The sequence below is a fragment of the Bacteroides sp. MSSM.1001136sp1_RTP21357st2_D2_RTP21359_211015 genome, from assembly GCF_040913205.1.
GTDB lineage: Bacteria > Bacteroidota > Bacteroidia > Bacteroidales > Bacteroidaceae > Bacteroides > Bacteroides ovatus.
The window spans coordinates 367,161-424,831 of the sequence record NZ_JBDFVF010000001.1 but is presented as its reverse complement, the minus strand read 5'-3'; the positions used below and the strand labels follow the sequence as shown (position 1 = coordinate 424,831).

48 protein-coding genes and 1 tRNA gene (2 of these 49 cut by a window edge) are annotated in these 57,671 nt (G+C 40.8%); 19 read left to right on the top strand and 30 right to left on the bottom strand.

All coding sequences use genetic code 11. From position 1 onward, the window contains the following. Nucleotides 1–281, top strand: partial view of a hypothetical protein gene (locus AB5217_RS01780; protein ID WP_032846271.1) — the 3' portion only. Its footprint begins 196 nt before the window's first position; 281 of the gene's 477 nt are visible here — the last part of the coding sequence; its start codon lies off the left edge, out of view; it ends in the stop codon at nt 279–281. A gap of 1,054 nt (nt 282–1,335) precedes the next feature. Here AB5217_RS01780 and xylE read toward each other — a convergent pair. The 4 genes from xylE to AB5217_RS01760 all read right to left on the bottom strand — a co-directional run bounded on the left by xylE (nt 1,336) and on the right by AB5217_RS01760 (nt 6,658). After that, on the bottom strand, nt 1,336–2,790 hold the full coding sequence (gene xylE, locus AB5217_RS01775; RefSeq protein WP_009041295.1) for a D-xylose transporter XylE: 1,455 nt from the start codon (nt 2,788–2,790) through the stop codon (nt 1,336–1,338). Between the two features lie 138 nt (nt 2,791–2,928). Continuing rightward, a complete protein-coding gene (gene xylA / locus AB5217_RS01770; RefSeq protein ID WP_004295876.1) occupies nt 2,929–4,245 on the bottom strand; it encodes a xylose isomerase in 1,317 nt (438 codons plus the stop codon). 41 nt (nt 4,246–4,286) lie between these two features. Beyond that, the gene (locus tag AB5217_RS01765; RefSeq protein ID WP_032846269.1) at nt 4,287–5,810 is read right to left on the bottom strand and encodes a xylulokinase; all 1,524 of its coding nucleotides are present in this window, start codon (nt 5,808–5,810) and stop codon (nt 4,287–4,289) included. Between the two features lie 116 nt (nt 5,811–5,926). Next, nucleotides 5,927–6,658 carry an NUDIX hydrolase gene (locus AB5217_RS01760; protein ID WP_004295874.1) on the bottom strand — a complete coding sequence of 244 codons (732 nt, stop codon included), beginning with the start codon at nt 6,656–6,658 and terminating at the stop codon, nt 5,927–5,929. Nucleotides 6,659–6,998: 340 nt separating this feature from the next. On the opposite strand from AB5217_RS01760, the gene thiD reads away from it, so the two are divergent. From thiD to sucD, 4 genes are all read left to right on the top strand, one after another. Next, nucleotides 6,999–7,835: a bifunctional hydroxymethylpyrimidine kinase/phosphomethylpyrimidine kinase gene (gene thiD / locus AB5217_RS01755; protein WP_004295872.1), complete on the top strand. Its 837-nt coding sequence runs from the start codon at nt 6,999–7,001 to the stop codon at nt 7,833–7,835. Nucleotides 7,836–7,885: 50 nt separating this feature from the next. Continuing rightward, entirely contained in the window at nt 7,886–8,773 is an 888-nt protein-coding gene (gene fabD, locus AB5217_RS01750; RefSeq protein WP_004295871.1) for an ACP S-malonyltransferase, read from the top strand. A gap of 199 nt (nt 8,774–8,972) precedes the next feature. Beyond that, the gene (sucC, locus tag AB5217_RS01745; RefSeq protein WP_032843456.1) at nt 8,973–10,103 is read left to right on the top strand and encodes an ADP-forming succinate--CoA ligase subunit beta; all 1,131 of its coding nucleotides are present in this window, start codon (nt 8,973–8,975) and stop codon (nt 10,101–10,103) included. Nucleotides 10,104–10,136: 33 nt separating this feature from the next. Continuing rightward, nucleotides 10,137–10,997, top strand: coding sequence for a succinate--CoA ligase subunit alpha (gene sucD / locus AB5217_RS01740; RefSeq protein WP_032843455.1), 861 nt, complete (start codon nt 10,137–10,139; stop codon nt 10,995–10,997). A 110-nt stretch (nt 10,998–11,107) separates the two neighbouring features. Here the strand turns inward: sucD and AB5217_RS01735 are convergent, their stop codons facing one another. After that, entirely contained in the window at nt 11,108–11,887 is a 780-nt protein-coding gene (locus AB5217_RS01735) for a DUF4396 domain-containing protein (RefSeq protein ID WP_004303313.1), read from the bottom strand. Between the two features lie 137 nt (nt 11,888–12,024). Between AB5217_RS01735 and AB5217_RS01730 the strand changes: the two genes are divergently transcribed. After that, nucleotides 12,025–12,198, top strand: coding sequence for a hypothetical protein (locus AB5217_RS01730; protein WP_004303314.1), 174 nt, complete (start codon nt 12,025–12,027; stop codon nt 12,196–12,198). A 62-nt stretch (nt 12,199–12,260) separates the two neighbouring features. Here the strand turns inward: AB5217_RS01730 and AB5217_RS01725 are convergent, their stop codons facing one another. From AB5217_RS01725 to AB5217_RS01695, 7 genes are all read right to left on the bottom strand, one after another. Beyond that, nucleotides 12,261–12,506, bottom strand: coding sequence for an RNA recognition motif domain-containing protein (locus AB5217_RS01725; protein WP_004295865.1), 246 nt, complete (start codon nt 12,504–12,506; stop codon nt 12,261–12,263). Nucleotides 12,507–12,782: 276 nt separating this feature from the next. After that, complete coding sequence (locus AB5217_RS01720) at nt 12,783–13,505, bottom strand: LytR/AlgR family response regulator transcription factor (protein WP_008777003.1); 723 nt, start codon at nt 13,503–13,505, stop codon at nt 12,783–12,785. Further along, nucleotides 13,502–14,464, bottom strand: coding sequence for a sensor histidine kinase (locus AB5217_RS01715; protein ID WP_368112654.1), 963 nt, complete (start codon nt 14,462–14,464; stop codon nt 13,502–13,504). The genes AB5217_RS01720 and AB5217_RS01715 overlap by 4 nt, the downstream gene beginning before the upstream one ends. A gap of 94 nt (nt 14,465–14,558) precedes the next feature. Further along, on the bottom strand, nt 14,559–15,275 hold the full coding sequence (locus AB5217_RS01710) for a histidine kinase (RefSeq protein ID WP_229115742.1): 717 nt from the start codon (nt 15,273–15,275) through the stop codon (nt 14,559–14,561). 341 nt (nt 15,276–15,616) lie between these two features. Then, entirely contained in the window at nt 15,617–16,510 is an 894-nt protein-coding gene (locus AB5217_RS01705) for a DUF6268 family outer membrane beta-barrel protein (RefSeq protein WP_004303320.1), read from the bottom strand. Between the two features lie 198 nt (nt 16,511–16,708). Further along, entirely contained in the window at nt 16,709–18,211 is a 1,503-nt protein-coding gene (locus tag AB5217_RS01700; RefSeq protein ID WP_022200158.1) for a glutamine synthetase family protein, read from the bottom strand. A gap of 128 nt (nt 18,212–18,339) precedes the next feature. After that, nucleotides 18,340–19,143, bottom strand: coding sequence for a DUF4846 domain-containing protein (locus tag AB5217_RS01695; protein ID WP_032845290.1), 804 nt, complete (start codon nt 19,141–19,143; stop codon nt 18,340–18,342). Nucleotides 19,144–19,349: 206 nt separating this feature from the next. Here AB5217_RS01695 and AB5217_RS01690 point away from each other — a divergent pair, with 206 nt between their 5' ends. Then, complete coding sequence (locus tag AB5217_RS01690) at nt 19,350–19,925, top strand: hypothetical protein (RefSeq protein WP_032845289.1); 576 nt, start codon at nt 19,350–19,352, stop codon at nt 19,923–19,925. Here AB5217_RS01690 and AB5217_RS01685 read toward each other — a convergent pair. After that, nucleotides 19,855–20,313, bottom strand: a complete 459-nt coding sequence (locus tag AB5217_RS01685; protein ID WP_080558400.1) for an aldo/keto reductase — start codon at nt 20,311–20,313, stop codon at nt 19,855–19,857. The genes AB5217_RS01690 and AB5217_RS01685 overlap by 71 nt on opposite strands. 202 nt (nt 20,314–20,515) lie before the next feature. On the opposite strand from AB5217_RS01685, the gene AB5217_RS01680 reads away from it, so the two are divergent. From AB5217_RS01680 to AB5217_RS01645, 8 genes are all read left to right on the top strand, one after another. After that, nucleotides 20,516–21,403, top strand: a complete 888-nt coding sequence (locus AB5217_RS01680) for a polyphosphate kinase 2 family protein (protein WP_032845287.1) — start codon at nt 20,516–20,518, stop codon at nt 21,401–21,403. A 73-nt stretch (nt 21,404–21,476) separates the two neighbouring features. Continuing rightward, nucleotides 21,477–22,169, top strand: coding sequence for a DUF169 domain-containing protein (locus tag AB5217_RS01675; RefSeq protein WP_368112655.1), 693 nt, complete (start codon nt 21,477–21,479; stop codon nt 22,167–22,169). Nucleotides 22,170–22,562: 393 nt separating this feature from the next. Continuing rightward, nucleotides 22,563–23,072: a hypothetical protein gene (locus tag AB5217_RS01670; protein ID WP_004295851.1), complete on the top strand. Its 510-nt coding sequence runs from the start codon at nt 22,563–22,565 to the stop codon at nt 23,070–23,072. A gap of 14 nt (nt 23,073–23,086) precedes the next feature. After that, a complete protein-coding gene (locus AB5217_RS01665; RefSeq protein ID WP_004295850.1) occupies nt 23,087–24,022 on the top strand; it encodes a DUF362 domain-containing protein in 936 nt (311 codons plus the stop codon). 7 nt (nt 24,023–24,029) lie between these two features. Then, the gene (locus AB5217_RS01660) at nt 24,030–25,574 is read left to right on the top strand and encodes a 4Fe-4S binding protein (protein ID WP_052587803.1); all 1,545 of its coding nucleotides are present in this window, start codon (nt 24,030–24,032) and stop codon (nt 25,572–25,574) included. A gap of 166 nt (nt 25,575–25,740) precedes the next feature. After that, complete coding sequence (locus AB5217_RS01655; RefSeq protein WP_004295848.1) at nt 25,741–26,547, top strand: patatin-like phospholipase family protein; 807 nt, start codon at nt 25,741–25,743, stop codon at nt 26,545–26,547. A gap of 53 nt (nt 26,548–26,600) precedes the next feature. Next, complete coding sequence (locus AB5217_RS01650) at nt 26,601–28,298, top strand: alpha-amylase family protein (RefSeq protein WP_052587817.1); 1,698 nt, start codon at nt 26,601–26,603, stop codon at nt 28,296–28,298. Between the two features lie 138 nt (nt 28,299–28,436). Next, nucleotides 28,437–28,925, top strand: a complete 489-nt coding sequence (locus AB5217_RS01645) for a PepSY-like domain-containing protein (protein WP_004295845.1) — start codon at nt 28,437–28,439, stop codon at nt 28,923–28,925. Nucleotides 28,926–29,014: 89 nt separating this feature from the next. On the opposite strand, the gene AB5217_RS01640 is transcribed toward AB5217_RS01645, so the two are convergent. From AB5217_RS01640 to AB5217_RS01615, 6 genes are all read right to left on the bottom strand, one after another. After that, complete coding sequence (locus AB5217_RS01640) at nt 29,015–31,027, bottom strand: alpha amylase C-terminal domain-containing protein (protein ID WP_004295844.1); 2,013 nt, start codon at nt 31,025–31,027, stop codon at nt 29,015–29,017. Between the two features lie 18 nt (nt 31,028–31,045). Continuing rightward, nucleotides 31,046–31,492, bottom strand: a complete 447-nt coding sequence (locus tag AB5217_RS01635) for a YhcH/YjgK/YiaL family protein (RefSeq protein ID WP_004295843.1) — start codon at nt 31,490–31,492, stop codon at nt 31,046–31,048. A gap of 37 nt (nt 31,493–31,529) precedes the next feature. Beyond that, nucleotides 31,530–32,204 carry a DUF2461 domain-containing protein gene (locus AB5217_RS01630; protein ID WP_004295842.1) on the bottom strand — a complete coding sequence of 225 codons (675 nt, stop codon included), beginning with the start codon at nt 32,202–32,204 and terminating at the stop codon, nt 31,530–31,532. A 277-nt stretch (nt 32,205–32,481) separates the two neighbouring features. Continuing rightward, on the bottom strand, nt 32,482–33,078 hold the full coding sequence (locus AB5217_RS01625) for an aminotransferase class IV family protein (protein ID WP_004295841.1): 597 nt from the start codon (nt 33,076–33,078) through the stop codon (nt 32,482–32,484). Next, complete coding sequence (locus tag AB5217_RS01620; RefSeq protein ID WP_004308911.1) at nt 33,062–34,069, bottom strand: aminodeoxychorismate synthase component I; 1,008 nt, start codon at nt 34,067–34,069, stop codon at nt 33,062–33,064. Before AB5217_RS01620 ends, AB5217_RS01625 begins: the two co-directional genes overlap by 17 nt. Before the next feature lie 129 nt (nt 34,070–34,198). Further along, entirely contained in the window at nt 34,199–34,933 is a 735-nt protein-coding gene (locus AB5217_RS01615; RefSeq protein WP_004295839.1) for a hypothetical protein, read from the bottom strand. 286 nt (nt 34,934–35,219) lie between these two features. On the opposite strand from AB5217_RS01615, the gene AB5217_RS01610 reads away from it, so the two are divergent. Continuing rightward, a tRNA-Arg gene (locus AB5217_RS01610) sits at nt 35,220–35,293 on the top strand. Between the two features lie 152 nt (nt 35,294–35,445). Next, on the top strand, nt 35,446–36,294 hold the full coding sequence (locus tag AB5217_RS01605; RefSeq protein ID WP_004295838.1) for an Arm DNA-binding domain-containing protein: 849 nt from the start codon (nt 35,446–35,448) through the stop codon (nt 36,292–36,294). Nucleotides 36,295–36,493: 199 nt separating this feature from the next. Here the strand turns inward: AB5217_RS01605 and AB5217_RS01600 are convergent, their stop codons facing one another. Next, a complete protein-coding gene (locus AB5217_RS01600) occupies nt 36,494–37,387 on the bottom strand; it encodes a flagellar motor protein MotB (protein WP_004295837.1) in 894 nt (297 codons plus the stop codon). A 241-nt stretch (nt 37,388–37,628) separates the two neighbouring features. Between AB5217_RS01600 and AB5217_RS01595 the strand changes: the two genes are divergently transcribed. Beyond that, the gene (locus AB5217_RS01595; protein ID WP_004295836.1) at nt 37,629–38,027 is read left to right on the top strand and encodes a DUF2809 domain-containing protein; all 399 of its coding nucleotides are present in this window, start codon (nt 37,629–37,631) and stop codon (nt 38,025–38,027) included. Nucleotides 38,028–38,090: 63 nt separating this feature from the next. Here AB5217_RS01595 and AB5217_RS01590 read toward each other — a convergent pair whose 3' ends face one another. From AB5217_RS01590 to AB5217_RS01550, 9 genes are all read right to left on the bottom strand, one after another. Continuing rightward, entirely contained in the window at nt 38,091–40,088 is a 1,998-nt protein-coding gene (locus AB5217_RS01590; RefSeq protein WP_410521103.1) for a glycoside hydrolase family 2 TIM barrel-domain containing protein, read from the bottom strand. A gap of 52 nt (nt 40,089–40,140) precedes the next feature. Then, nucleotides 40,141–41,580, bottom strand: coding sequence for a sulfatase (locus AB5217_RS01585; RefSeq protein ID WP_211480459.1), 1,440 nt, complete (start codon nt 41,578–41,580; stop codon nt 40,141–40,143). A gap of 73 nt (nt 41,581–41,653) precedes the next feature. Further along, entirely contained in the window at nt 41,654–43,468 is a 1,815-nt protein-coding gene (locus AB5217_RS01580; protein ID WP_149943332.1) for a RagB/SusD family nutrient uptake outer membrane protein, read from the bottom strand. Between the two features lie 28 nt (nt 43,469–43,496). Further along, nucleotides 43,497–46,886, bottom strand: coding sequence for a TonB-dependent receptor (locus tag AB5217_RS01575; protein ID WP_195646457.1), 3,390 nt, complete (start codon nt 46,884–46,886; stop codon nt 43,497–43,499). 127 nt (nt 46,887–47,013) lie between these two features. After that, nucleotides 47,014–48,042: a FecR domain-containing protein gene (locus AB5217_RS01570; RefSeq protein WP_004295831.1), complete on the bottom strand. Its 1,029-nt coding sequence runs from the start codon at nt 48,040–48,042 to the stop codon at nt 47,014–47,016. 77 nt (nt 48,043–48,119) lie between these two features. Continuing rightward, nucleotides 48,120–48,707 (bottom strand): RNA polymerase sigma-70 factor, encoded by a 588-nt coding sequence (locus AB5217_RS01565; RefSeq protein ID WP_004308903.1) that lies wholly within the window; start codon nt 48,705–48,707, stop codon nt 48,120–48,122. 99 nt (nt 48,708–48,806) lie between these two features. Further along, nucleotides 48,807–50,261 (bottom strand): AbgT family transporter, encoded by a 1,455-nt coding sequence (locus tag AB5217_RS01560; protein ID WP_004325842.1) that lies wholly within the window; start codon nt 50,259–50,261, stop codon nt 48,807–48,809. Between the two features lie 35 nt (nt 50,262–50,296). After that, entirely contained in the window at nt 50,297–51,025 is a 729-nt protein-coding gene (locus AB5217_RS01555) for a DUF5932 domain-containing protein (protein WP_004295828.1), read from the bottom strand. Nucleotides 51,026–51,059: 34 nt separating this feature from the next. Continuing rightward, entirely contained in the window at nt 51,060–55,379 is a 4,320-nt protein-coding gene (locus AB5217_RS01550) for a DUF5113 domain-containing protein (RefSeq protein ID WP_368112657.1), read from the bottom strand. Between the two features lie 153 nt (nt 55,380–55,532). Between AB5217_RS01550 and AB5217_RS01545 the strand changes: the two genes are divergently transcribed. After that, nucleotides 55,533–56,471 (top strand): ribose-phosphate pyrophosphokinase, encoded by a 939-nt coding sequence (locus AB5217_RS01545; RefSeq protein WP_004295826.1) that lies wholly within the window; start codon nt 55,533–55,535, stop codon nt 56,469–56,471. Nucleotides 56,472–56,668: 197 nt separating this feature from the next. On the opposite strand, the gene AB5217_RS01540 is transcribed toward AB5217_RS01545, so the two are convergent. Continuing rightward, nucleotides 56,669–57,671, bottom strand: the 3' portion of a protein-coding gene (locus AB5217_RS01540) for a phosphatidylinositol-4-phosphate 5-kinase (RefSeq protein WP_149943335.1). Its footprint extends 167 nt past the window's final position; 1,003 of the gene's 1,170 nt are visible here — the last part of the coding sequence; the start codon falls outside the window, past its right edge; the stop codon is at nt 56,669–56,671.

The following is a 57,671-nucleotide window of genomic DNA, read 5'->3' as shown; positions in this document are numbered from 1 at the left end:
TTATTAAAGCGTTAACCAACCTCGACCGTTCATGGGAAAATGGGATGCCGGAGATGCAAAAGGCTTGCCTGCATTTCTTTTCTTTACAAAATTCACCTCGCACAGAGTGTCAAAAGATTTTTGAAGAATGGGCGAAATGGTCGGACTTTCTGATATCAGCTTCTTGCTATCGTGGTTTTGTCAGTCAGATGTTGCAGGATTATCAACGTCAATTACGTGACTTGGAAAAGCTCTTGGACGGCAAACCTTCCGAAACTTTGGAGAATGTATCTGACCGTTAAGTCATACAGATAGATATTGCATCGAACTGACGCTAAAAGTAGTTCGTTTCTTGACGGTTTTAATTCTTTTCAGAATATAAATGAGCTAAATGATAATTTTGCGGAGTGCCCTGAAAGGGCTTAATTCTATAGCGTAGGGCAACGCCCTACGAAAAAACGACAATCTGAATTTGCGCCCTGAAAGGGCATAATTGTATACAGTTCCGCCCTTTCAGGGCTTGTGGCTGGTGTGTCTTTTTCGTAGGGCGTTGCCCTACGCTATATAATTAAGCCCTTTCAGGGCACCCCAATAAATATATAATTGTAAGGCTTTCAGCCTAACTGCAAAATTCCCATTTAACCGCTAAATTCCCATTTAATTAAGAACTGTACTGAAATGAATGAAAGTTTTTCCTACTATAAAGTTGAAAAACATAAAAACATCTGCCACCTGCAACCAAACGCGTGTAATGCACTAGTTGATAAATAGTTGGAGCGTTGCAGATACCTGCGGCAGATAGGTTGCAGATAAAGTATCTGCAACACGTTATATAATCAAAGAAAAAGCCTTGATTCCTTTATGCAAAGCTATGGGATAATTGGGGTGACTCTATGGAGAAATGGTGGTGTCTCTACGGGGAAACGACAGTATCCTTGCGTAGAAACTGTAGTGTCCCGCCTTAGAAACTCTCGTTTCCTACCGTGGAAACCGTAATTTCTAATGCCGGAAACGACAATTCCCCGCCTGGAAACGGGAAGTTAATATATACAATTAACTTTTGCCCTCCTGGAGAATTGGCTTATGTAAGATTTATACTGTGTTGCAGATACTTTGATCTGCAACCTATCTGCAACAGTATCTGCAACGCTCCAACTATTTATCAACTAGTGCATTACACGCGTTTGGTTGCAGGTGGCAGATGTTTTCATGTTTTTTCAACTTTATAGTAGTTCCCAAAAGTTTCAAATAAAAACAATTATGACACCCTACCATTTGGTACGATGTCATAATCTTAATAGAACCATGCCAAGAAACCGAAGTCATAATGGCATGATGAAATTACACTAACCTAATTTATTTATTTTTTTTCCAAAGCTTGCTCATATCTTCCAGTGTCTTACCTTTCGTTTCAGGTACCCAACGCCAAACGAAGATAGCAGCAGCCACACAGATTATGCCATATAAACTATATGCAAACATCGGGCTGAAGTCGTACAGTGCCGGGAAAGTAGAAGATACAATGTAATTGAATATCCATTGGAATGCTACGGCGATTGCTACCGCTTTACCACGGATGGTGTTCGGGAATATTTCCGAGATCAACACCCAGCAAATCGGTCCCCAAGACATCATAAAGAATGCTGCATACACAATCACTGAAAGTACCGGGAGAACACCCTTTATTGCCATGCTATCACACATTGCTACCGCAAATGCACCTACAGCCATACCAATAGAACCGATTATCAATAGTGGTTTACGTCCGAAGCGGTCTACAGTGAAGATTGCAACCAATGTAAAGACAATGTTTACAATACCCATAATAACTGTCTGCATCATGCCACCTCCTTCTGCACCTGCATTTTCGAAAATACGAGGAGCATAATAAAGTACCGCATTAATACCGATAGCCTGTTGGAATACAGAAAGCAAAATACCGATCACAATTACTGCCACTCCATAAGTAAAGATTTTCTCTGTCTTTTCATGAGCAGTAGCTTTAATATCATTAAGAATTTCCTGTGCTTTTGTCTTACCATTGATCTTTTCAAGGATCGAATAAGCCTTTTCATCCTGCTGTATCAATACAAGATAACGAGGAGTCTTGGGAACAAAGAACAATAACAGACCGAAGAAAGCGGCAGGGAAAGCTTCCGAACCGAACATGTAACGCCATCCTTCATAAACAGTCCACATATCAGATTCAGCACTAACAGACAGTACACCTGCTGCATCTTTCAAAATAATAGGATTTTGATGGTCGCCCATAATCAGGAAATTCACGAAGTATACTACCAACATACCGAAAATGATAGCAAACTGGTTACACGATACAAGCGTTCCACGAATATTAGAAGGAGCAATTTCAGCAATATACATCGGACAGACTGCAGAAGCCAGTCCAACACCGATACCGCCCAAAACACGATACAAATTAAAAGCAATCAGCAAATCCATGTTCGGCTTTCCGTATTCGAAAAACAAGACTTCCGGATAATAGGAACCTAATGCTGAAAGGAAAAAGAGTACGGCAGCAAGCCTTAGAGAATTACGACGTCCCAAACGGGAAGCAAATATACCGGACAAAGCACCACCCAGTACACAGCCAATTAATGCACTGGAAGATGTGATTCCATGCATTACTTTATTGTATTGAAAATCAGAGGCCGAAAGAAAAAAAGCCTCCAAGCCTTTCTCTGCACCGGAAATAACCGCTGTATCGTATCCGAAAAGCAGTCCTCCCAAAATGGCGACAGAGGTTATCGAATATAGGTAGAGTTTACTACCCTCGTTCGTTGTATTAATCATGGTTATAAGTAGATAAAGTAGTGTTGTAGTAGTTGGATTTATATCACCACAGATTTCACAGATTGACACAGATAAAATTCAAAATAAGAGAGAAGAAAATTAATCTGTGACAATCCGTGTAATCTGTGGTGGGGTTAATTAGCAATACATATTCAGAATTGCTTCATAAAGCTCTTGTTTACCGCTAGTCTGCTTCGGTTCACCGTTTGCTTTAGCATAAGCAACTACATCTTCCAAAGTCAACTTGCCATCTTCAAATTCTTTACCTTTACCACCATCGAATGAAGCGTAACGGTCAGCCAACATTTTCTTATAGGGAGATTCGTTCAGCAAAGCAGCTGCACTTTCCAATGCACGAGCCATAGCATCCATACCTGCGATGTGAGCGATGAAGATATCTTCCAGGTCAGTAGAGTTACGACGAGTTTTAGCGTCGAAGTTTGTTCCACCGTTACCCAAGCCGCCGTTGCGGATTATTTGCATCATAGCTTGTGTCAGTTCGTAGTTGTCAATCGGGAATTGGTCTGTATCCCAACCATTCTGATAATCACCACGGTTAGCGTCGATAGAACCCAACATGCCGTTGTCTACTGCTACTGCCAATTCGTGTTCGAAAGTGTGACCAGCCAAAGTTGCGTGGTTTACTTCAATGTTCACTTTGAAATCTTTATCCAAGCCATGAGCTTTCAGGAATCCGATTACTGTTTCTGTATCTACATCATACTGATGTTTTGTCGGTTCCATCGGTTTCGGTTCAATCAGGAAAGTACCTTTGAAACCACGGGCACGAGCATAATCACGAGCGATGGTCAGCATTTTTGCCAGGTGTTCTTTTTCACGTTTCTGATCTGTATTCAGAAGAGACATATAGCCTTCACGGCCACCCCAGAATACATAGTTCTGACCACCCAGTTCAATAGTTGCATCGATTGCATTCTTGATCTGAACAGCAGCACGAGCTACTACGTCAAAATCAGGGTTAGTAGCAGCACCGTTCATATAACGTGCATGGCCAAATACGTTGGCAGTACCCCACAACAGTTTGATGCCAGTTTCAGCTTGTTTCTGTTTTGCATAAGCTACGATTGCTTTCAAGTTAGCTTCGTATTCTTCGATGCTTGCACCTTCAGAAACCAAGTCTACATCGTGGAAACAGTAGTATTCGATACCCATTTTCTGCATGAATTCGAAACCCGCGTCCATTTTATCTTTTGCAGCTTGTATAGCGTCAGCATTACTATTCCAAGGGAATTGTTTTGTTCCGCCACCGAATTGGTCGCCACCTTCAGCACACAAAGTATGCCACCATGCCATAGCAAATCTCAACCAATCTTTCATCTTCTTACCGTTGATAACCTTTTCAGCATCGTAGTAACGGAATGCCATCGGATTCTTACTATCTTTACCTTCGAACTTAATCTTTTCAATTCCCGGGAAAAATTCTTTTGTTGCCATAATTCTTTTATTTTTAAAATGGTTATTATTTAAATTGTTAATTATTTATCTGAAGACAGAACCGGAGCCGGTATGTTACCGGTCATCGACTTTTCAAGACGGTATTTCCATTTTGCGTACGCGTCAGCATATTCCTGTCGTTTTGCCACATTAGGCTCAATCACATCCAGTTTGTCAAGCGTAGCAAATGCCTCATTGTTATCCTTGTAGATACCTGCACCGATGCCCGCACCTTTCGCAGCGCCTACGGAACCATCCGTATCGTAAAGCTCGATAGTAGCTCCTGTGACTCCCGCCAAAGTATCACGGAAGATAGAACTCAAGAACATATTAGCGTGTCCGGCATGGATCATCTTCACAGGAATTCCCATTTGCTCCATGATATCAATGCCATATTTAAAAGAGAATACAATACCTTCTTGAGCGGCACGAATAATATGATGTTTGCCATGCGTATTAAAATCCAGTCCACGGATACTGCAACCGATTTCTTTATTGTTCAGCATACGTTCGGCACCGTTACCAAAGGGCAGAATACTGATTCCCGCACTGCCGATAGGAGCTTTGGAAGCCAATACATTCATTTCATTATAAGATATTCCTTCGGGAGCAATGTTGCGTTTTACCCATGAATTGAGAATACCCGTTCCGTTGATGCAAAGCAATACTCCCAAACGTGTCTGATCTATGGTATGATTGACATGCGCAAAGGTATTGACGCGTGACTGCGGATCATAGTTCACTTCACTGTTCACGCCATAAACCACTCCCGATGTTCCTGCCGTAGAAGCAATCTCTCCCGGATTAAACACGTTCAAAGAAAGGGCATTGTTAGGCTGGTCGCCTGCACGATAAGTAATCGGTGTCCCTTCTTTCAGTCCAAGCTCTTTGGCAGCTATTGCATTTACACGTCCTTGTTCAGCGAAGGTCGGCTTAATATCTGCAATCAAAGAAGAATCAAACCCGTAATAATCCATTAAGAAATCAGCCACCCGGTTGTTCTTGAAATCCCAGAACATACCTTCCGAAAGTCCGGAAACAGTTGTGCAGATTTCTCCACTCAACTTCATGGCAATATAATCGCCCGGCAGCATTATCTTATCAATCTGCTCATAGATGGCAGGTTCGTTTTCTTTAATCCACGCCAACTTGGAAGCGGTAAAATTTCCCGGCGAATTCAACAAATGAGAAAGACATCTCTCCTCCCCGATTGTCTCAAACGCTTTCTGACCGTATGGCACCGCACGGGAGTCACACCAGATGATAGCAGGACGCAATACATGCTGATTCTTATCAACACAAACCAATCCGTGCATCTGATAAGAGATACCGATGGCTTTAATTTCAGCGGCACTCACTCCGGATTCGGTCATAATAGCCTGCGTAGCCAACTTTAAGTTTTCCCACCAACTTTCAGGATCTTGTTCCGCCCATCCGGGATTCACTGCAATAATATTCGCTTCTGTTTTCGGAAAAAATGCCGAGGATACACATTTACCAGTCTCCGCATTTACCAAACTCGCTTTTACAGACGAGCTACCTATGTCATAACCTAATAGAAACATAATTTTATTTACGATTAAACGATTTACTATTTACGATTTAACGCTCAATGCCCGACTATTAATACTTTAACATTCAACGCCTAATACTTAATACTTGATACTTACTTGAACAGGGGCTATCTTCTTACCTTATTATATATCTTCTTATCAAATTTATAATAACGGGCAGCACGGTGAGCCACTCCTTGTTGTTTTTCTTCCAAAGGAACTACATATTCCATCATTGCTATTTTTTTATGGAAGTTACGCACGTCCACGGCTTTGTCGTATACTAATTCAAAAAGAGTCCTTAATTGTGCGGCTGTAAATTTACGCGGAAGCAATTCGAACAACATGGAAGGATTAAATTCTACGAACTGACGAATATAAGTCATTGCCTCCTTTATAATCAGATTATGGTCGAAAGCCAGTGTTTTCACGTCTTTCAAAGCGACCCAGCAAGCCTGGTGATCGTCCAGATTCTTATCCAACGTACGATCTATCTTCACCATCGACAAATATGCAATGGTAACAATACGCTCCACTTTTGACTGCATAGCTCTTTCCAACCAACGTACATCTTTCGGATTACTCGTTCTGTTTTTAGAACCAAATGCTTTAAACTGCATCAGATTCACATTTTTAAGTCCTGTCAGTTCATACAAAACTCGTTGTGCAGCTTCATCCAGGGCTTCATCCATATAGATAAGACTTCCGGGAAGTTTCATATCATGATATACTTCTCCATTATCCTCACCTGCACGTTTTACAAGCAACACTTTCAGTTGTTCTCCGTCAAAACCAATCACTACACAGTCTACTGATATATGATTGTTTGCTAAAGGTGTATTTTTCTGTAAATTTTGCATATCTATTTCTTTAAGACGATGCAAATATAGAGGCTACAAACCATCAAAACAAAATAAGAAACATGCTATAAAACATTGTTTTTCATATAAATACATATCATACATTCTACAATATGAATAGTTAGTGTTATCTTACGAATTACAATATGTATTTTAGTATTTCCGCGAGTGAGTAATTGTATAAAGTACAAAAACTAGATGGACGCTTTATTATCAGTACTTTTCATATCATTTCCAGCAGATAGCGGTAAAGGTACTTATTGTATTTTAAACGATATGCCATTTTGTACCTTATCGTTTTTTATTCTATCTTTGTCGGGTAAATATTAAAAAAACTAAAATGGAACGTCATCCAGTCATTTTATCCATTGCCGGCTCCGATTGTTCGGGAGGCGCAGGTATTCAAGCAGACATAAAAACAATCTCCGCTTTAGGTGGCTATGCGGCATCGGCTATTACTGCCATCACCATACAAAACACACTGGGAGTACGTGCCGTACAATCTATCGCCCCTGACATTGTTCGTGGACAAATAGAAGCAGTGATGGACGACCTGCAACCGGTTGCCATCAAAATAGGAATGGTAAATGATATTCAAATTGTTCGTGTGATTTCCGACTGTTTACAAAAATATTCACCTGCATACGTCGTCTACGATCCGGTAATGGTGTCTACCAGCGGAAAGAAACTCATGACAGATGAAGCTATAGAAGAAATAAAAAAAGAACTTTTGCCGCTTGTGACATTAATCACCCCCAACATCGACGAAGCGAAGGTGCTTACAGGTAAAAGTATTCACAACATTCAAGACATGCAGGCAGCCGCCAAAATGCTGACGGACGATTATCACACTAGCATCTTGTTAAAAGGCGGACATCTGGAGGGAGACAATATGTGCGACCTTTTGCACACGTCCGAATCTATCTATCATATATATGAGGAGAAAAAGATAGAAAGCCATAACCTGCATGGAACCGGGTGTACCCTCTCCTCTGCCATTGCTACTTATCTGGCCAAAGGATACCCCATGCGAGAATCCATCCAGCACGCTAAAACGTATATCACTCAAGCTATTATCGCAGGAAAAGAATTGAATGTCGGACACGGCAACGGCCCTTTATGGCATTTTCCGGACTCCGTTGCACAAATGTGTACATTTTGTGCGGTTGTATCATAAAAATACGTAACTTTGCACCCGCAATTAAAAATCAATTAAATAATAAAAATATGAAAGCATTTGTATTTCCCGGTCAAGGCGCTCAATTTGTAGGAATGGGTAAAGACCTGTATGAAAACTCAGCTTTAGCAAAAGAATTGTTTGAAAAAGCAAATGATATCCTCGGATATCGCATTACAGATATCATGTTCGACGGCACAGACGAAGATCTTCGTCAGACAAAGGTTACTCAGCCTGCCGTATTCCTTCACTCTGTTATCTCTGCTCTTTGCATGGGTGATGACTTCAAACCGGAAATGACTGCCGGCCACTCACTCGGCGAATTCTCTGCATTGGTAGCTGCCGGTGCATTGAGTTTTGAAGATGGTTTGAAACTTGTTTATGCACGTGCAATGGCTATGCAGAAAGCTTGTGAAGCTACTCCTTCTACTATGGCTGCCATTATAGCATTGCCTGATGAGAAAGTAGAAGAAATCTGCGCAGCAGTAAATGCAGAAGGTGAAGTTTGCGTACCGGCTAACTACAACTGCCCGGGACAAATCGTTATCTCCGGTTCTGTACCAGGTATCGAAAAAGCTTGCGAACTGATGAAAGCGGCCGGAGCTAAACGTGCCCTTCCGCTGAAAGTAGGTGGTGCTTTCCATTCTCCATTGATGGACCCTGCCAAAGTTGAATTGGAAGCTGCTATCAAGGCTACGGAAATTCATACTCCTAAATGTCCGGTATATCAGAATGTAGACGCACTTCCTCACACTGATCCTGCAGAAATCAAAAAGAACCTGGTTGCCCAGCTGACTGCTTCCGTACGCTGGACACAGTCTGTTAAGAATATGGTTGCCGACGGTGCTACTGATTTTACAGAATGTGGCCCGGGTGCAGTACTTCAAGGACTGATTAAGAAAATTGACGGTACTGTCAACGCTCACGGTATTGCATAAGCATCCGTAAGAAAGACTTTATCTTTAAATATATGAAGTGTGTTGGTAACTATTGCCAACACGCTTTTTTATATTAAGCCTATTCATAGCATACGGATTAACATGTTGTATAACACCCCATTACTTTTCTTTTCCGGCAAACTTTCCGTATCTTGCTATTGTTTTTATTACAGGAATCATTTACTCAAATTTATGAGCCATGAAAATACATGAATATCAAGCGAAAGAGATTTTCTCCAAGTACGGAATACCTGTCGAGAGGCACACTTTATGCCGTACAGCCGCAGGTGTCATAGCCGCTTACCGGAGGATGGGAACAGACAGGGTGGTTATAAAAGCACAGGTATTAACCGGAGGCCGGGGAAAAGCCGGAGGAGTGAAACTGGTAAACAATACGGAAGATGCTTATCAGGAAGCTAAAAATATTCTCGGAATGAGTATTAAAGGACTTCCGGTCAATCAAGTACTGGTTAGTGAGGCGGTAGATATTGCTGCCGAATATTATGTCAGTTACACCATCGACCGAAATACACGTTCTGTCGTTCTGATGATGAGTGCATCCGGCGGTATGGATATCGAAGAGGTAGCCCGTCAAGCACCGGAGAAAATCATCCGATATTCAATCAATCCATTTATTGGTCTTCCCGACTATCTGGCAAGGCGTTTTGCTTTCTCCCTCTTTCCTCAAATGGAGCAGGCGGGTAAAATGGCGGCCATCCTTCAGGAACTTTATAAGATCTTCATGGAAAATGATGCATCATTAGTGGAAGTAAATCCGCTGGCACTAACCAAGAAAGGTACGTTGATGGCTATTGACGCAAAGATTGTTTTTGATGACAATGCGCTCTATCGCCATCCAGAGGTACATGCTTTATTTGATCCGACGGAGGAAGAAAGAATAGAAGCAGACGCTAAAGATAAAGGATTCAGTTATGTCCACATGGATGGTAACATCGGTTGTATGGTAAATGGTGCCGGACTCGCTATGGCTACTATGGACATGATTAAACTTTATGGAGGTCAGCCAGCCAATTTTCTCGACATTGGTGGTAGTTCCAATCCTGTCAAGGTAATTAAAGCCATGAAACTTTTATTGCAGGATGAAAAAGTGAAAGTGGTCCTGATTAATATTTTTGGAGGAATCACCCGCTGTGATGATGTAGCAATGGGGCTTCTTCAGGCATTCGAGCAGATAAACAGTAATATACCTGTTATCGTACGGCTTACAGGCACTAATGAGCATATCGGACGGGAACTGTTACGGAATTACAGCCGTTTCCAAATAGCCACAACGATGAAAGAAGCTGCTCTTATGGCTCTGAAAGCATAATAAGTACCCAAATCATTAATAAATAAAGCAATTATGAGCATATTAATAGATAAATCCACCCGCCTGATTGTACAGGGAATCACCGGGAGAGACGGGCTTTTCCACGCCAAGAAGATGAAAGAATACGGAACCCATGTTGTTGGAGGAACTTCTCCGGGCAAAGGAGGAACAGATGTAGACGGCATCCCCGTATTCAATACTATGTATGACGCGGTTGAACAAACGAAAGCCAATACTTCTATCATTTTTGTTCCGGCACGTTTTGCGGCAGATGCCATTATGGAGGCAGCAGATGCGGGCATCCGGTTAATTGTCTGTATTGCGGAAGGAATCCCCACGCTGGATGTAATTAAGGCGCACCAGTTTGTCGAACAAAAAGGTGCTATGCTGATCGGCCCCAACTGTCCGGGACTGATCTCTCCGGGAAAAAGCATGGTAGGCATTTTACCGGGACAGGTCTTTTTAGAAGGGAATGTCGGAGTTATCAGTCGTAGCGGAACACTTACTTACGAGATTGTGTATCACTTAACAGCTAATGGTATGGGACAATCCACCGCTATCGGCATCGGGGGCGATCCTGTTGTAGGTCTTCATTTCCGTCAACTGCTGGAGATGTTCCAAAATGATCCGGAAACAGAAGCAATCGTTCTGATTGGAGAGATTGGAGGAAATGCGGAAGAGCAAGCGGCCGAATATATCCGCAATAATGTAACCAAACCTGTGGTAGCATTTATTGCCGGGCAATCAGCTCCTCCGGGAAAGCAGATGGGACATGCAGGAGCTATCATTTCGGGAAGTTCCGGTTCGGCAAAAGAGAAGATTAAATCTTTAGAAGCTGCCGGTATCCGGGTAGCACAAGAACCTTCGGATATACCGAAATTATTGAAAAGATAAACTCCCAAAGAGAAAGAAAAGACAAAAGTAGTCATATCATAACAGATGCAGATTCACTCCCTCAAATAAGTAATTACATACTTATCGTTTAGAGTAAATCTGCATTTATTTTACATACCTTTCTTTATACCTAATTTTATAAGAAGAGCATTCATAGGATATGCACAGAAGAAGCCGAAAAGCATAGCCAACTGCATCATAAACCAGAATATCCATGTGTCTTTGGGTAACGGTTCATTGATGAACAATACAAAATAGACAATCGCCATCCAGCCATACATTCCTACCTGCCAGGACAAAAGAGAAAAGAAATCCGCTTTGAAAGCACGAGCCAAGGCATTACCTACCGATATTTTTTCCATCTCCCGAATAGCATAGAATTGGAAATAAACACCAATCATCAAAGCCAGAATAAAGTCAAGTACCCAATTACCAAAGAGCTGACTTCCTGCCACAGTTACAGGAACATAGTTTGTAAACCACTCTCCTATGATATCTGCCAATGTACATCCTGCACCACAATGAAGCGCCGACAAAGCTACCGATTGCCAATAAGGACGTTGCATTCCTTGCATCGACATTTCTCCCTGCATGGCCATATCCATCTCCATATTATCTTTCATACCGGACATATCCATTCCCTTCATATCAGACATATCTTTCATGCCAGACATATCCATTTTCATCCCATCATCCTCAGCTTTCATCGGACTACTCCGTCCAAACTTATTATACGCCCATAAAGCTAAATAACTTCCCCATAATGCAGATAATATCCAGACTGCATTCATTATCTTCATTGATTGCGGACGATGTGTCAGGTCTATGGCAATATGTACTGCAATTCCGATACCTGAACATACTAAGAAAACGGCTATTAAATTGAGCATGGCTGTATGTTTTTTAAAGATTCAGATTACAAAACATCCTTTATTTGTGAATAGTTCACCCCATTACTTTTAATTTTATCCCGTCGAACTATTCCCCACACGAGTTGTTATCATTTTATAATCAAAACAATAGAATTATGAGCAGACGTAGACAATTAGAGCATGAAGTATCTGTTGCTCAAGAAAGAATAAAGAAAGCTGCAAAAGATACACCGAAGGATATCCTGAAATTATGGGAACAAGAGCTGGTAGACCTGGAATTGGAACTCAATAATATGGTGGATGATGAAGAAGATAACAATGAGGATTAACAGAAGAAAGGCGCGCTAGTTACCTAGTGCGCCTTTCTCTATTACTGTATATGTATTCAGTATTAATTCTTTGGCAATGCTTCTTTTACTACCATTGAACGACCTACATATTCTGCACCGTTCAATTGTTCGATAGCTTTAGCAGCTTCTGCATCATCCGGCATTTCGATAAACGCAAAACCTTTTGATCTTCTAGTTTCACGATCTGTGATTAACTTTACTGAAGCAACTGTTCCATACTCTTCCATTACATGTCTCAAATCTGATTCCTTAACATTATAGCTAAGATTTCCAATGTACAAATTCATAAAATACAAATATAAAAAATTAATAATTCAATAAGAAAGTTTTAGGAAGATCTTAATTAGAGATGGATATGCTCAAATAAATGAGAAGATTCATGTAAAAAAATCAAATCGTAATAAACCTCTTTATTGTTGTTGGTACAAAGGAAAGCATTATTTGGGGATATTGCACTATATTCTCTCCTTTTTCTTTCTGCAAAACATCTTTTTTATGAAAATAGGCCAATACTTAACGTTCTTATTCTTTTTATACCAAGCCATTCCATGTAAACTACCGGATTAGTCTTTCTGCAAATTCTTCGCTACAAATTCCTCAAAAAACGTTTTCTTATAGTTTCCACCTCCTATTCCTATTTCATAAGACTTAATAAAAATATCATTGGTATCAAAAGAGTCAATCCGTGAGGTATTGACAATATAGGACTTGTTTATCCGGAGAAACTGTTTAGCGGGCAGTTGCTCATGAATATTTTTCAGATTCATCTTAGTAATCACCCGCTGATCTTCCAATTGGAGAATGGAATAATCCTTTAGTCCTTCAATAAAAAGAATATCACTGAAGTTTATCTTGATATAGCGTCGTTCCGATTTGATGAAGATATATTCTTCCTGTATCTCCTCCACTCTTTCGGCTGTTTCCGACAATAACAGTTTATGATATGCTATTGCCTTATTGACTGCTTTCAGAAAACGGTTCATTTCAATGGGCTTCACCAGATAATCAATGGCACTTACTTCATAACTATCGAGTGCATATTCCGCATACGCCGTTGTAAAGACAATCAACGTATTCACGGGAATGCTTTGCGCAAATTCTATTCCGGTAATTCCCGGCATCTGAATATCAAGGAAAATCAGATCAACCGTATATTCATTTATATAAGCAGACGCTGCGATAGCATTATTAAAGCTACCCACCAATGTCAGTTGTGGAATCTGCTCCACCAATGACTTCATACCTTTGCGAGCTACCGGCTCGTCATCAACAATAATACAATTCATAAGTTTAGATGTAAGTTGACATTATAAGTTGTTTCTTTATCTTCTATCTGTAGCGTATACCGTGATTCATAAAGTAAATCCAGTCTGCGTTTCACATTGGCCAACCCTATTCCCCCTTCCCGCTTAACAGGAACACGGGGCTTAGAATTTTCGCAACGAAACGTCAACTGTTTATTATGCACAGAAAAATACAAGTGAACATAAGATAAATTGTCGCTATCCAAATTATGTTTCACCGCATTCTCTACAAAAGGGATAAACAATAACGGAGGAATACAGATATTCTCCATATTTCCCTCTTGAAAGATTGTATATTCAAAATGATCCCTTCTCACCTTCTCCAATTCAAGAAAGCTGGTGAGAAACTGTATATCTGCAGTAAGAAATACTTCTCTTCTTGTACTGTCATTCAACTGGTAGCGAAGTAGATTGTCCAGTTTCTCCAATATCTGTGAAGCCTCATCCGGAGCATCCTTTACCAAAATATTGGCATTATTCAGCATATTAAAAAGAAAATGCGGATTGATCTGTTTCTTTAATTGTTGCAATTCTGTCTGTTTAGTCGCCTTCTCCAATTCAAGAATCTTTTTATCGGAGACAACCCAACGGCGGAATAGTTCAAAGCTCGTACAGCCACCTGCACTTAATAGCAGTACTAATACTCCATAAGCAATACTATCAAAAGAAACAGCGTGGTTATCCTGTATACAAAACCCACGAATACCGTATCGTTGATATAATGGAGACAGAAATATAAATCCTAATAATACACTCACTAAATTGACTCCGAGAAACGAAATCCAATAACACCATAACTTGCGCTTGGCCTTATACAGGAAACGGGGCACTAACCAATATATATTCAGATAGATAGGAAATGCAAAAACCAATATACTAACCGGATATGCATATAGGAAACCTTCTCTAGTAAAATCTCCATATACATTCTGAAAGCCCAAAAAGAGTATAATAAATAGCAATAGTAAATTACTGATAAGCCTGAAACGGTCATTTACCAGATTCTTCCCCCAATCGTATACATTCCAGGATCTTTCATAATTCCAACATTAAACCAATGGTACACAGTGCCTCATCATTATAGCCACTTTTTAATTGATAACCTCCCGGATATAACAAGTCCAATCGTTGCCGTAACTTGTCAAAAGCAGGTGCTACTTGCAGACTTTCCTTTTTTCGCAGACAGTATGTACAAATGAATCGAAGCTGATTCTCTTCCATTTGAAAATCGATCCTTATATTTTCTCCCTTTCCATTCTCTCCACATACAGTTGTCCGAATCACATATTCTATCACAGGCATAAACAATAAAGGAGGAACTTGTATATAACGCACTTCATTCAGGATGTTGACTTCAAAATTAAACTCCGGATTACATAGTTTCTCCAACTTCATATAATCAGTCATAAGATCGATATCATCTCCCAACAATACCTGTTGCCGTTCACTTTCATAAAGTTGGTATCTAAGCAACCGACTTAATTTAAAGATAAGCAATGACGCCTTTTCTCCATCTTCTCCCAGCAAGGTTCGTACCTTATTCAATATTCTCGAAAAAAACTCCGGTTGGAGTTGATCTTTCAAATGATTTAGATCAGTCTGTATGCTAATATTCTCCAATTCATTTAATCGTTGTTGATAGGCCACCCAACGATGCAGAAAAATAGTAAAAGAAAAAGCCAGGAAATAGAGTATCAGTGCCAATGCATTTATCAACAGAAAGAAAGGGAGATCACTGTTTAGTCTTTGCATCTGTTCGGGTATAACATAATATTGCCCTAGAAAACAAATAGCACCAACCATGGCGGTCAGCATAAATCCAACAAGGCAACTCAAATATATGATATACTTTTTATATCTACGCTGAAACAGATAACCGGGAATTAACCAGTAAGTATGCAGATTTATGATTCCCCATAGAATGACAGAAAGTAAAAGACTAACTCCCGTAGAAAGATTTAGCCCTAAACTATCGCTTTCGACAAAAGTGCCTCTGAACACTAAAAAGGAGACTACAAGAAATATCCCAATTTGCTTCAGTAACGTATATAATAGTATCTTAACTGACATCAGGCGATAAAGTTACCATTTTTTTAGAACTTATACTTCATTCCCACCGAAACATACATTGCCGGTTTAAAATATGGATCAGTATCTTTAGACATATCTTCGAAGAAAGCCTTTAAAGTGCGAGTAGTGTAATAAGCTATTCTGCTACACGACACACCGGCAGTAGCAGTGATTGAAAAAGAATTCCCCATACTTACTTCCGGTTGTAAACCTACAATAATGAATTGCTGGGAAAACATAGTATCTTTTCCTTCTCTTTCCAACAATGCCAATGACCCGTTCATCTCTGCCACGATCCTTAGATTCAGATATTTATTCATTTTCATTCCTGCCGATACTTCCATGGCATTCAGCATCGAAACTTTAATTTGATAACGTCCTTCAGTGCTCCAATCAAAATAAATAGCAGGAAATACCATCGGATAACCAAATGTGTTGTTCACAGCCAATCCGGCTCCAAGAGATAAATTGGACTTGAACTGCCGGATGAAAATAACTCCTCCCTGTCCCAGAACATTCTTCAGTTTTACATCAGAAGAGGTATAAACACCTGCACCAACTGTCGTCAACAAGAGCCATTTTTTGCTGATAGGGCGAATATTGGTTACGCTCAACTGCATATTTATAATTTGATCTATGTCTATGTAAGATTGAAGATTCTTATTATTCATTGCCGTATAGCTTCCTCCTGCCGAAATCATCCAAAGAGTTGGCTGATTTCTTTCATTCATTTTCTGTGATACGGGAATATTGACGTTCCCTTCCACAAAGCACATATCCCCTTTCCCGGGATACTGTCCGTTTTCATCTTTATATCGGGAAGAAGATATATACCCGGTTTTCACAGTAACCTGTGCCTGTATATTTTCAGGAAGTAATAGAAACAAGGCGAACGCACTTAACAAAATAATCCTCATTCTTTTATCTGTTTTAGGGTTTGAATGAGACAAAAGTAGAGTTTTACCGATCTGCGTAGAGAGTTTGTAGACCAAACCCGGCATTAAGTAGACCAAACCTGTAAATTTGTAGCCTGTTTGGTCTGAATGTATTATATAAAAAAATAAAAGACTACCTTTCAACCGAAGATAGTCTTTTATTCATATATCATTTTTTAATTATCCACAATGGAAATACTTATGTACGAGATCTAACATCTCCATCGGTTTTCCTTCCAAATCCGCACGCAATGTTTTATCTTCATAACCACGAAGTCTGCGGATGATACCATCAATCATTGCCGGGCTGAATACATTATATTGTTCAAAGATTGCCCGTTGTTGTTGCAAGCAATCGGCAGAAGCTTCACAGCTATCCGGCAGTTGCGCCAGTGATTTCAGCTTATCTTCGTTTTCTTTCTGATGGATATTCACATTTACATAAGTTTTTTCAGCAATGTCCAGCGCATTTTCAATCTCAAAACCATGACGGCAGGCAACAGCCAAACCAGCCAACAGTTGATACAAATCTGCCGAACCATCCGGAGAACGCATTTCTACAGTCTGCTTCTGGCTGGTGTCAAAATGACTTTCAGCTTCCAACGGATTTGCCAATGTACACATATCTGTTTTTGCAGCCCATCCCAGAGGTACACGCACTAATACAGAGCGGTTACGATCTCCCCAACAAACATTGGTAGGTGCTTCCTGATGAGGAACGAGACGGAAATAAGAAGTAGGATTGGTATTTCCAAAAGCAGTAATTGACGGAGCAAGCACCATCATTCCGGCAATTGCCTTGCGTGCTGTTTCCGACAAAACACCGTCTTTCAGCATCTGGTTCTTTCCGTCTTTCATGATACGCATGTGGACATGCAAGCCCGAACCTGCTTTACCTGCCGTAATCTTTGGAGCAAAGGTTACATTGTATCCATATCTAAATCCCAGGTTACGAATCACCCATTTGGCAATCATTAATTGATCTGCTGCCTGCGATACGGGAACCGGCAGGAATTCTATTTCATTCTGCTCATAGATATAACCATCCAGCGTAAAATTACCCACTTCGGAGTGTCCATACTTTATTTGCCCGCCTGTCTGTGCGATGTAAGACATACATTGAGTACGGAACTCATTGAATTTAGCATAAGGACCCGATTCGTGATAACCACGTTGGTCGGTTGCCTGAAACATACCAGTATCCGGAGCTATTACATAATATTCCAATTCGCCCATTGCCTGAAATTCCATTCCGGTAACTTCTGTAAAAGTTTTGCTTGCTTTGTAAAGAGTGTGTTCTGGTGCACTTTCGAGGGGTTCGCCGTCTTTATTGAAGAAAGAGCACAGCATAGACAGCGTCGGAATCTCGGCAAACGGATCAACGAATGCTGTGCAAAAACGGGGAATTACATAAAGGTCACTACTGCCCGCTTCTATAAATGAGAAAAGGCTGGAACCGTCTACCCGTTCTCCACATGTGAGAATAGCTTCCAGATAAGCTTGATTGTTGATGACAAAGTTCAGAGTTTTCAGACGCCCGTCTCCCGCCGGATACATAAAATTAACCATGCGGATATCTTTTTGCTGGATAAATGAGATAATGTCAGCTTTTGTAAACTCTGAAGTTGGTTTTTGAAGGAATGCCACCAACTGGTTAGCATTCATTGATAAATCATAATTCATAATCGGTTGTTTTTCGTTGTTGTATGATTAAAACGGTTTGTTGAATGCCAAAGATAAGGAAAAGATGGAAAATCGAGTAAGAAAAGATTTAATTATTTCTCTGTTATGCTGCATTTACGTCTATTATCCTATTTAAAACGCTTCAGATCTTTCTTCTCAAAAATCCATTCCGGAGTGTATAGTTTCCCAGTATCCGTTTCGGTCAGCTCGTACCAGGGAGAAAGGTTTCGGCTGGTTGGATTGACCAGGATATGAATCTGTTGGGCAGGCATATAGCTTTGTGCCAGGAGAAATACTTTCTTCCCGGTATTCGGATGAATGGCAACATCCATAACAATCACAGCATGACCGGGTGAACCGCCTTTAATAAAGACATCCCCGGGTTGCAAGGAAGTATAAAGCACAGCTGGGAGTTCACGAGATAAAGAGGCAGTTCCGGCATACATAAAAACCATATCGAGATAGTTTCGAAAAGTTTTATAGGAATAATCCACTCCTTTGCCCGAAGCATACCATTGAACCTGATTATCGTTGACTTTTATTCGATTTCCCTCCGCCCATTTCTTATATTCGGCAGTAAATCCACTTGTGAAGTTGAATTTTATATCTGCATACCGTTTATGTTTCCACAGATATTCCGCCCGCAAGCGTATCACTGCATCGGCACACTGCTGCAAATCACGATTGCCTATCTCCATATCTACGACTGCAAATGCGGCTGCCTGATTGGCTTTTTCTTTTCCATTGTAAAGTAACACTTTACTGCCTTTAGGCAATAATGGCAAATTGCGCAAATAAGTTGTAAACGAATTATCGGAGCAGGTCTCTCTAACATATCCTGACGGAGGAGCGATTCTATCCGCAAGCCTCTCCTGTCCCCATGAGTGAAAGACTATGAGAAGCAAGCCTGCACATATTAACAAATACTTCATATCGGTTTTTCTTATTCCATATCCGGACAAATATAAGTAATTATTATTGAAAACGAAGTTGAATGTCTGTTTTTCTCCCGATTGAAGACGCTATCGTCTTAAAAATATGTAATATCGGATTCTGACTAAAACAAAGTGGCCTATACTCTCTTTTTTCTGTAAGAATAGTGCGAACTTTGTTTTCTACAAATTATAATAGTGTTTTTATGGAACAGGTGGTAGATTTAGCTTTACCAGAATACTTTGAAAGAATATCCGCAGAAGCTACCTTTCAGGAGCAATTGTCCGTCATAGATATGGATAACTCCCGTCGTTCACCGGTTCAAGTCAAAAACTATCCGATACGTTTGAAAGGCTATTCCCTCATCTTTGTTCTTTCCGGAGAAATTACAATAGGAATAAACTATTTATCGCATACACTGAAAAAGAACATGGTGATGCAGGTGTATCCGGATGATATTATAGAGCACACAGCTTATTCAGCCGATTTCAAGGGCTATCTCATCATTCATTCTGCTGAATTGAAAAAGGAAATAATGGCTATGACATCCGGCATCCGTCTGCAACAGGCGGGTCAGTTGAAGAAATTACATACCAGGCAAGAGTTGAGTGAGGAACAAAGCCTGCGTTTGAGAAAACAGGTTGAACTCATTAAAAGTTATATTCCTGATAAAGAACACGTCTACCACTCTTATGTCATCAAGAATCAGATTATAAATCTATTCTTTGACCTTGATAACTGCCGCTGGCATAGGTATGGCGACGGAGAACGGCACCAATAGTATCTTCCACCGGGATGTGCGGATTGATACGTGCTGGCTGATAGAGGTCAACATAATCTGTGCCTAATCGTTTCAAAGTGTAAGCCAGATAATTTTGTACGTTCTGCGGACGGACGTCAATACCATAGAACCGATCATCTGGAGTGAGCATTCCACCAAACTTGACGGCGATAAAAATGTCTTCGCGCTTCCGGGTTTTCAAAGCCTCGCGGATCACCAGTTCACTTTCTCCGTGACCATAAAAGTCCCCTGTGTTCAGATACGTAATTCCACTGTCCAGCGCGGCATGTATCGTGTCGACTCCCTGCTGAACGTCAGCCATTCTCATGGCACCCAGTCCGATACGTGAAAGGGTGATACCATTGGTTTCTTTATTCAAATACTTCATTGTTTCTTTTATTATATAGTACTAATTCGATTGCAAATTTCGGATAAATTCCTTCATGATACCAGAGCAATATCCGTTCATTTTTGGTCATTATCCGTCAAGAAGCCTCTTTCTCATGAAATGTCTCAAACATACTGATTATAAAAACCAATTGACTGCCTCAACTGTTTTATTTGAATAGAACTATTAAAACTACCGTCACATGAAAAAGGATATTCTAAAAGACCTGCTGGCAAAGCCCGGAAAGAAACATTTGGTATCGGATTTTGACTCGTCATTCACTAGCGATTTATCCAAACAAGACGCTAAAGAGCAACTGGCAAAGGATATTGAGAAGCTTTCGGAGCTGCAAAGTATGCTTTATGCACAAGACCGGTATTCAATCCTGATTATCTTTCAGGCGATGGATGCTGCAGGAAAAGACGGGACTATCAAGCATGTGATGTCCGGCATTAACCCACAGGGATGCCAGGTGTATTCGTTCAAACAACCGTCTGCTGAAGAACTGGACCATGATTATCTCTGGCGTATCAATCGCTCTCTCCCGGAAAGAGGACGAATCGGCATTTTCAACCGTTCGCACTACGAAGATGTGCTGATTGCCAAAGTGCATCCGGAAATTATTCTATCCAACAAGTTACCAGGTGTCGAAACCATAAATGACATTGATCCCGACTTCTGGAAGCGTCGTTATCGACAGATCAACGATTTTGAACGCTATCTGACGGAGAATGGAACGATTGTCCTGAAATTCTTTCTCAATGTATCGAAAGCCGAACAGAAAAATCGATTCATGGAGCGACTGGACGATGCATCTAAAAACTGGAAATTCTCTTCGGCGGACATCAAAGAGCGTCAATTCTGGGAGGACTATATGAATGCTTATGCCGATGTACTGACGGAGACATCAACGGAACTGGCTCCATGGTATATAATCCCTGCCGATAATAAATGGTTCATGCGTTACGCAGTAGGACGAATTATTTGTGACCGGATGCAGCAATTGGATTTACATTACCCCAAACTGTCGAAAGAGGGATTGGAGAGGCTGGAAGAGTGTAAGAAAAGTGTATCAAACATTAACTTTTAAATCACTTGCGCTTATCCTTTTTCATTCTAACTTTGTAGAAAGACCTACATAAAGAACTAAAATTGATAAGCTTATGGACATCCAAACTTTTATTCAAAATTTCAAAGAGGCATTCGGAGAAAATGCTGAATTGCCTCTTGTTTTCTGGTACTCGGACGAGCAAAAAGGAGAAACAGAAAACAAAGGTATGAAGACGGTAAGAGATGGTGGTATTATCAGCCTGAATACTGAAAACATCGGTTGTGGCGGCGGTAAATTCTATACTGGCTTCACCGAAATGCCAGAACGTGTACCGACTTTCGTTTCGCTCAAAGAGAAATACAAACAGACTCCTGAAATGGTCATCGACTTTATACAGCAAATCGGAGTTCCCCGAACAGAAAACAAGTATCTTCATTTTGCACGTATAGATAAGGTAGAAAGCCTTGAAGAAATAGAAGGTGTCGTATTTCTGGCAAATCCGGATATGCTTTCGGGCTTGACCACTTGGGCTTTTTATGATAATAACGCAGCAGATTGCGTCGTTTCTACCTTTGGTTCCGGCTGTAGTGCTGTAGTGACGCAAGCCACGATAGAAAATCGTAAAGGAGGCAAACGCACTTTCCTCGGTTTCTTCGACCCATCGGTTCGCCCTCATTTCGAAGCTGACAAACTAAGCTATACCATACCTATGTCCGGATTTAAAGAGATGTATGAGACGATGCGCCAAAGTTGTCTATTCGATACGCATGCATGGGGAAAGATTAAAGAAAGAATGAACGGATAATCTCCCATAACGAAATTGCATATCATTATACAATTATCGGGACATTAGGTATGCTTATTCCGAACATACAAGGCTTCTCTTTCGTTGTTATAGGAAGAAACTGCCACTTGATACTGACAATTCATTATCAAGACAGATATTTTCTGAATATCAATCCCTGCCTGTCCTATTTTGTTTCCCAGTGTGGAACTTATAGTTTCACGCTTTGAAACCATCAGTTTCACACCGAGAAACCATTAGTTTCATGCCGGGAAACTAAAAGTTTCAAGCGCCTGAAACTTTCTTTTCCTACAGGATTAAAATAATATATCAGTCGGATTAAACCTTTTATCTGGAGAAAAGTCTTATTATTAATATATTATCGTTCTATTCAACATTAAAGTATCAACGAAAATGGAAACATCCGTCAAACTCTATTCGCTGAAACACAGCAATGTGAAAACCTACCTGTTCGCCTTACTATTTGTAGCGGGTAACATTGCACTTCCACAATTATGCCATCTTGTACCTTATGGTGGTCCTACCCTGTTACCTATTTATTTTTTCACGCTGATTGCGGCTTATAAATATGGTTTTCTTGTAGGATTATTGACTGCTATTCTTTCACCAGTCATCAATCATTTATTGTTTGCCATGCCCTCGGAAGCGGTACTTCCCATCCTATTAATCAAATCGTCCTTACTCGCCGGAGCTTCAGCTCTTGCAGCACGTACTATAAAATCGGTTTCATTACTGGCCATTCTTGGTGTCGTACTCACTTATCAAGTCATAGGCGTTGCATTTGAATGGGCCATCGTCGGAAGTTTCTACGAAGCAGTACAGGACTTCCGTATCGGTATTCCGGGAATGTTACTGCAATGGTTCGGCGGATACGCCCTCCTGAAAGCAATTGCCAAACTCTAAACTAATATAGAAAGATGGACAGAAGGGATTTTTTAAAAACAGTAGCTATCACCGGAGCCGCCTTGACTATACAGCGTTCGGAGGCTATGGAGGTGTTAACTCAAACAATCAATAAAGCAAACGGAAGCAATCCTGATCTGGTGGCCGTTATGGGCGGAGAACCCGAAGAGATGTTCCGCCGTGCCATAAGCGAACTGGGGGGTATGAAGCAATTCGTGAAACCGGGACAGAAAGTGGTTGTAAAACCTAATATCGGTTGGGATAAAGTGCCGGAACTGGCAGGAAATACGAATCCGAAACTGATTGAAGAAATCGTCAGACAATGTTTTGCCGCCGGAGCTAAAGAAGTGGTCGTGTTCGACCATACTTGTGACGATTGGCAGAAATGCTACAAAAACAGTGGTATTGAAGCTGCTGCCAAAAAAGCCGGAGCCAAAGTAATGCCTGCACATCTGGAGTCGTATTACAAACCAATTGATCTGCCAAAAGGCAAAAAGATGAAGAAAGCCAAAGTGCACGAAGCGATTCTGGATTGTGATGTATGGATCAATGTTCCTATTCTGAAGAATCACGGAGGTGCCAATCTGACTATCTCCATGAAAAATCACATGGGGATTGTGTGGGATCGCGGATTCTTCCACCAGAACGATTTGCAACAATGCATCGCAGATATCTGTACATTACAGAAGAAAGCTGTACTCAACGTAGTAGACGCCTACCGGATCATGAAAACAAACGGTCCCCGGGGACGCTCTGCATCCGATGTTGTACTGGCAAAAGGATTGTTTATCTCACCGGATATTGTAGCCGTGGATACGGCTGCTGCCAAGTTCTTCAATCAAGTACGTGAGATGCCACTGGATACAGTAGGACATCTCGCCAATGGGGAAGCATTGAAAATAGGAACCATGAACATTGACAAATTGAATGTCAAGCGAATTAAGATGTAAAACAACCATGTTAAGAAGGCTACGTATTGGAATCTCAGCACTTTTATTTGTGCTGATTTCTTTCTTTTTTCTCGATTTCGCAGAAATATTACCGAACAGTTTTCATCGGCTGGCACATTTGCAATTTATTCCAGCCATCTTTTCACTAAGTATAGGTATCTTATTATTTCTCATTGTGTTAACGCTTTTATTCGGGCGTGTATATTGTTCTACAATCTGCCCTATGGGTATCTTGCAGGATGTGATTGCACGAATTTCCAAAGCAACGGGAAAAAAGAAAAAAAGATATAGTTACAGTCCTGCAAAAAACAAATTGCGCTGGGGTGTGCTCGGACTGACAGTGGTCGGGTTTCTATGTGGATTTACATTTATTGTTGGTTTGCTCGATCCGTACAGTGCGTATGGACGTGTGGTAGTGCACATATTCAAACCTATCTATATGCTGGGGAATAATCTGCTGGAATCACTCTTTGCCAGATTTGACAATTATACATTTTATCAGGTAGACACCTCCATCTTGAGCATTTCTTCCCTTCTCATCGCTATTATTACTCTTGCAGTCATCTTTGTAATGGCATGGAAACATGGACGGACATGGTGCAATACGATTTGTCCCGTAGGAACAATATTGGGGTTATTGAGCCGATTTTCATTATTCAAAGTCCGTATTGATACTGCCAAATGTAATGGATGCGGGCTTTGTGCCACCAAATGCAAAGCAGCTTGCATCAATAGTAAAGAACACGCTATTGATTATAGTCGTTGTGTAGATTGTTTCAACTGTTTGGGAGTATGCAAACAAAAAGCATTAGTTTACGCCCCTTCTTTAAAAAAACAGTCTGATGTAGAAACTCCTGCACCATCATCACCGGATTTGGATTCATCCAAACGCCGTTTTTTGGTTGCCGGTCTTGTTACTGCCGGAGCAACCCCCAAACTCATCTCCCAAGCCAAGGAATCTGTAGCAAGCTTGGAAGGTAAGAAGGCATACAAAAAGGAAAATCCGATCACTCCTCCGGGGTCTATCAGTCGGGAACACTTCCAACAGCAATGCACATCCTGTCATCTTTGTGTCAGCAAATGCCCTTCTCATATCTTGAAACCGGCTTTTATGGAATATGGCTTGGCAGGCATGATGCAACCTACTGTTAGCTTTGAGAAAGGATTTTGTAACTTTGACTGTACTGTCTGTGGAGATGTCTGTCCCAATGGAGCAATTCTTCCCATAAATGTAGAGCAAAAACATCTTACACAAATGGGATATGTTGTTTTCATCGAGGAAAATTGCATTGTTTATACTGATGGAACCAGTTGCGGAGCCTGCTCCGAACACTGTCCCACACAAGCAGTAGCGATGGTGCCGTATAAGGACGGATTGACGATTCCTCATGTAAATAAAGAAATATGTGTAGGTTGTGGAGGATGTGAATATGTTTGCCCAGCCCGTCCATTCCGTGCCATCTATATCGAAGGAAATCCCGTACAAAAAGAAGCAAAACCATTCAAAGAAAGCGAAGAGCACAAAGTTGAGATAGACGATTTCGGATTCTGACCGGCATGGTGCCGGAGCAGAGTTTCCATCCGTGTTTTATGTTCTATGACGGTTTATTTCAAATGTGAACAAGACAGATGGTATGGATTTAAAAAAAACTATCCATTATATTCCTCCTACTTTCAATAAATTCACTAAATTCGTGGCGAACTAAAGAAAGCAATTCATGGAGGTATTCACAAATAACTGGAATAGCCGGAAATATCAGATTGGCTATGCACTAAGCGGAGGATTTATTAAAGGATTTGCCCATTTGGGAGTCATGCAAGCTCTTTTGGAACATGATATTAAACCGGAAATCATCTCTGGAGTAAGTGCAGGGGCACTTGCAGGTGTCTTTTACGCGGACGGCAACGAGCCGCACAAAGTACTTGATTATTTCTCCGGACATAAATTCCAGGATTTAACCAAACTGGTGATTCCCAAGAAGGGACTATTTGACCTCTGTGAATTTATTGATTTTCTCCGGACTAACTTAAAAGCAAAAAATCTGGAAGAGCTACAACTTCCCCTGATTATCACAGCAACTGACCTCGATCACGGTCGCATGGTTCACTTTCATCGGGGAAGCATAGCGGAACGGGTCGCCGCTTCCTGCTGTATGCCTGTCATGTTTTCTCCGGTCAACATAGACGGCACTAACTATGTGGATGGAGGATTGATGATGAATCTTCCGGTCTCTACCCTGCGCAGGGTTTGCAATAAAGTGGTAGCTGTCAACGTAAGTCCCATCATGGCACAGGATTACAAAATGAATATTGTAAGCATTGCTATGCGCTCATTCCATTTCATGTTCCGCGCCAATACCTTTCCCGAAAGAGAAAAATGCGATTTATTAATCGAACCATACAACCTATACGGGTACAGTAACACCGAACTGGAAAAAGCTGAAGAAATCTTCGGGCAAGGCTATAATACAGCTAACGAAGTACTTAGTCAACTGTTGGAAGAAAAGGGGAAAATATGGAAATAATCTCCTATCCATCAGAAACAAGAATGAATACGAATATTAATAATCTACTCTATATGAATGACGAAAATAAAATAATTATCTACCAAGTATTCACCCGCCTGTTTGGAAATAACAACAACCACTGTGTCTACAATGGAGACATTGCCACCAATGGTTGCGGGAAAATGGCTGATTTCACGCTCAAAGCACTTGGTGAAATCAAGAAATTAGGTGCTACACATATATGGTATACAGGCATCATCGAGCATGCCACTCAAACGGACTATCGCCGTTATAATATCAGTCCGGATCATCCTGCTATTGTGAAAGGAAAAGCTGGTTCTCCGTATGCTATCAAGGATTATTATGATGTAGATCCTGACTTGGCTAACGACGTGCAAGGACGTATGAAAGAATTTGAGAATCTGGTACATCGCACACATCGCACAGGTCTGAAAGTAATTATTGATTTTGTACCTAATCACGTAGCACGCCAATATCACTCGGATGCACAACCGGACGGTACGACCGAATTGGGAGCTAACGATGACTCCAGCCAATCTTTCAGCCCATATAATAATTTCTATTATATTCCGCAAGCGGAACTCCATGCCCAGTTCGACATGAAAGACGGTGCAGCAGAGCCTTACCGGGAATTCCCGGCGAAAGCTACCGGTAACAATCGTTTTGATGCTACTCCCAATATCACCGACTGGTATGAAACAGTGAAATTAAACTATGGAGTGGATTATCAGAATGGAGGTACCTGCCACTTTTCCCCGACTCCGGATACTTGGATAAAGATGCTGGACATTCTTCTTTTCTGGGCATCAAAAGACATTGACGGTTTCCGCTGCGACATGGCCGAAATGGTTCCTGTTGAATTCTGGGAATGGGCTATTCCTCAAGTAAAAGAGGCTTATCCTGAAATACTTTTCATCGCAGAGGTTTACAATCCAGGTGAATACCGTAGCTATCTGTTCCGTGGCAAGTTTGATTACTTGTATGATAAGGTAGGCCTGTATGACACGTTACGTAATGTAGCTTGTGGATATGAATCTGCATCCGCTATCACTCATTGCTGGCAAAGCCTGAATGGAATAGAGAAAAAGATGCTCAACTTCCTGGAGAACCACGACGAGCAACGTATCGCTTCTGATTTCTTTGCCGGAAACCCGCGTAAAGGAATTCCCGCACTGATCGTTTCCGCCTGTATGAACACTAATCCTATGATGATCTACTTCGGTCAGGAGTTTGGAGAACTGGGCATGGATAGTGAAGGATTCAGCGGAAGGGACGGACGAACTACCATATTCGATTATTGGAGTGTAGACACCATACGACGCTGGCGCAACGGAGGTAAATTTGACGGGAAGATGCTTACTGAAGAACATAAACACCTCTACTCTGTCTACCAAAAAGTACTGACGATTTGTAACGAAGAGCAGGCAATCAGCAAGGGAGTATTTTTTGACTTAATGTATGCCAATATAAACGGATGGCGTTTCAATGAGCATAAACAATATACCTTTATGCGAAAATATAAAAATGAGATTCTGTTTTTCGTTATTAATTTCGACAGTCAACTGGTAGATGTTGCCGTCAATGTACCTTCGCATGCTTTCGACTTTTTACAGATTCCTCAAATGGAGTCTTATCAGGCCACTGATTTGATGACGGGCGCTAAAGAAGAAATCAGCCTATTACCTTATAAACCCACGGATGTTTCAGTCGGAGGTTATAACGGAAAGATTCTAAAGATTACTTTTTAAGTAAAAAGCCTAAGATCTGTATACTCTTCATCCCTCGGCCACTTATGAATGACCGGGGGATTATTTTATGCACATCACTCAAACAAATATTCTCAAAGGCTGTTTAGGTAGATAAATAATCCTCTAAACTCAAAGCTTATGAAGAAATTTATGATTTGTGCAATCGCATTGTTTCTGCTATTATCTACATCTGTCTTTGGAGATACCCCTCCCGGCAATGTACAGTCAACTTTCAAGAAAATGTATCCTAAAGCAAATGGCGTCGCCTGGTCACAAGACGATGGATATTATTGTGCCAACTTTGCAATGAACGGATTTACTAAAAATGTGTGGTTCAACGTCCGGGGACAATGGGTGATGACACTGACTGATCTTGTCAGTCTCGACCGACTGACCCCAACAGTCTATAATGCCTTTGTATCCGGGCCATACGCAAATTGGGTGGTAGATAATGTGACAATGGTGGAGTTTCCCAAATGGCAGGCTATTATAGTAATTAAGGTAGGGCAAGATAATGTCGACATCAAATATCAGTTATTCTATACTCCACAAGGGATATTGCTCAAAACGCGCAATGTTAGTGATATGTATGATATTCTCGGGCCAAGTACCTTTCTGGCAAACTAGGAACTGAATCATAGAATAGGGTAATAAACCAAAAAGCCCCCACAAATATTATTGAATATCTGCGGGGGCTTATTGGTTTAAAGATAAAATTATTTTTTCTTTCTAAGTACTACGGCAGTACGGGCAGGAATATAGAGTTTCAGCCACTCTTTCTTTTCCTTCTTGTACAGCGGATCGGTAATAGTGAAGTGCACGACAGAGTCGTCTGTCAAACCATTTCCTCCAAATGCTACATCGTCAGTGTTCAGTATCACTTCATAAGCTCCCGGAGTTACCAGGAATCCATAATCAGTGAATGACTGCTTCGGATTAAAGTTAAAGACAAATATAAGGTCTTTCCGTTCGTATGCCAGTACCTGATCGCCATCATTATGCCATATTTCCTGAACTGGTGTTGCCTGGAAATCTTTCACACTCTTGAGAACTTTCAGCATTTCTTTATCAAAATCACCCATATAGTGATAGGTCAGATTTTTGTTGTCCACCAAATCCCATTGGCGGCGGGCATATTTGCACGACCATCCGTTACCTTCACGTGGGAAGTCAATCCATTCGGGATGCCCGAATTCATTTCCCATAAAGTTCAGATAACCTCCGTTGATAGTCGAAGAGGTCAGCAAGCGGATCATTTTATGCAAAGCAATACCACGGTTGACAACATAATTTTCGTCTCCCTTCTGCATGTGCCAGTACATATCGGCATCAATCAGGCGGAAGATAATCGTCTTGTCTCCTACCAATGCCTGGTCATGACTTTCTGCATACGAAATGGTCTTTTCATCCTGGCGACGGTTGGTTACTTCCCAGAACATACTGGAAGGTTTCCAGTCTTCATCGATCTTTTCTTTGATTGTCTTGATCCAGTAGTCCGGAATATTCATGGCCATACGATAATCGAAGCCGTAACCGCCATCTTCTACTTTGGCAGCCAGTCCCGGCATACCGGAAACTTCTTCGGCAATGGTTATCGCCTTCGGATTTACCTGATGAATCACTTCATTAGCCAGTGTCAGGTAACAAATTGCATTATCATCCTGATGACCGTTGAAATAATCTCCGTAGTTACAGAAAGCTTCACCCAGTCCATGGCTGTAATATAACATAGAAGTTACTCCATCAAAACGGAATCCGTCAAATTTATATTCTTCCAGCCAGTACTTGCAGTTTGACAATAGGAAGTGGATCACTTCGTTCTTGCCATAATCGAAGCAGAGAGAGTCCCAAGCGGGATGTTCGCGACGAGCGCCCGGATAAAAATATTGATTCGGATCACCGGCAAAGTTTCCTAGTCCTTCTACTTCATTCTTCACTGCATGTGAATGAACGATGTCCATAATCACAGCAATACCCATCTCATGAGCAGCATCAATCAGTGCTTTTAATTCATCGGGAGTACCAAAACGCGAAGAGGCAGCAAAGAAACTGGATACATGATAGCCGAAGCTTCCATAATATGGATGTTCCTGAATAGCCATAATCTGGATACAATTATATCCTTCTTCAGCAATACGAGGAAGGATTTTCTCGCGGAATTCATTATATGTGCCCACTTTTTCCTCCTGCTGTGCCATTCCGATATGACATTCATAAATCAACAGTGGATTCGTGTCAGGCTTAAATGTTTTCTTCTTGAATTTATAGGGTTTCTCCGGAGCCCAGACTTGTGCACTGAATATTTTGGTCTGTTCATCCTGTACCACACGTGTAGCCCATGCAGGAATACGTTCGCCTTGTCCGCCTTCCCAATATACATTCAGTTTATAAAGGTCGCCATGATGAATGGCATCCGCCGGGAGGTTGATTTCCCAATTGCCATTCTCTTGCTTTTTCAGCTTGTAGGCGGCTTTTTCCTCCCAATTATTAAATGTACCCACCATATAAATATGAGTAGCATTAGGAGCCCATTCACGGAAAGTCCACCCCTTATCGGTGCGATGCAATCCAAAATAAAGATACCCTGATGCAAAATCTGAAAGGGTTTGTTTTCCCTTATTCGTCAATTCAGCTTCTTTGTCTAATACATGCTGATGGCGTCCGGTGATAGCACCGGCAAAAGGCTCCAGCCAGGGATCGTTTTTTACGAGATTAAGTGTCTTTTCCATATCAGAATTGAATTAGGATTATGCTTTTACTTTTACGATTACTTTCTTCACACCATCTGGAGTGATACCGGGAGCATGACCGTCTTGTGGGAAAAAGATAGCAAACATTCCCGGTTTTACGGCAACGTATGTTTCTGCTAATCCTTCGAAGAAAGTAATATCTTTTTCCGCGTTATAAGGTGCATCTGCCGGAACACAGTCTTTAGCAGCAGTATACCCCATTATTTCTGTTCCCGACAATGGGATTTGAATATCTATAAATTCGTTATGAGTTTCCAGTTTGGCTTCCTCTTTTGTTTTAGGTTTGGTTTGTGCAATATTCACCAACAGATCTTTTCCTTTCAATTCTGTCTTACCAACTTCCATGGCTTGGAGGTCATGAGACTTCAAGAATTCAATAGCTTGTGCAAACAGAGGGTTTAAAGACGCATATTTCTCCAGATTTTCTAAAGTATCTACTACCATATAAGTTAAATTTTAAAGTTTATATTCTAGGCATTATTTATTCAAAATCATCAATCGTATAGTTTATAAAATCGGCAAACCGTTTGAATTGCCGGAACACTTTGTCGATCTGTTCCAACATATCCGGTCGGGTGAAGAAGTTATCGGGAACATTATAAGAGCAAACGTATTCTTTACATTTCAAATAATCAATGTACTTGAAATCTTTCGGAAAACCTTTCGGAGCTGTTTTCAGAAAATCCTCCCCTATCACCGGAAAGTATTTCTTAAACTCCGGATCTTCTACGATCGCAACAAACTCTTCGATATTATCATAGATAGATTGTCTCACGGCTTTCAGGATATTGGTAGGCAGACACAGGCTTCCTCCGGCAAGCATAGAACCATCCGGCTGCAAGTGTACATAATATCCACAATGATCAGACTTCTTTCCTTTGGCATTGATATAACCTCCGAAATGTATTTTATAAGGTGTTTTATCCGCAGAGAAGCGGGTATCCCGGTAAATGCGATAAGTACAGTCTTTGGGCTGAATCCCCCGGATAGTTTCATCAAACAGGGAAATACGGGCAATCACTGTTGCCAAGAAGTTGTCGAACTCGGCACGGGCTGTTTCATATTCTGCCTTATGCTCATTAAACCACTCACGATTATTATTCGCGGAAAGATCTTTTAAAAACTGAAAGATAACGGGTATGTTCATCTTTATCATTTTCTATTATTACTCTACAAACGTACAAATTTTATTTCATATAAACTACAAAAGGGGGTAAAAGGACATAAAAAAAGCATCGGCCTGGTAAAACCGATGCTCTAACACATTTATCAAAAAAACAGACTCTTCTGTCTCTGACGTACTTTAGCTTTCACAAGTGAAGTACAATCTCTTTAATTAATCTTATATCTAATACTATGAAAAACACATAAATATAACAGTACAAAAGAGACTTTTGTTCAGCAGTTCTCTGTATATTTCAGTTAATTATAGTTTATAGAATTAAATGTTTCTCATTTATAGGCAATATAATGCGTTTCCAGTCAATCATTGCGTTGAATAACATGATATGGGAATAGTCTTTCAGACATATTTGCGGAATGTCTTTCTCAACAATGAGCTGCCTGTCCAGAAATTCGCTTCGTTTCGTCCCACGGAGTAACGGATGAGCCGGTGTGAACCAGGTATGTCCGTCATAGAGAGCAACATTAGCTATAGAGGTATCTGTCAGATAGCCATTTCTCACAATTAAAATATCATCCGCCATTCCTCTTTGAGCGTACAAGGCATTCAGTTCTTCCCGATACGCACTTTTATAAGTATAATCAATGGTATCAGACACAACCAAATGCAAAGAAGATACCTGTCGCATCTGATAGGGCGCATACGTAACTTCTTCCACTTCTTTTCCATATACAATCCGGCATTTATGAATTCCATTTAAAGTTGGCGGAGATATAAATTCCCGTAAATCCAGCGGAGTGCTGTCTTTCCAAAAAGCTGCACGGGTTTTATTAAAGCGTTCTGTGTGATAATCAAGATTATAAATCTGTCCATCCTCTATCCGGATAGTCTCAATAAATGGGTACATATACTTTTTGTTTCATTTCATTATACTCGCTTTCCACATCACTCTGGCAGGTGATCCCACCTCCACTTTTAAAATACATCTTCTCTCCTTCCTGTTCTACAAATCGTATCATAACGGCACTATCTAAATCAATGCCATCAGAATATCCCATAACTCCCGTATAAAATCCTCTGTCGTAGGTTTCAGCTTCCTGAATAATCTGCATCGTTTTTCTCTTTGGAGCACCGGTAATAGAACCGGCTGGTAATAGCCTGAAAATAATATCTCCCAAATGCTCCTGATAATTTTCAGGCAATATACCCTGAATTTCAGAACTCGTCTGGAAAATGACTCCCCGATTAGTCTGTAACCTGTCCATATACCGATACCGGGAAACTGACACCCGGTTGGCAACCATACTTAAATCATTACGAATCAGATCTACAATGGTAGCATGTTCGGCAGTCTCTTTCGGATCATTCATCAATAATTGAGCAGCAGAGGGAATTGAAGCATCAATGGTTCCCTTCATCGGATATGAGCTAATTTTTCCTTGATGAATTCTAACAAATATTTCAGGAGAGAAAACCGTAAAACGATCTTTAATCCACAGCTTATAAATCGCTTTTGAATGAAAATAAATATCTTTCAGAGTGAGATTGGTTTCTACCGGAGTGCGACACGTCAAATTCGTAAGGAAACTATTTCCTGCCAGGATGTTCCGTCGCACGATATTAAACGAACGTTGATAAGAAGAGAAAGATTCTGCGAAAGGCTGCCAATGTAGTGAAGGCACTGTTTTTGCGGAGTAAGTAGCTATATCATCTTCAGCCGATATAATCTGATTGGTAAATCCATTCAAATTATACAAAACTTCAGCGGAATCAACAGCGGCAACCTCCTCTATATAAGATACATCTTGTAGATAATTTATAATGAAAATGAAAGGACGGTGGAGTTGTCCCAACTGGTTCATTCGTTTAATAGCCTGTTCCTTATTATATAAGTGCATATAAAATACTTCTACGTTTAGGGAAGGCAAATGTACACAAAAAGTATAGATTAGAAAAAGATAGCAATAAAAAAGGGTTGTCCGACGTGTCATATCGGCAACCCTTTATCATTTATAAAATTGGTCAAATTACTTCATAACAGCTTTCACTTGAGGAAGCATCTTCTTCACATTTTCATTTTCCGGAGAGATCTTAGCAGCTTCTTCCAGATAGTCTAATGCTTCTTTAAATCTACCATCAGCTTTTTCTTTTTCTGCAGCATATTTATCTGCATCAGAATTTGCCAAAGGAGCAGCTTTCTTCAGGATATTAGCGCCATCATTATAGCACAGAACTCCTAAACTGTACAATGCATTTGTTTTATATTGCTTGTGATCCAAAGGAATTACTTTCTTAAAACAATCTTCAGCTTCTTCTGCTTTTCCTGCTTTCTGTGCTGCAAGTCCTGCTTTTAGATAATGAAGACCATAATTCTTCACCATTGTCTTATTCTTAGGATCGACTTTCAGCCCTTCTTCTAATGTAGCTACATATTCAGCAGTCTTCTTTTGTGCATCTAAAGCCAAAGCTTTACGAGCATACGCATTTCCTATATTAAATTTTTTCTGAATAGCAATATCGAAAAAGGTCACGGCTTCCGCATACTTTTTCACTTCGTCTGCTGCTATACCACAATAGTAAGCTGTTGCAGAATCCTGATTATTAGTCTGTTTCAGATATTCGCTGAACTTCGCATACGCTACTGGATAATTTTTAGCATTAAATGCATCATTTCCTTCTTTTTTCAATTGCTCTGGGGCGGTTTGTGCAAAAACATTAGTCACTACAATACAAAATGCAAATAAAAAAATCAATTTCTTCATAACTTTATGTGTTTTTTAGTTGTTTATCGTTCAAAAGTAGAAGTTATAATAGAAAAACACAACCGTATTTTATTTTTTTGACCTTTTTGAAACCTATATAACGTTCGTTATTCTTCGTAAAAATGACGTTTTCCTATTCATTCCTCCCCAATCATATAAGTAAACAAAATATTTCTCTTTTATAAATTACTGATTCATAGCCATAAAGAAAAATATGAATAAAAAAGTGCCGGAAAGTTTTTGAGTTTTCATAAAAAGCACTACCTTTGCATCCGCAAATAAGGCTGGTTCCGTAGCTCAGCTGGATAGAGCAACGCCCTTCTAAGGCGTGGGTCCTGCGTTCGAATCGCAGCGGAATCACTTAGCAGAAAGGCTGATTATCAAATGGTTAATCAGCCTTTTTACTTTTCTAATTAGCTGCTATTGATTAAAAAAAAACGAGAAAACTCTCACTTTTGAGCAATTTACCTTGTCGAAATCTTGTCCGAGTGTTTTCTCTAAATTTTGAAACTATGGCAACAATCAGATTAGCTCTAATCCCAGCAAAGGTGTTAAGTGATGGATCTCACAAAATTTGTATAGCCATCCATCACAAAGAAGAAACAAAGTACATTGTCACTCGATTCAAAGTCGACAGTCTTTCACAATTCAAAAACGGGCAAGTAGTCAAACGTCCAGACGCAGCACTAATCAATACCAAACTACGTAATATACTCAATGAATACCAAGAGAAACTTGACAGCATCAAATGCATTCAGGGTTCCTTTGGGGTCAGCCCGAAAAAACTTCTATTTTTAATTATGACTGCACTGATAGTAGTTGGATGTAGTAAAAGTGATGAAGAAAAAAGTGACATTCAGGAAATTTGGCTAAATGGATACAAAGCTCTTACTCCAGAGTCTGATTACGAAAATATTTCCACCACATTTTTATTATTTAAGGCTGACAACAATGAGGAATTTGATGTGAAAAAGCAAACTTTTTCAGGGAATATACTTGATTATCAAAAAATACAAGATGAAACTTGGAATTTGCTGTCAAAATCAAAAATTAAAAAGAAAGATGGTAGCATAGTTGATGCTACTTATTCTATATTTGCCTCGTCAATAAAGGAAACATATACTTCCGCTAAAGTAAAGATTGGTAAATATTTTATGGTAGCAATATATAGCGACTCTAAAACAGGATATCATTGGCTATATTCAAATAAATATGCTTGTCAATATGTTGACATACCATATCGATATAATCCATGGGACTATTCTGTGGTTTTCCCATGTGATTTGCATAATTATGGAAAGATAGAATGGGTTTCATGGAATCAAACTCCTTATCCATATGAGTTTGAATTTTCAAAATAGGTCCATCTGCCGAAAACATTTAAAATCAGCAATACTCATTTCAAATCGGACTCTCTATAAAATAGAGCAATTTCTCAAGCTCTGAAAATAAAATATAGATACCTCTAACACTTTACTGTATCTGTTTCAAATTGCTAATAATAAAGCGATGAATTCAAATTCATCGCTTTATTATTAGCCCTAGATGGAAATATTTCCTTTACTCTTTTGTATTCTCATCCCCCATTATACCTGATGAAGAATTATCAGGAGCCTGATCTATCAAATCCATAAACTGATCCAGTTTAGGAGTTATAATAATCTCGGTCCGGCGGTTACGAGCTTTTCCTTCTGCCGTATCATTACCGGCTACCGGATTAAATTCACCTCGACCGGCAGCAGTCAGGCGTTTGGGATTTATACCATAAATATTCTGTAATGCCTGAACAACAGATGAAGCACGCAACGCACTCAAATCCCAATTATTACGTATATTCGTACGAGATATCGGATCGGTATCTGTATTTCCTTCTACCAGAACATCATAATCTTTGTAGTCCTGAATGATTTTGGCTATTTTACTAAGCACAGCCTCTGCTTTATTGCTAATTTCATAACTTCCTGATTTATAAAGCATGTTATCTGCTAAGGAAATATATACAACACCTTTCAATACCTTAATATCCAAGTCACGCATCTCTTCACGGGTAAGCGAACGGGTAAGTTTATTGACCATTACGAGATTCAAAGAGTCTGATCTATTCTTTTCTTTAACCAAATGCTGGATGAAACGGTTTGAAGCATTGATCTCATCTATTAACTTACCCATATTCATATTCCCTTGAGAGCTCTGTGTAAGACTCTTATTCAAGATGCTTTGCATATCGGACAAGCTCTTGCGTAACTCACTATTATTCCGCTGCGCTTCGGCAAGTCTCTCCTCAAGACTTGTTGAACGTGCCTGATTTTCTCTTAGCTGCAATTGACTTTCCTGATATTCTTTTTGCAACTTTGTATAATCAGTTTTTAAACCTTTAAATTGCTTCTGACTTACACAACTCGCCAATACTATACATCCTGTCAGTACTAACAACGGTCGAAAAAGATTCTTCATAACTCTATTATTTTAATTACTAATTTTTTAAGTGACCAACTGCAGCCGTTTCCACAACAATTGCGTAAATCGGTTGGTTATGAACACATTTATCGAGATAAAGCTCGAACGACCTTATAACATTTCAAAAGAACGAAAAGTTTAGTATGTAAATAAAATCTGTTTTTATCAGAGTTTGATCCATCCTGCCAAGTTATCCAACTTAATTTTATAAATTTGCACCATACTAAAACATTACTGCGTGAAAAACAAACGTTGGATTTATTTAGCAATTACTTCCGCAATTATAGTGTTAGGATTGGCTTCCCGAAAACATGGTGATATATTGCCCGAATTTATCGCAGAGTATTCAGGCGATACGCTTTGGGCAGCCATGGTGTATTGTGGAATACGCTTTCTTTTCCCGTCATTATCTATACTCAAGACCATTGTTATTTCCTTATTATTTTCTTATTGTATAGAAATTAGCCAACTATACCAAGCAGACTGGGCAAATACTGTACGAAACACCACACTTGGAGCATTAATCTTTGGACATGGTTTTCTATGGTCAGATATGATCTGTTATACTGTTGGAGTATCATTATCCGCTGTTATAGATTCAGGAAGGATTATTATCTCCCAAAAGAGAAACCCCTAGAAAAAAGCACTGCAAACCTACTTTGTTTACAGTGCTCTTTCCGATTAGCATTTAAACTACCTATCACAATCTACAATGAAAACTATCGCTCAAAGGTAACTTCTTATTAGTGGAAACAACCTTTATTTCATTTTCACCAGGTTCTAGTTCCACATTTTTCCATTCCAGAATAGCATACGAATCCGGTATTGCTTTACCATAACTCTTACCGTTTACAAACAATTCGGCTCCTGACAGATTCGTGAAAGCAGTAATTGTTTGCAAATGTTGTGTACGTACTGTGTTACGTTTGCCTGTTAAATAAAGCATTGGTTCTTCCCTATTCCAGTTGGCCTTATAGAAGTAGAAAGCATCTTTACGAACTTTCCGGTCGAAGGTAACCAAACCTTTATCATTAATTCCGGGACGGTCTCCTTCAGTGCGATGTGCAGCGCCAAAATCAAACATATTCCAGACAAAGCTCCCCCATACATAAGGACGGGAAGAGATTGTTTTCCAGTTTTCAATGTGATAATACGTCTGCCAGTTTTCAGGATGCCACCAACTAGTTGGTACAGTTTTAACCAACGAATCTTGTTGATGGTAAATACTTGCGCCGGCACCATATTCACTGATAGCAATACATATTTCCGGATGATCCTTATGCATTCGATCCAACCATTTCCCCAAATCAGCGGGAGTGCCACCATACCATCCATCATAACGGTTCCAAGCAATAGCATCCGTTATGAAATTCAAATCTCCCATTTGATTACTTGCGGAGGTCGTAGGCCGGGTAGTATCTTCCTGATGTGCCAGCACATTTAATTCTTTGATGTACTCAACCGGATTATCTCCCAACTCCGTCAACTCATTAAACAGCCCCCATACACAAATAGAAGGATGATTATAATGTTGACGAATCAGTTCTTTGAGCTGCTCTTTTCCGTTGGCACGGAAAGCAGGTAAATCCACAAAACCTTTATCATTATATCCACCAGGACCCACAAAAGGTATTTCAGCCCATACAATAATACCATTTTTATCCATCAGATCATAAAAATAAGTAGCCTGCGGATAATGCGCCAAACGAACAGCATTCACTCCCATCTCCAACATCAATGCCACATCTTCCTCATGGTGTTGCGGGCGCAGCGCATTGCCCACCTCACTCCTATCCTGATGACGGCAAACGCCTTGAAGAGGCAAATGTTTTCCATTCAGGAAAAAACCTTTATCAGGGTCGATCCGGTAAAAACGAAGTCCCAACGGTTGTGTAACACGATCTACCATCTGACCATTCCGGAAAAGAGTCACTTCTGCCTGATAAAGGAAAGGATCCTGACGACCATTCCACAAATGAGGCTGATCGATTTCAAATGTAAGTTCCTGCTGCATTACTTCGTTTCCAAAAAGATTCACATTCTTTGTTCCTTCTTTCACCACCCTTTGACCATCTAACAGGCGTACGTTAAGCTCCACTTCCTGATTACCACTACTCCCGTTTGATAAATCAACAATAGCCCGTACCTTAGCATACCGATGGCTCACACTATCCTGTATCAGACGTACTCCGGGGGAAGCATAATCCAAAGGAGAAATACACGTCTCATCAGTAATCAACAAATGTACATCACGATAAATACCTCCGTAAAAATTAAAGTCACCGACCAGAGGCATAATATCCAACTGTTCACCATTATTCACCCGTACTAATATAGAGTTTTCTTTTCCATATTCCACCTTTCCTGTGATCTCAAAGATAAAAGCTCCATATCCCCCACGATGCTCACCTATATGACGACGATTTATAAACACATCTGCAATGTTATTCACTCCTTCGAAACGAATAAAAAGACGTTTTCCTTTCCATTCGGGACGAATAAATAAATTCTTCTCATAATTACCAATTCCCCGTTTATAGTCTATCTTACCGGACAAAGCATCCTGCGCATTCCAAGTATGAGGCAAATCAACTCTTACCTCTGTTCCCTTCTGTACCTGATGCGAAAACCGGAAATTCCAATCATTATTTAGCAAGATATCCTGTCGCTGGGCAAACATCGACATTCCGTAAAGCATGAATAAAACAACCGATACCAAACGGCTGGACTGTAATAAAACTGTTTTCATATTATTTCTTTAATGATGACTTCTTTATTCTGATAAAAGAAGATAATGATTCAACCTTATTCTTATATTTTTTTTCATCGACCCGATTCTTGTTTTCCTTCCCGTCAATCCGATGGTCAAACAACATACTGGCTTTCTTCACGTCGCCTTTCATCCATTCCGCATAACTATAACGCCGGTCAACGGCATTATCTCCTCCTTCCCACTGAATATAGACTTCACCTTTCGTCTTAGCTTTCAGATTCTTGAAAACCCCGGCAAAGCTTTGCCCGCTTAGCTGTTCAGCGGGAACAGGCAGTTTACAAAGTTCACATAAAGTCGGGTACAAATCAACAAATTCCACCATCGATTTTGTTTTTCCTTTTTTCATTCCCGGCACACGGACAATCAACGGTACATGAGTAGAAGTATTCATCAGATTATGTTTACCTATAAAATCATGTTCTCCCAGATTCCAGCCATGATCTCCCAACAAAACCACAATTGTATTATCCGATAATCCCAGTTCATCCAATGCATCCAATACCTTGCCAATCTGTGCATCCACATAACTCAAACAAGCATAATATCCATGTTTTACCTCCCGCTGGAAGTCAATATCACTCGTATCCGCAACCCGTGCATACGCATATATCTCGCTCGAATTACGAACCTGCTCCGGCAATCCTTCAGGTCGGAAACGATTGGTAGCCAAAGGTATTTCCTCCCGTTTATATAAATCCCAATATTTCTTTGGGGCATTGAACGGCAAATGAGGTTTCCAGAAACCACAAGCCAAGAAGAAAGGTTTGCCAGCCTCCTTCATCCTTTTCAAGTCACGAATAGCTCGGTTTGCAAGTTTCCCATCATCATAGGCAGTATCAGGAACATCAGCAGATTCACAAAAAGGTCCCCTCATCGTTTTCGGATTAACCGTTTTTCCCGATTCCGAATTCATCCAAAGTTCCCATTTATTATATTCCGCCCAATATACATCATATCCATCCGGATGATTCCGGTAAGGAGGCTCACTCCACGAATCCGCATGATCGCTGATATGATGAAACACCTTGCCGTCCGAAATAGTATGATAACCATTCCGGGTGAACCATCCCGAAATAGGTATTGCTTCGGGACAATCTTTGCTGGCATAGGCGGAAAAACTAATAAAGCGATCGGGGTAATGAGGATATACACCCGTCAATAAACTAGCCCGGGATGCCCCACTCACAGGAATATTACAATACGCATTCTGAAACAAGACGCCACTTGCCGCCAAACGGTCCATATTAGGAGTTTTCACTACATTCACCCCGTAACACCCCAGTTCGGGGCGCATATCATCAGCCATTATAAAAAGCACATTCATTTGGGATGCATCCTGTTGTGCACGTAGTATAGATGAGATGCAGCAAGCTGTTCCACAAAAAAACACATATTTTATTGATATTCTATTTTTCATTTTCTACCTTAAATTTTCAAGACCTGCAATATACTAAAATATTACAGGTCTTGTGCATCATTTCAATTTAAAATTACTTTGTCCATACCGGATTTTGTTCCAAATTCGTATTTAACGCCAATTGCTTCAAAGGCAACGGATACAGATAATAATGTTCCTGCCATCCAAGCGGGGTATCAAAGAAATAAACATATCCTTCATCAGCACCTGCACCACCCGTTACTTTCAAATTCTTGGCCGAAGCCCCTGTCACATAGGCACCCAGCGGTTGTTTGTTAACATAGTCTCCTTTCTTCCACCTGCGCAAATCATCCAAACGGAAACCTTCGCCCATCAATTCAACTCGTCTCTCTCTACGCACTTCCCACAAAAGAGCAGGAACGGAAGGATCACGCTTCGGATCAAAAGCATCATTAATATCATTCACCACCATTTTCGCCACATTAGCTCTTGCCCGAAGTTTGTTAATAGACTTATCCGCAGCAGCCTGGTCGAATTTGTTCAATTCGCACATCGCTTCGGCATAGTTTACCATCACCTCACCTATACGGAACAGCGGGGCATCTGTTGTATTCACCCCATTCGCGTTGGTAGCTACAGTATGTGTATTATAATATTTCCATACCCAGAAGCCCATTTGGGAAGCGTTCCAGCCCTGTCCCCAGTTCATATTCTTAAAGTGAGGTTGTCCTTGCACGGTGAATCCTTTAAAGTTGGAAGACGGCAAACGATGATAAGTTTCACCGGAAATCGTAGCCATTAAATCTATAAATTCCCTGTCCTGTGCATTATCCGTATATTTCCAATCAGCCGTACTGGGTCCGTTTTCTTTCTTCACCATATATGGAGGACAGATCGTCAAATACAACCGGTAATCACGATCACGGAATTGTCCATACATATTCTTATCACCCCCATAACGGCTAGTCGTCGTGCTAACCGGTCGTCCATCCGTACAAAGATAACTGTCTACCGCGTCTTTCGTTGCCTCAATATAAGATTCACCTGTACGCACCATACGGGTCAAACCATGCATTAACTGTCCGGTTTCATAAGCCTTATACAAAAGAATACCTGTCACCCCATCCAGTGTTTCCGAATTAAACAACTCATCATATTTAGGATGCACATTCGGATATTGCTTAATCACCTCTTCAGAAGCACGGGCACATTCTTCCAGATAAGTATCCGCTCCCGACAAACCATGATATTTTCTCCAAGTTCCTTCAAATAAAGCAAAACGGGAAATAAGAGCTTTCACCACATACATATTAATTGTATTTTTCCCATCCGCTTCGATATTACTGCCAATATGTGTTTCCGCATATTTCAAATTAGACAGAATATTGGAAGCCACCAAGTCACGACTATCACGTTTTCCATAAAGCTCGGGACTTTCCTCAGTCAAAGCATGCTCTACCCAAGGAATATCACCAAATTTAGAAAGCATCTGAAAGTATTTATAAGAACGGAAGAAATATCCCACACTTCTCCAATGCTCCCTCTCGGTTTCACTCATTTCCGAATGATCAATATTATCGAGCATCAGGTTAACACGACGGATATAATCATAATCCCAATCTTTAGACTCATCCGTAGCCTTTGCTTTGCGATATGCCCACTGACCTTCATATCCATCCAATCCTTTTATCATGTTATCCGATTCAAAATCACCACGGAAAATTTCATCCGTTTGCCCTGTATCATACGTATATCCGAAGAACACGTTATACAATCCCCATGTATACGTTTTAAAGTTGTCATAGGTAGTAAAGACCGATGCTTCTGTTTGCTGTCCTTTGGGATAAACCTCCAGAAATTCGTCATTTAGACAAGACGACATCAAAAAACAAAGACTAACGCTTACACATAGTATATATTTATTCATAATAATTACTCTTTAAATTGTGAAACAATCAGAATGAAAGGTTTATACCGAACGAATACTGTCTCATATACGGATAGGTAAAACCACGTTGTCCTAAATCATCCGTGACAGAACGTTCCGGATCAAGTCCCTTCGGCAAGTGGTCGAACGTATAAAGATTCTCACCACTGAAGAACACAGCCAGATTATTAACTCCAATCTTACTCATCCACTTAGACGGGAAATTATAAGAAAGCGTTATATTACGAATACTTAAGTACGATCCATCCTGTAGATAACGAGTCTGTACACGTGTATTGGCATCTGTATTTCCGGCCGCTTTCTCATAAATACGGGGGAAATAACTATTCGTATTTTCCGGAGTCCAATAATTCAACTGTGAATCATAAACGGTAGTCCAAGCATCATAATGCGGATAAAACAGATCGTTCATCACCCACAAATCTCGTTTACCAACTCCTTGCAGCAAGAATGACAGAGAAAAACCGTTCCAACTTGCACTACCATGAATACCATACTGATAACGCCGGGTATTATTACCAATGATTTTACGGTCTCCCGGATCTTTCGTTGTACTGGTACCACTGTTGATAATATCATTACCATCCAAGTCCTTATATAATATATCTCCCGGATTCGGATTATAACCTTCCACTTTAGCAATACCCGGTTTCAGTTTGCCATCTGCATCGAAATCATCCACTGTGTACAAACGATCGGTCACATACCCCCAAATTTCACCCAGTTCCATTCCTACGCGATATGTTTCATTATCGTTCTTGTCCTTGCCAAACAGTCCTGTTTCGTTGTTGTATTTAGTAATCTTTGTTTTCGCATCGTAAAGATTAAAGCCTATGCTATATTTCACTTTTCCGATCTGATCGTTCCAGTCAACCGAGATTTCCCAACCTTTAGAACGAAGGTCAGCCGTGTTCTGTAAAGGGGCACTTGCACCTAATACACCCGGAAGTTCAGAGCCCGGAGCAAGCATACCCTTAGTATCTCTACGATACCAGTCGAACACCATATTCAATCTGTTATCCAATAGCCCAAGATCGAATCCGACATCAATTGTCGTTACTTTTTCCCAAGTAAAGCTATTGCTAACCAAAGCAGCTGGTTTCAAAGTAGTAACTTTAATACCGGAAACAGTCCAATAAGCCTGTTCCGCATCCATACCGGGAATATATGCGTAAGGAGTGATGCTCTGATTTCCAATATTACCCCAAGAACCACGCAATTTCAAGTTCGAAAGAACAGAGTTCAAAGGTTTCATAAACGCTTCCTCGCTGATACGCCATCCGGCGGAAACCGAAGGGAAGAAACCGAAACGGCTATTCTTCGGGAATTTGGAAGAACCGTCATAACGTCCGTTCGTTTCAAGCAAATACTTGCCGGCAAACGAATAGTTAATGCGATAGAATAACCCTCTTACCGTATAACGTTCAAATTTGTCTTTAGCAAAATAATCACCTGTCGACTGCGAAATAGACGGCAGATCTTCATTAATCATATTCATACGCGACATCTCAGCATAACGATAATCACTACTCTCCTGATTGAAACCTCCCATCACCGTTACATCATGTTTGCCCCATGAGTTGTTATAGTTAGCATAGAAGTTCAATGCATTATAATCCGTAATACCATTGGAATATTCATACTTGGAATTGGCAGTGGAAACCTCTTTCACAAAGTTACCTCCATGTGCATAATAGAACTTCTTCTCAAATTTCGTTTTCTCGTTACTTAGATGATTGAATGTATACTCACCAATCAACTTCACATTCTTCAAAGGACTGATCGTAACCTTTCCGAAAATACGAAGATTATTCTTTTGAATAGTTGTCGGATATGCCAGATCAATCAAGTTACGAGGAGTATTGATCGGTAATTCTTCGCCGTCAATATTCATTGTTCCAGTAGGGAAATAAGAAGGGAATGCGACTGCTGCTCCCCATATACCATATCCTCCGGAAGTTTCCGGCAATGAAGAGTTCGAGTTCGTATATTTAATATCCAATTCCGGAGTAATCCATGAAAACACATCCGAGCGGAGATAAGAAGACACGTTGTAACGCTTGTACGTATCTTTATCCGAAGCCAGTACCCCATTTTCATTCACCATACCGAAGGAGAAACGATAAGAAATATCTTTCGTACCGCCACCTACCGAGATATTATGAGTTTGCTGGAAACCAGTCTCCATCATATCATCGAAAAGATCAGTTTCTGCCAAGCTATAACGCAGCCCGTCCACCATTGCATAACCATCCGGATATGCAGACGGATTAGCATTATATTCCTTCAAAAGTCCCAACCAGGTATCTACGTTCTGACCACTTTGATAATTGATTGTCCCCATGTCCTTATAAGCCTGTACCGTTTGGAGCGGAGTAGCCTTATGAGGCATATTGGCAGGTCTGCTAAAAGAGAAGTTATTTGAATAATTAATAGAGAGTTTAGTTGCATCCGAGCCTTTCTTTGTAGTAATCAAAATCACACCGAAAGCTGCCCGTGCTCCGTAAATAGCAGAAGATGCCGCATCCTTCAAAACAGTCACCGATTCAATATCGTTCGGATCGAGCATATTAATATCCATCTCCACGTTATCCACCAGCACCAGCGGTTTCCCATTCTTATCCAAACTGTTGACACCACGAATGTTGAAACTCATTTCTTCACCGGGTCTTCCTGAATTACCTGTAATCTGCAAGCCGGGCATTGCCCCTTTCAAAGCGTCACTCACAGACACCACCGGACGGTCACCTAAAACATCATCCATCTTCACACTGCTCACCGCACCTGTCAGGTTCGCTTTCTTTTGTACGCCGTAACCAACAACTACTACTTCGTCTATTAACCGAGTATCTTCTTTCAAAGTTACATTGAGAGGACGTTGATCTTTCACCACCACTTCCTGTGTGGCATAGCCGATATACGATATGGATAAACGGGCATTCGGAGTAACCATCAAAGAAAAATTGCCATCCATATCCGTAATGGTACCTTCCGTAGAATCGACTACTTTCACATTTGCCCCAATCACCCCTTCACCTGTAGGATCAGTGATTCTACCTTTTAAGACAAACACTTTTTCCTGTTCTTTCTGCGGTGTCACTGCATGGAACATAATCACCCGGGGTCCGTTCACTTCATAACTGACGTCCGTACCGGCCAGCAATTGTCCCATCACATCATTAATAGTACCGTTATTTATATTCACAGAGACTTTCCTATTCAAATCAATGTCATTATTACGAATCAGGAAAGAGTAATTGCCTTGCTTCTTTATTACTTCAATGGCTTCTTTCAAAGTAATATTATCTACTTTCACACTGAATCGCTTACTTTGTTCCTGTGCCGATAGCTGGAAACCACCAGTCAAAACGTTTCCTACAGACAAAAGCAGAAGCATTAATAATATTCTTTTTACTATTAATCTCATATTTTTCACTATTAAAGGTTAACATAATATCTTTCTATACAACGCTGAACCGCCGATATATCTATCGACTAAGTTCCCAATCATACTTTACTTTTTCTTATTTTACCTCCTTTTTCTTGTCAGTTATAAAGATAGTGTCTCCACTAACTTTCCATGTATATTGCTTCTCAACGTTGATTTCTCCCAATATATCATTGATACTTTGATTACTATTGAAACATCCGGAAAAGCGTTCCGCTTTCAGACGTTCACTCTCTAAACTGATCTTCACCTGGAATTTGCGCTCCAGACGGTGTGCGATGTCGGCAAATGGAGCATCTTCAAATGTCAGGCCACCATCCAACCAGTCACAGGCAGAACTAGCATTTGATTTCATTTTCTCCATGCGGCCCGTATTCTTATCGTAAAAAGCCTGTTCGCTAGGGAATAGTTTCATTACCGAACCGGACAAAGTGGCTAAATTGACACGACCTTCCAACAAAGACACCATTACATAATTATCGTCATCATAAGCGCGTACATTAAAAACAGTCCCTACCACCTTTACCTGTACACCATTCGTATTTACAAAGAAAGGAATCTTCTCATTTTTCGCCACCTTGAAATATCCTTCGCCATCAAGCGTAACATCACGTTCACGAATACCGAACCCACGGCAATAACGTAACACAGAACCCGCATTCAATGAAACCTCTGTTCCATCCGGAAGCACAATATTCGTCCGCGAACCAGCTGGCACTTTAATTTCATAAGGAGAATCCGCATTCGTATATACTTCCGTAAGATTTTCAGTATAAGTGTACCAGAAGTAATTACAGCCCAACAACAAAATAATTGCAGCAGCTACCTTCAGCCACACAGGAACTATCTTCCGCGAACGGACAGGTTTCATCTCAGCAGCGGCTATTTTTTCTTTTATCTGTGATAAATTAGCATCCTCTACTTTGGCAAATGCAGGCACAGAAGAAACAGCCCATACTGCGGACATCTCCCGGAAAATTTTAGCTGCATCTTCATTGGAAGCCAGATAAGCGAACAGAGCTTCTTTCTCCTCTTCGGTGCAGTTACCGGACAGATAGTTGCTTATCCGGATTTCCAATTCTTCTATATGATAAGAGTCATTCATAAACGTACTTTTTCTATGGGTGTATATAACTAGATACGCAATAAAAAAAGAAACGTTTAAAAGAAAAGCGATTTTTTTTAGAGAAACATCAAAATAGCTATCATATAAGGAGTACCCAGTGATTCGCGTAGCTTAGTCAATGCTATTTTCATCTGTACTCTTACAGTGGTCACATTAATATTCTGCTCCTCGGCAATTTCACTGTATGTCTTACCCTCATACAAACTTGCTTTAAATATGGCACGGCATTTAGCTGGCAATTCCTCCACCTTCTTCATGATGATGGTATTCATTTCGCTATGCTCCAATGCCTGCAAAGGATTATCGGAAGAAAGAATATGATTTTCGAGAAAAGCCCAGATTTCTTCCATCTGTTCCGTCATCTGTTTTTCGTTGAAGTAGGAAGAACGCAGATAACTAATACTTGCGTTTTGAATAGCACGCCGCAAGTACGGAAGAGCCGGGTGAGTGATATGGTGGCGATTCTGCCAAAAAGCGACAAAGACATCATTCACAATCTCCCCTGCCACCCTCTTGTCATGCACATAATAAACAGCTATCGCACACAAATAAAGGTAGTAGGTATGATAGATTTTATCAAATGCTTTTGTATTACCGTGATTTAACTGTTCAATTAGATTTTCAGAGATTTCTGGTAGATTCATTCGTTGTCTTTCTTTAAGGAACGGTGCAAATATAGCGATTAATTCAGAAAAACAAAATTCCAATCAGATAAACCGGAGCCCGGCAATCATTCCTTAACCCTACAATCCCATCGGTATTTTCAACAAATACCAAACGATAAACAGCAATGTCCAGACAACCAGGATGCCTAATGAATATCTCCAAGTATATTTCAGCAATGAACCATACGTAATCTGCTTATCATATTGCCGCATATAGGTAAGCACCAGAGGCATATAGAATAAGAAAGGAGTAATGGCATTCGTCGAACTATCTCCGATACGGAAAGCACATTGTGCTATATCCGGAGCAATTCCCATCTGTGCAAACATCGGGATAAAGATAAAAGACATAAAAGCCCATTTGGAGGTAGCAGATACCATAATCAGATTTATCAATGCCGTAAACAGAATAAACAGAACAAGAGCAGACAAAGGAGCCGGTTCAAACGAAGAAAGTAAGTCAGCCCCCATAATCGCCAGACATTTATCCAGATGGGAATATTCAAAACAGGCAAACATCTGCGCAGCGAAGAAAGCGATAACGAAATACACTCCAAGAAGCTTCATTGGCTGCGTAAGTCCTTCAATCACATCATTGTCAGTGCGATACCGTCCGGAACTGAATCCATAAGCCATTCCCGTAATACCTGCTCCCAAAGAAAGCAAAAACAAAATACCGGCAATAAAAGGCGAATGCATCAAACCACCATTCACACCCCGCAAAATTCCATAAGAAGAAAAAGTAAGCCACAAGATAAGAGCCACATAGATAGCTGCCACAACAATGGAAATCATAATGGCACGCCGCTCTTTACGAGACAGAGGATGGTAAGCCACCACCTTCATACTGCCTTCATACTTACCTAACGTAGGAAGAAGCCATTTTTGAGTAATCCAATACACAATAGCCGTAATGGCCACCGTTGAAGCACTCATAAAAAAGTAATTGCAAAGAGGTTCTGTATTCCCTTGATAACCCGTTTGTGCCAGTGCAGCCTCTTGCGTGGTATGCGCCAACAACGGGTCCATCGTACTCAATACAATATTAGCACTATACCCGCACGCAACGGAAACATAAGCCGTAACAATCCCTGCAATCGGATGAAGCCCCACCCATTGAAACAGCATAGCAGCAATAGGCAATAAAATGATATATCCACCATCACCAATGGCATTCGACAACAAGCCAAGTACAATCACCCACAAGACGATCTTCCTCTTTTCCTGTCGGTTTCCCACCCCCATGCGGATACATGCATCAATAAAACCGGAATGTTGTGCCACTCCCAATCCAAACATAGCAATTATCACCATACCTAACGGAGCAAAGCCCGTGAAATTCTTAATAGCGTTCCGCAACCACCAACGGATTCCTTCGGGACTCAACAGGCTTTGTACACGGATGTCCTCACCTGTTTGTGGCAATGTCACTTTCAACCCATAGATATCGCATATCCATGAAAGAAAGACCACTGCCATTGTTAGCAGAAGGAACATCGTAGCGGGATGGGGCATACGCCATTTATTCTTCATCATTTTCCGGGATTATTTTTCGTTTGCTTTAGCAACTACTCCTCGTCAGGCTCCAGATTATCCAGATCAATAATACGCAATTCCAATGCACGTACTGCCAACCGGGTAGCATTCACTCCCACTCGTTCTCCATTCGGAAAAAGACGTCCGATAAGATCATTCTGCCGTTTCTCCAATGATTTCACACCAAAAGGCATTCCTTTCAGATTGGCAATCATCTCTTTCGTATAACCCAAAGCCAGATGACGGAGAAAACGTTCATCGTATTCATCAATATCATAACTGATGACAGCCTCCTGACGCTTGGCATCATTGGCTACCGATTTCTTGAAACGATCTACAATCTTTTCCAGAATCGGATAGTTAAATACCAATTTCTTTCCATCCATCACAGCCTGTACATCTGTTTTCGTCAGTAGCTCACCCGTTTTGAGGATGATTCCATCGGCACCGGCATTCAATACGTCCACCCACAACTTTTCGTTCAGAATCTCACCCGTGAAGATCAATACCCGAACTCCTTTGTAACGTTTGAATATATTCTTGCAAATATCAACACCAATGGTCGTAGAACCTCCCAGTCCTAAGTCCAACAATACCAGATCGGGAAGCTGGGCCTCCATCAACGGCCAAAACTCACTTTCCGTCATTGCCGTGCCGATCACTTCTGCATTCGGTATTTCATGACGGAATATTTCTTCTGTCCCTTTCAACTCCAGTTTTACATCCTCTACAATAATAACTTTAAACTTCTGTTCTTCCATGTTCCTTATCTAATAACTTTTATGTGTTTTCCTTTTATCGGCGCGGAATAGTGAAATAAACCGTAAACCCGCCGCCTTCAGCCGGCTCGGCATTGATACGGCATCCCCTACGCCCCGCAAATTCGTCGTGGTCACGGATAATCTGCTTACATACCAGATATTCCGTTCCCCTCAACTCCCCTTTTTCACCGGAAGTCATACGTGCCAGATTCGGATAAAATAGTTGATTCAACTCTTCCACACTCTTCTCGCGTCTCGTATCCGTAAAGAGGAAACGAACATATTCATTATCCTTGCGCGCTTGCAAACGTATCACTCCATCTTCACGTACAGTCAATGCTTCATCAATCAAATTCTCCAATAGAAAACGCAACTGATTCACGTCTCCTATCACCTTCGCCTCCATCGGCTCTATTTCCAATTCTATCCTCTCCGGCCGATTCTTTATCAACTTCTTGAAATATTTTCCGGCAGCATCCAAAAGTTCCTGTACCGGAATCACCGTACGCCGGAAAGTGACCTCCTCCAATTGACGGGAAGCACACGAGCTCAAAATCGTAAAGATTCCCTTATAGTATTCAATCAATTCCGTCATAGTCTCCACCGCTTCACGCTCCTCCGTTTCCGAAAGATTCTGCGCATTCAACCGCCCTACAATCTGCTTGATTTTATTCGGATAATAAATCGTCTCATGTTTAATAGTCGACAGACAGTTGTCAAGCACCATATTCTGAACATGCAACATGCTGTCTTCCCAGGAAGCCCGACGTGTTTCTTCGTGTGCCGACTCGATATCCCGATATTTTGTAGCCAGTTTCACCACTGCGTTAAACACGACAATAGCCACATAACGAGCTACCAGTTCAAAAAGCAGTCGATCCGTCTCCTGTTCCGTTCCTTCTCTGCGCTCCAGATAAAGCACACCGACACATTGATGCTCGCCCCCTGCTTCCACCATCAGCGGAATTGCCTGAAGATGCTGTTCAGAAAGATATTTCCCGGAACTAAAACACTGCTCTACCATTTCCGGCATTTCCTGTCCGGGACGAGAAGCATATTCCAGCCGGTGTGTCGTTTCATTATAAACGGCAATTCCCATCCGGTCAATCGTCAGTAATTCATTTACCGAACCAAATGCTTCATCCACAATCCGCTGCGGAATTTCTTTAAGCGTACTCTCTTCCCGTTGAAGTGCCTCTGCATTTTCCTGTTCCTGCGGTCTCACCAAAGATGCAGCAAACACCTTCTGGTTAATCTCAAGTACCTGTTCGAGATTCAAACGATTCTGCAAACGTTTTCTCATGTACAGAAAATAATATCCAACCAACGAAACAATCAATAAAACAAAGCATAAAATAATCCCTACCGTCTTATTGGTATTCGAACGCTCCAACTGCCGGCAATATGCTTCGAGAGTTTGATCCTCTCCCTGCAACTTATACAAATCCGTAAATGCCGAATTATTATAACTATATGCATCCAACTGTTTCAAAGCCAGAAAAGCAACCGCTGCCTCATTCCTGATATCCAAAATTACATGATAATCCGAATCAAACAATTCGTTCCACCAACTGATTTCAGCAGGCGTTCCCTCACCTACCAGCTTCATATACCGATGTGGACGATCCGGACGCGCATATTTTTCATAATGCTCATTCAGAAAAAGCATTGCAGAATCTATATATTGCAAAGCCAACTCATAATTTTCATCCACATTAGCAAAATAGGCAGCATTCGCATAATCCGACGCTACATCCAGCAAATCCTCATACGCAGAATCCATAACTACTACAATCGAATCGCCATCCTGCAACATGGGAGGAATCGGATCATGCAGACAAGAAACCATCCCCAACGGAAGCAACAAGCAAAGCAACAATACCCCCATTGCTTTACGCACTCCCGAAGGCAAACGAAAATAAAAACGGCTTCCCTTCCCCAGTTCACTCTCCACATCAAAAACGCATCCCCGGAATAAATCATTCGTTTTCTTATACTTCTCAATGATTCCCTTACAATTCATCAATCCGAAACCACTACCTTTGTTTTCTTTCAACACTTCCGGATCGGCTGCATTCTTCATTCCGATCACGCGGGAATCATACACCTTCTCACCAATGATATGCGCCACATCCTCTTCGGAAATACCTCTTCCGTTATCCTCCACAGAGATCTCGACATACGCATCCTCCGTAATACGGGCATACACTTTAATTGTTCCTCCTTCCGGAGTATATTTACGGGCATTTTCCGCCAGCGTATTAATCATAAACAAAGTTAGTGCCCGGTCGGCCTTCACCATAACCGTAGTCGGTTCAATTTCCAACTTCTGATTTTTCATTTCAAAAGCACGTCTTCCCTTGCCTAGCAGCTCAAACAGTTCATTGAGACTGAAAGTTTCAATATTCAGGCTAAGCGTTCCTTGCTTCATCTTAATCCAAAGAGCCAGAATATCGTTGTACTCATTAATCGTAGTTACCAGCTCATCAATGTATTGATACTTCCCTTTCTTAATCTTCGCATTATCAATATACCCCCGCTCCGTCAACTTATGCACTTCGTTCAAGATACGGTCAATATAAGGATTAATACCATTGACAATGCCCAGACAAGCCTTCTTTATAAGATTCTGACGTTTATTTCCCGCAATATGTTGTTCGTAAACATACCGTTGCTTTTCCAACTGCATCCGCTCGTCACTCAACGCTTCCACCATCTGCTCATTGTCCGCAGCCCAAACAATATACGGTTCAAGCACATACACCAATGCTTTTTCATCACGGTTCAACCGATGCAGAGGAACCAGTGCCGCTTTTCCTTCCTCCGGAATTTCCAGTTGAAGACGTCCTTTCCCAAATAATTGATCGATACCTTGTTGAATTAATGGAACATTCATCGGAATGGACGAAGTTATATCCCGGCAAAGAGTCAGAATCCGTTGCAGACGCTCCACGTCTACCTGATTCCTTATTTTAGACCGTTTATTGAAAAACCACCAAAGAATAACCACCAATACAAGTCCGACAATAACCAAAGAAAGTACAAGCGTCATTTGTCGTGAATCGGCTTCCAATGAAAGATAGCGGCTCTCCAACTCCTTATCCTGACGGGTATAATTTAAAATATCCAAATATATATTCCGGTTGTAATCAGAAGCATACTTCATCCCGAGCCCCGCATACGACACGCTCAATTGCTCCCGAATCCTTGAGATCCATTCAGGTACCGTTCTCACATCTTCCTGCATGATCCATGGAACCCCGGTATAAGTCGTATCTCCTTCTACAAAAACATGTAGTTTATCCAATGTATCCGCCGCATGGTGATAATAGAGCATGTGATGTTGATTCACACAATCTAACGCTTTTGCAAGCGTATCCAATGCCTCCGTATAACGTCCGTGCTCATTCATATATTTACCGATAGACACATACGCACCAGCAATCTGATACAAATCATTGTACTCACGAAATTTTTCAAGCGCACGCTGTGCCATTCGCAAAGGCAAAAGCGAATCTACGGGAAACCCAAACTGATCCAGCGCATATCCCCTTCTCGTCCGAAAAAGTTCGAAATTATTAGGTGAAACCATCAGATTAGCCAATCCTTGCAGACCATTTCCTTCGAAATAAGGATGATTAGTCTGAACAGCTGTCCGCCAGGTAATATAAAGTTGGTCGAACTCACGCATTTTCCGGTCTTCCGGCTTGGTTGCTTCCACCAACGAGGCCGAACCTTTAATATAATGATAATAAAGCAACTGATTAGTATCTGTCAAAGCTTCATCTTCCGGAATCCAGTTAAGAGATGTGATGGCCTCCTGCCGTTGCTGCAGATAGTAATAATAAATAGAAGAAACGATGAAAAATTCGGTGAATGCATAATCCAGCCGTAGTGCCTCGTGACGGTCGGCAAACAAATCACTCTCTTCACGAATACGTTTCATGCGCTTGAGCGCACTATTACGATAATCATAAAATTCTTTGTTCATAGCCGTCCGCTGACAGATTTTCATCAGTCCGATGTCGGCAATCAACAGTTCGAGTTCATTTTTAGTCAGTTTATATACTTCCTTATGCAACGCTTCCGCCCGGTCAAAGTCCATAGCCATAAAAGCACAGAACCCCAGGTTGTTGGATGCTTCCGCTTTCCCCGACTTGTAGAAATTCACCTGTCTATAGGCTTCATTGGCATATTTATAAGAAGAATCCAGGCTTCGATAACGATAAGCATACGCTTTCCCGTTTAATGAATCAATCAGGCGCACCTCTTTGGTCGGCACCATATCAGTGCACGAAAAAAAAGAGGCAAACAACACTATACCTATTATATATAAAGGAAAGCGTGAACTCATTTTTGACTATTAACTGTTTTCAGAAAGCAAATCTACAAATATTTCCGATAAGTTGGAGAGAAAAATATTTTTTATACAATAAGTCCTTCTAAATAATAAGAGAAATTCCTACCTTTGCAGGCAAATTAACAAATAGGTAACATCTATTACAAAATGAGCGAAAAAGCACCCTTTATGGTATTCTCGGGAACGAACTCGAGATATCTGGCAGAAAAAATCTGCGCAAGCCTGGATTGTCCTCTGGGAAATATGAACATTACCCATTTTGCCGATGGCGAATTTGCAGTTTCATATGAGGAGTCAATTCGTGGCGCACACGTATTCCTGGTTCAATCCACTTTCCCTAACTCAGACAACTTAATGGAACTTCTCCTGATGATCGATGCTGCAAAACGCGCGTCTGCAAAGAGCGTTGTAGCTGTAGTCCCCTATTTCGGATGGGCACGTCAGGATAGAAAAGACAAACCCCGTGTATCTATCGGCGCTAAGTTGGTAGCCGACCTGCTGTCTGTTGCAGGTATCGACCGACTGATTACGATGGACTTGCATGCAGACCAGATTCAAGGATTCTTCAATATCCCGGTAGATCACTTGTATGCATCAGCTGTATTCCTCCCTTACATCCAGTCATTGCAACTGGAAAATCTGGTTATTGCTACACCGGACGTAGGAGGTTCAAAACGTGCCAGCACTTTCTCCAAATACCTCGGTGTACCATTGGTACTCTGTAACAAATCACGTGAAAAAGCCAATGAAGTAGCATCTATGCAAATCATCGGTGACGTAGAAGGTAAAAACGTAGTATTGATTGACGATATCGTAGACACTGCAGGAACAATTACCAAAGCAGCCAACATCATGTTGGATGCCGGTGCCAAATCTGTACGCGCCATCGCCAGCCACTGCGTAATGTCTGATCCGGCTTCTTTCCGCGTGCAAGAGTCTGCCCTGACAGAAATGGTATTTACCGACAGCATCCCATACGCAAAGAAATGTCCGAAAGTAAAACAGTTGAGTATTGCCGATATGTTTGCTGAAACAATCAAACGAGTGATGAATAACGAATCTATCAGTTCACAATACATCATTTAATAGATGATAGGTGACAAATGCTAGTTGATAGTTGAAGTTACTTTCAACAGGAAATTATAAAATGGATAATGACCGCTTTGGGTTATTATCCATTTTTCTTTGTACCATACCATTTATCATTATTCCATCACCAGGTACATACATGCAAAAAAATAGGCCACGCAATGCGCAGCCCACTATCATTTATCACCTATCATCTATTGAAGTCTTCCGAATTTATAGGTTCCTTTTTTGATTACTTTTCCATCTTTATCTGTTTCTACAAAAGGACCATTCTTCTTTCCTTGTTTGAAAAATCCGTCAAAGCGATTACCATCTTTATCGATTTGTACGCCCTGTCCGTCTTCCAATCCGTCAACAAAGCCACCTTTATATTGCATCCCAGCAACGGTTTTCAGAGTACCCTGTCCATTGGGACGGTTGTCTTTCCAGTCACCGTCATAAACATCGCCATTGCTCCATTTATAGACTCCTCTGCCATCACGTTTATTGTTTTTCCAGCTTCCTTCGTACACGGCACCATTCGTCCAGGTAAAAGTACCTTTTCCGTCTTGCATGCCATTTTTGAAATTACCTACATACTTGTCGCCGTTAGCATGATAATAAACTCCTTCACCGGTGCGTTCACCTAAGAGATAAGAACCTTCATAACGATCGCCCGTGTGAAAGTAGTAAGTACCTCTTCCGTGTTGAATATCATCCGCCCAGTCACCATCGTATTTATCTCCATTGGTATATTCAAATACCCCTTTTCCGTGACGGACATCATCTTTCCAGTCTCCTTCATACTTACAGCCGTCGTCCCAGTTCATGGTACCTTTGCCGTTCTTCTTATCATTTTTCCAGTGACCGGTATATTTAGCACCGTTTGCCCAAGTGTATGTACCTTCGCCTTCACGTTTATCATTCACCCAATGACCTACATATAAATCACCGTTATGATAATACATTGTTCCTTCACCATGCTGATAATCCTGATACCACATACCGTCGTAACGGTTGTTATTCATAAAATAATAGATACCTTTTCCATGCTGCTGGTCCTGGAACCACTGTCCTTCGTACTTTTCTCCGTCAGGAAACATATAAATACCATATCCTTCACGTTTCCCCTTCACATATTCACCTTCAAAGACATCGCCGTTTTTGAAAACCGTTTTTCCTTTTCCGTTCGGTTTTCGCCCTTTCATTTCTCCTGTA

Bases quoted from the DNA above. Each gene is read 5' to 3' on its own strand.
- xylE (WP_009041295.1), bottom strand. From the start codon at position 2,790: ATGATTAATACAACGAACGAGGGTAGTAAACTCTACCTATATTCGATA.
- xylA (WP_004295876.1), bottom strand. From the start codon at position 4,245: ATGGCAACAAAAGAATTTTTCCCGGGAATTGAAAAGATTAAGTTCGAA.
- AB5217_RS01765 (WP_032846269.1), bottom strand. From the start codon at position 5,810: ATGTTTCTATTAGGTTATGACATAGGTAGCTCGTCTGTAAAAGCGAGT.
- AB5217_RS01760 (WP_004295874.1), bottom strand. From the start codon at position 6,658: ATGCAAAATTTACAGAAAAATACACCTTTAGCAAACAATCATATATCA.
- thiD (WP_004295872.1), top strand. From the start codon at position 6,999: ATGGAACGTCATCCAGTCATTTTATCCATTGCCGGCTCCGATTGTTCG.
- fabD (WP_004295871.1), top strand. From the start codon at position 7,886: ATGAAAGCATTTGTATTTCCCGGTCAAGGCGCTCAATTTGTAGGAATG.
- sucC (WP_032843456.1), top strand. From the start codon at position 8,973: ATGAAAATACATGAATATCAAGCGAAAGAGATTTTCTCCAAGTACGGA.
- sucD (WP_032843455.1), top strand. From the start codon at position 10,137: ATGAGCATATTAATAGATAAATCCACCCGCCTGATTGTACAGGGAATC.
- AB5217_RS01735 (WP_004303313.1), bottom strand. From the start codon at position 11,887: ATGCTCAATTTAATAGCCGTTTTCTTAGTATGTTCAGGTATCGGAATT.
- AB5217_RS01730 (WP_004303314.1), top strand. From the start codon at position 12,025: ATGAGCAGACGTAGACAATTAGAGCATGAAGTATCTGTTGCTCAAGAA.
- AB5217_RS01725 (WP_004295865.1), bottom strand. From the start codon at position 12,506: ATGAATTTGTACATTGGAAATCTTAGCTATAATGTTAAGGAATCAGAT.
- AB5217_RS01720 (WP_008777003.1), bottom strand. From the start codon at position 13,505: ATGAATTGTATTATTGTTGATGACGAGCCGGTAGCTCGCAAAGGTATG.
- AB5217_RS01710 (WP_229115742.1), bottom strand. From the start codon at position 15,275: ATGCAAAGACTAAACAGTGATCTCCCTTTCTTTCTGTTGATAAATGCA.
- AB5217_RS01705 (WP_004303320.1), bottom strand. From the start codon at position 16,510: ATGAGGATTATTTTGTTAAGTGCGTTCGCCTTGTTTCTATTACTTCCT.
- AB5217_RS01700 (WP_022200158.1), bottom strand. From the start codon at position 18,211: ATGAATTATGATTTATCAATGAATGCTAACCAGTTGGTGGCATTCCTT.
- AB5217_RS01695 (WP_032845290.1), bottom strand. From the start codon at position 19,143: ATGAAGTATTTGTTAATATGTGCAGGCTTGCTTCTCATAGTCTTTCAC.
- AB5217_RS01690 (WP_032845289.1), top strand. From the start codon at position 19,350: ATGGAACAGGTGGTAGATTTAGCTTTACCAGAATACTTTGAAAGAATA.
- AB5217_RS01685 (WP_080558400.1), bottom strand. From the start codon at position 20,313: ATGAAGTATTTGAATAAAGAAACCAATGGTATCACCCTTTCACGTATC.
- AB5217_RS01680 (WP_032845287.1), top strand. From the start codon at position 20,516: ATGAAAAAGGATATTCTAAAAGACCTGCTGGCAAAGCCCGGAAAGAAA.
- AB5217_RS01675 (WP_368112655.1), top strand. From the start codon at position 21,477: ATGGACATCCAAACTTTTATTCAAAATTTCAAAGAGGCATTCGGAGAA.
- AB5217_RS01670 (WP_004295851.1), top strand. From the start codon at position 22,563: ATGGAAACATCCGTCAAACTCTATTCGCTGAAACACAGCAATGTGAAA.
- AB5217_RS01665 (WP_004295850.1), top strand. From the start codon at position 23,087: ATGGACAGAAGGGATTTTTTAAAAACAGTAGCTATCACCGGAGCCGCC.
- AB5217_RS01660 (WP_052587803.1), top strand. From the start codon at position 24,030: ATGTTAAGAAGGCTACGTATTGGAATCTCAGCACTTTTATTTGTGCTG.
- AB5217_RS01655 (WP_004295848.1), top strand. From the start codon at position 25,741: ATGGAGGTATTCACAAATAACTGGAATAGCCGGAAATATCAGATTGGC.
- AB5217_RS01650 (WP_052587817.1), top strand. From the start codon at position 26,601: ATGAATGACGAAAATAAAATAATTATCTACCAAGTATTCACCCGCCTG.
- AB5217_RS01645 (WP_004295845.1), top strand. From the start codon at position 28,437: ATGAAGAAATTTATGATTTGTGCAATCGCATTGTTTCTGCTATTATCT.
- AB5217_RS01640 (WP_004295844.1), bottom strand. From the start codon at position 31,027: ATGGAAAAGACACTTAATCTCGTAAAAAACGATCCCTGGCTGGAGCCT.
- AB5217_RS01635 (WP_004295843.1), bottom strand. From the start codon at position 31,492: ATGGTAGTAGATACTTTAGAAAATCTGGAGAAATATGCGTCTTTAAAC.
- AB5217_RS01630 (WP_004295842.1), bottom strand. From the start codon at position 32,204: ATGATAAAGATGAACATACCCGTTATCTTTCAGTTTTTAAAAGATCTT.
- AB5217_RS01625 (WP_004295841.1), bottom strand. From the start codon at position 33,078: ATGTACCCATTTATTGAGACTATCCGGATAGAGGATGGACAGATTTAT.
- AB5217_RS01620 (WP_004308911.1), bottom strand. From the start codon at position 34,069: ATGCACTTATATAATAAGGAACAGGCTATTAAACGAATGAACCAGTTG.
- AB5217_RS01615 (WP_004295839.1), bottom strand. From the start codon at position 34,933: ATGAAGAAATTGATTTTTTTATTTGCATTTTGTATTGTAGTGACTAAT.
- AB5217_RS01605 (WP_004295838.1), top strand. From the start codon at position 35,446: ATGGCAACAATCAGATTAGCTCTAATCCCAGCAAAGGTGTTAAGTGAT.
- AB5217_RS01600 (WP_004295837.1), bottom strand. From the start codon at position 37,387: ATGAAGAATCTTTTTCGACCGTTGTTAGTACTGACAGGATGTATAGTA.
- AB5217_RS01590 (WP_410521103.1), bottom strand. From the start codon at position 40,088: ATGCTTTACGGAATGTCGATGTTTGCCCAGCGACAGGATATCTTGCTA.
- AB5217_RS01585 (WP_211480459.1), bottom strand. From the start codon at position 41,580: ATGAAAAATAGAATATCAATAAAATATGTGTTTTTTTGTGGAACAGCT.
- AB5217_RS01580 (WP_149943332.1), bottom strand. From the start codon at position 43,468: ATGAATAAATATATACTATGTGTAAGCGTTAGTCTTTGTTTTTTGATG.
- AB5217_RS01575 (WP_195646457.1), bottom strand. From the start codon at position 46,886: ATGCTTCTGCTTTTGTCTGTAGGAAACGTTTTGACTGGTGGTTTCCAG.
- AB5217_RS01570 (WP_004295831.1), bottom strand. From the start codon at position 48,042: ATGAATGACTCTTATCATATAGAAGAATTGGAAATCCGGATAAGCAAC.
- AB5217_RS01565 (WP_004308903.1), bottom strand. From the start codon at position 48,707: ATGAATCTACCAGAAATCTCTGAAAATCTAATTGAACAGTTAAATCAC.
- AB5217_RS01560 (WP_004325842.1), bottom strand. From the start codon at position 50,261: ATGAAGAATAAATGGCGTATGCCCCATCCCGCTACGATGTTCCTTCTG.
- AB5217_RS01555 (WP_004295828.1), bottom strand. From the start codon at position 51,025: ATGGAAGAACAGAAGTTTAAAGTTATTATTGTAGAGGATGTAAAACTG.
- AB5217_RS01550 (WP_368112657.1), bottom strand. From the start codon at position 55,379: ATGAGTTCACGCTTTCCTTTATATATAATAGGTATAGTGTTGTTTGCC.
- AB5217_RS01545 (WP_004295826.1), top strand. From the start codon at position 55,533: ATGAGCGAAAAAGCACCCTTTATGGTATTCTCGGGAACGAACTCGAGA.